The 53868-nt window shown below is 73.0% G+C and carries 56 protein-coding genes and 1 tRNA gene (2 of these 57 only partly in view); 30 read left to right on the top strand and 27 right to left on the bottom strand.

The window, feature by feature from the left end; all coding sequences use genetic code 11:
* The 4 genes from ACGF1Z_RS19535 to ACGF1Z_RS19520 form a co-directional block, all read left to right on the top strand.
* Positions 1 to 118, top strand: the 3' end of a protein-coding gene (locus tag ACGF1Z_RS19535; RefSeq protein WP_393005502.1) for a saccharopine dehydrogenase family protein. The gene continues 914 nt to the left of window position 1, outside the view; the window shows 118 of its 1032 coding nt (coding positions 915-1032); its start codon lies beyond the left edge, outside the window; it ends in the stop codon at positions 116 to 118.
* A gap of 57 nt (positions 119 to 175) precedes the next feature.
* Positions 176 to 580, top strand: coding sequence for a helix-turn-helix domain-containing protein (locus ACGF1Z_RS19530; RefSeq protein WP_393005500.1), 405 nt, complete (start codon positions 176 to 178; stop codon positions 578 to 580).
* Between the two features lie 22 nt (positions 581 to 602).
* The gene (locus ACGF1Z_RS19525) at positions 603 to 1124 is read left to right on the top strand and encodes a hypothetical protein (RefSeq protein ID WP_393005498.1); all 522 of its coding nucleotides are present in this window, start codon (positions 603 to 605) and stop codon (positions 1122 to 1124) included.
* Between the two features lie 338 nt (positions 1125 to 1462).
* Positions 1463 to 1804, top strand: a complete 342-nt coding sequence (locus ACGF1Z_RS19520; protein ID WP_393005680.1) for a DUF2516 family protein — start codon at positions 1463 to 1465, stop codon at positions 1802 to 1804.
* A gap of 33 nt (positions 1805 to 1837) precedes the next feature.
* Here the strand turns inward: ACGF1Z_RS19520 and ACGF1Z_RS19515 are convergent, their stop codons facing one another.
* From ACGF1Z_RS19515 to ACGF1Z_RS19505, 3 genes are all read right to left on the bottom strand, one after another.
* On the bottom strand, positions 1838 to 3082 hold the full coding sequence (locus ACGF1Z_RS19515; RefSeq protein ID WP_393005496.1) for a PP2C family protein-serine/threonine phosphatase: 1245 nt from the start codon (positions 3080 to 3082) through the stop codon (positions 1838 to 1840).
* Positions 3083 to 3314: 232 nt separating this feature from the next.
* Positions 3315 to 4370 (bottom strand): NlpC/P60 family protein, encoded by a 1056-nt coding sequence (locus tag ACGF1Z_RS19510; protein WP_393005494.1) that lies wholly within the window; start codon positions 4368 to 4370, stop codon positions 3315 to 3317.
* Between the two features lie 227 nt (positions 4371 to 4597).
* A complete protein-coding gene (locus tag ACGF1Z_RS19505; protein WP_393005492.1) occupies positions 4598 to 5404 on the bottom strand; it encodes a class I SAM-dependent methyltransferase in 807 nt (268 codons plus the stop codon).
* Between the two features lie 390 nt (positions 5405 to 5794).
* On the opposite strand from ACGF1Z_RS19505, the gene mshA reads away from it, so the two are divergent.
* Complete coding sequence (gene mshA / locus ACGF1Z_RS19500; protein ID WP_393005490.1) at positions 5795 to 7153, top strand: D-inositol-3-phosphate glycosyltransferase; 1359 nt, start codon at positions 5795 to 5797, stop codon at positions 7151 to 7153.
* On the top strand, positions 7146 to 7658 hold the full coding sequence (locus tag ACGF1Z_RS19495) for a YbjN domain-containing protein (RefSeq protein ID WP_393005488.1): 513 nt from the start codon (positions 7146 to 7148) through the stop codon (positions 7656 to 7658). The genes mshA and ACGF1Z_RS19495 overlap by 8 nt, the downstream gene beginning before the upstream one ends.
* 364 nt (positions 7659 to 8022) lie before the next feature.
* Here the strand turns inward: ACGF1Z_RS19495 and ACGF1Z_RS19490 are convergent, their stop codons facing one another.
* Positions 8023 to 9303 (bottom strand): MDR family MFS transporter, encoded by a 1281-nt coding sequence (locus tag ACGF1Z_RS19490; protein WP_393005486.1) that lies wholly within the window; start codon positions 9301 to 9303, stop codon positions 8023 to 8025.
* A 126-nt stretch (positions 9304 to 9429) separates the two neighbouring features.
* Between ACGF1Z_RS19490 and ACGF1Z_RS19485 the strand changes: the two genes are divergently transcribed.
* The gene (locus tag ACGF1Z_RS19485; protein WP_393005484.1) at positions 9430 to 10191 is read left to right on the top strand and encodes a phosphoglyceromutase; all 762 of its coding nucleotides are present in this window, start codon (positions 9430 to 9432) and stop codon (positions 10189 to 10191) included.
* A gap of 281 nt (positions 10192 to 10472) precedes the next feature.
* Positions 10473 to 11120 (top strand): hypothetical protein, encoded by a 648-nt coding sequence (locus ACGF1Z_RS19480; protein WP_393005482.1) that lies wholly within the window; start codon positions 10473 to 10475, stop codon positions 11118 to 11120.
* A gap of 186 nt (positions 11121 to 11306) precedes the next feature.
* On the opposite strand, the gene ACGF1Z_RS19475 is transcribed toward ACGF1Z_RS19480, so the two are convergent.
* Positions 11307 to 11954: a GNAT family N-acetyltransferase gene (locus tag ACGF1Z_RS19475; RefSeq protein ID WP_393005480.1), complete on the bottom strand. Its 648-nt coding sequence runs from the start codon at positions 11952 to 11954 to the stop codon at positions 11307 to 11309.
* An 85-nt stretch (positions 11955 to 12039) separates the two neighbouring features.
* Between ACGF1Z_RS19475 and ACGF1Z_RS19470 the strand changes: the two genes are divergently transcribed.
* The gene (locus ACGF1Z_RS19470; protein WP_393005478.1) at positions 12040 to 12510 is read left to right on the top strand and encodes a GNAT family N-acetyltransferase; all 471 of its coding nucleotides are present in this window, start codon (positions 12040 to 12042) and stop codon (positions 12508 to 12510) included.
* Positions 12511 to 12683: 173 nt separating this feature from the next.
* On the opposite strand, the gene ACGF1Z_RS19465 is transcribed toward ACGF1Z_RS19470, so the two are convergent.
* Together ACGF1Z_RS19465 and phoU are read right to left on the bottom strand one after the other, a co-directional pair.
* Positions 12684 to 12842: a hypothetical protein gene (locus tag ACGF1Z_RS19465; protein WP_393005476.1), complete on the bottom strand. Its 159-nt coding sequence runs from the start codon at positions 12840 to 12842 to the stop codon at positions 12684 to 12686.
* A 103-nt stretch (positions 12843 to 12945) separates the two neighbouring features.
* Entirely contained in the window at positions 12946 to 13626 is a 681-nt protein-coding gene (gene phoU / locus ACGF1Z_RS19460) for a phosphate signaling complex protein PhoU (protein WP_393005474.1), read from the bottom strand.
* Positions 13627 to 13959: 333 nt separating this feature from the next.
* On the opposite strand from phoU, the gene ACGF1Z_RS19455 reads away from it, so the two are divergent.
* Positions 13960 to 15192, top strand: a complete 1233-nt coding sequence (locus ACGF1Z_RS19455) for a sensor histidine kinase (protein ID WP_393005472.1) — start codon at positions 13960 to 13962, stop codon at positions 15190 to 15192.
* Entirely contained in the window at positions 15189 to 15869 is a 681-nt protein-coding gene (locus ACGF1Z_RS19450; RefSeq protein ID WP_015035162.1) for a response regulator transcription factor, read from the top strand. Before ACGF1Z_RS19455 ends, ACGF1Z_RS19450 begins: the two co-directional genes overlap by 4 nt.
* Before the next feature lie 100 nt (positions 15870 to 15969).
* Here the strand turns inward: ACGF1Z_RS19450 and ACGF1Z_RS19445 are convergent, their stop codons facing one another.
* A complete protein-coding gene (locus ACGF1Z_RS19445) occupies positions 15970 to 16623 on the bottom strand; it encodes a DUF461 domain-containing protein (protein WP_393005470.1) in 654 nt (217 codons plus the stop codon).
* 576 nt (positions 16624 to 17199) lie between these two features.
* On the opposite strand from ACGF1Z_RS19445, the gene ACGF1Z_RS19440 reads away from it, so the two are divergent.
* The 6 genes from ACGF1Z_RS19440 to ACGF1Z_RS19415 all read left to right on the top strand — a co-directional run bounded on the left by ACGF1Z_RS19440 (position 17200) and on the right by ACGF1Z_RS19415 (position 23430).
* On the top strand, positions 17200 to 17682 hold the full coding sequence (locus ACGF1Z_RS19440) for a CarD family transcriptional regulator (RefSeq protein WP_003953493.1): 483 nt from the start codon (positions 17200 to 17202) through the stop codon (positions 17680 to 17682).
* A gap of 260 nt (positions 17683 to 17942) precedes the next feature.
* The gene (ispD, locus tag ACGF1Z_RS19435) at positions 17943 to 18701 is read left to right on the top strand and encodes a 2-C-methyl-D-erythritol 4-phosphate cytidylyltransferase (RefSeq protein ID WP_393005468.1); all 759 of its coding nucleotides are present in this window, start codon (positions 17943 to 17945) and stop codon (positions 18699 to 18701) included.
* On the top strand, positions 18691 to 19203 hold the full coding sequence (gene ispF / locus ACGF1Z_RS19430) for a 2-C-methyl-D-erythritol 2,4-cyclodiphosphate synthase (protein WP_393005466.1): 513 nt from the start codon (positions 18691 to 18693) through the stop codon (positions 19201 to 19203). Before ispD ends, ispF begins: the two co-directional genes overlap by 11 nt.
* Before the next feature lie 80 nt (positions 19204 to 19283).
* Complete coding sequence (gene cysS, locus ACGF1Z_RS19425) at positions 19284 to 20684, top strand: cysteine--tRNA ligase (protein ID WP_393005464.1); 1401 nt, start codon at positions 19284 to 19286, stop codon at positions 20682 to 20684.
* A 90-nt stretch (positions 20685 to 20774) separates the two neighbouring features.
* Positions 20775 to 21731, top strand: coding sequence for a 23S rRNA (guanosine(2251)-2'-O)-methyltransferase RlmB (gene rlmB / locus ACGF1Z_RS19420; RefSeq protein ID WP_393005462.1), 957 nt, complete (start codon positions 20775 to 20777; stop codon positions 21729 to 21731).
* Positions 21732 to 21849: 118 nt separating this feature from the next.
* The gene (locus ACGF1Z_RS19415; protein ID WP_393005460.1) at positions 21850 to 23430 is read left to right on the top strand and encodes a DoxX family membrane protein; all 1581 of its coding nucleotides are present in this window, start codon (positions 21850 to 21852) and stop codon (positions 23428 to 23430) included.
* Positions 23431 to 23765: 335 nt separating this feature from the next.
* Here the strand turns inward: ACGF1Z_RS19415 and ACGF1Z_RS19410 are convergent, their stop codons facing one another.
* The 3 genes from ACGF1Z_RS19410 to ACGF1Z_RS19400 all read right to left on the bottom strand — a co-directional run bounded on the left by ACGF1Z_RS19410 (position 23766) and on the right by ACGF1Z_RS19400 (position 26293).
* Positions 23766 to 24479 carry an NDP-sugar synthase gene (locus ACGF1Z_RS19410; protein ID WP_393005458.1) on the bottom strand — a complete coding sequence of 238 codons (714 nt, stop codon included), beginning with the start codon at positions 24477 to 24479 and terminating at the stop codon, positions 23766 to 23768.
* Positions 24480 to 24523: 44 nt separating this feature from the next.
* Complete coding sequence (locus ACGF1Z_RS19405) at positions 24524 to 24937, bottom strand: hypothetical protein (protein WP_393005456.1); 414 nt, start codon at positions 24935 to 24937, stop codon at positions 24524 to 24526.
* 258 nt (positions 24938 to 25195) lie between these two features.
* On the bottom strand, positions 25196 to 26293 hold the full coding sequence (locus tag ACGF1Z_RS19400) for an ABC transporter ATP-binding protein (RefSeq protein WP_393005454.1): 1098 nt from the start codon (positions 26291 to 26293) through the stop codon (positions 25196 to 25198).
* Between the two features lie 182 nt (positions 26294 to 26475).
* On the opposite strand from ACGF1Z_RS19400, the gene ACGF1Z_RS19395 reads away from it, so the two are divergent.
* Positions 26476 to 26549, top strand: a tRNA-Thr gene (locus ACGF1Z_RS19395).
* 92 nt (positions 26550 to 26641) lie between these two features.
* Positions 26642 to 28678, top strand: coding sequence for a restriction endonuclease (locus ACGF1Z_RS19390; RefSeq protein WP_393005452.1), 2037 nt, complete (start codon positions 26642 to 26644; stop codon positions 28676 to 28678).
* Positions 28679 to 28793: 115 nt separating this feature from the next.
* Here ACGF1Z_RS19390 and ACGF1Z_RS19385 read toward each other — a convergent pair whose 3' ends face one another.
* Entirely contained in the window at positions 28794 to 30182 is a 1389-nt protein-coding gene (locus ACGF1Z_RS19385; RefSeq protein ID WP_393005450.1) for an NAD(P)/FAD-dependent oxidoreductase, read from the bottom strand.
* 128 nt (positions 30183 to 30310) lie between these two features.
* Here ACGF1Z_RS19385 and ACGF1Z_RS19380 point away from each other — a divergent pair, with 128 nt between their 5' ends.
* Both ACGF1Z_RS19380 and ACGF1Z_RS19375 read left to right on the top strand, forming a co-directional pair.
* On the top strand, positions 30311 to 30781 hold the full coding sequence (locus tag ACGF1Z_RS19380) for a GNAT family N-acetyltransferase (RefSeq protein ID WP_393005448.1): 471 nt from the start codon (positions 30311 to 30313) through the stop codon (positions 30779 to 30781).
* Between the two features lie 99 nt (positions 30782 to 30880).
* Entirely contained in the window at positions 30881 to 31216 is a 336-nt protein-coding gene (locus ACGF1Z_RS19375) for a hypothetical protein (RefSeq protein ID WP_393005446.1), read from the top strand.
* A 91-nt stretch (positions 31217 to 31307) separates the two neighbouring features.
* Here the strand turns inward: ACGF1Z_RS19375 and ACGF1Z_RS19370 are convergent, their stop codons facing one another.
* Entirely contained in the window at positions 31308 to 32306 is a 999-nt protein-coding gene (locus ACGF1Z_RS19370) for a zinc-binding dehydrogenase (protein ID WP_393005444.1), read from the bottom strand.
* Between the two features lie 137 nt (positions 32307 to 32443).
* Between ACGF1Z_RS19370 and ACGF1Z_RS19365 the strand changes: the two genes are divergently transcribed.
* Positions 32444 to 33106, top strand: coding sequence for a pentapeptide repeat-containing protein (locus tag ACGF1Z_RS19365; RefSeq protein WP_393005442.1), 663 nt, complete (start codon positions 32444 to 32446; stop codon positions 33104 to 33106).
* Between the two features lie 191 nt (positions 33107 to 33297).
* On the opposite strand, the gene ACGF1Z_RS19360 is transcribed toward ACGF1Z_RS19365, so the two are convergent.
* Genes ACGF1Z_RS19360 through ACGF1Z_RS19345 form a run of 4 tightly spaced genes read right to left on the bottom strand, consistent with a single transcriptional unit; the run spans position 33298 to position 36903 of the window.
* Positions 33298 to 33798 carry a hypothetical protein gene (locus ACGF1Z_RS19360; RefSeq protein ID WP_393005440.1) on the bottom strand — a complete coding sequence of 167 codons (501 nt, stop codon included), beginning with the start codon at positions 33796 to 33798 and terminating at the stop codon, positions 33298 to 33300.
* Positions 33799 to 33840: 42 nt separating this feature from the next.
* Entirely contained in the window at positions 33841 to 35052 is a 1212-nt protein-coding gene (locus ACGF1Z_RS19355) for an FAD-dependent monooxygenase (RefSeq protein WP_393005438.1), read from the bottom strand.
* 58 nt (positions 35053 to 35110) lie between these two features.
* The gene (locus ACGF1Z_RS19350; protein ID WP_393005436.1) at positions 35111 to 35749 is read right to left on the bottom strand and encodes a response regulator; all 639 of its coding nucleotides are present in this window, start codon (positions 35747 to 35749) and stop codon (positions 35111 to 35113) included.
* Complete coding sequence (locus ACGF1Z_RS19345) at positions 35746 to 36903, bottom strand: sensor histidine kinase (protein WP_393005434.1); 1158 nt, start codon at positions 36901 to 36903, stop codon at positions 35746 to 35748. The genes ACGF1Z_RS19350 and ACGF1Z_RS19345 overlap by 4 nt, the downstream gene beginning before the upstream one ends.
* Before the next feature lie 294 nt (positions 36904 to 37197).
* Between ACGF1Z_RS19345 and ACGF1Z_RS19340 the strand changes: the two genes are divergently transcribed.
* Positions 37198 to 37746: a heme-binding protein gene (locus ACGF1Z_RS19340; protein WP_393005432.1), complete on the top strand. Its 549-nt coding sequence runs from the start codon at positions 37198 to 37200 to the stop codon at positions 37744 to 37746.
* 140 nt (positions 37747 to 37886) lie between these two features.
* The gene (locus tag ACGF1Z_RS19335; RefSeq protein ID WP_393005430.1) at positions 37887 to 39305 is read left to right on the top strand and encodes a M1 family metallopeptidase; all 1419 of its coding nucleotides are present in this window, start codon (positions 37887 to 37889) and stop codon (positions 39303 to 39305) included.
* 52 nt (positions 39306 to 39357) lie between these two features.
* Here the strand turns inward: ACGF1Z_RS19335 and ACGF1Z_RS19330 are convergent, their stop codons facing one another.
* Together ACGF1Z_RS19330 and ACGF1Z_RS19325 are read right to left on the bottom strand one after the other, a co-directional pair.
* Positions 39358 to 39873 (bottom strand): GNAT family N-acetyltransferase, encoded by a 516-nt coding sequence (locus ACGF1Z_RS19330; protein ID WP_393005428.1) that lies wholly within the window; start codon positions 39871 to 39873, stop codon positions 39358 to 39360.
* 61 nt (positions 39874 to 39934) lie between these two features.
* The gene (locus ACGF1Z_RS19325) at positions 39935 to 40510 is read right to left on the bottom strand and encodes a TerD family protein (RefSeq protein WP_128984990.1); all 576 of its coding nucleotides are present in this window, start codon (positions 40508 to 40510) and stop codon (positions 39935 to 39937) included.
* A gap of 124 nt (positions 40511 to 40634) precedes the next feature.
* Between ACGF1Z_RS19325 and arfB the strand changes: the two genes are divergently transcribed.
* Complete coding sequence (gene arfB / locus ACGF1Z_RS19320) at positions 40635 to 41072, top strand: alternative ribosome rescue aminoacyl-tRNA hydrolase ArfB (protein WP_393005425.1); 438 nt, start codon at positions 40635 to 40637, stop codon at positions 41070 to 41072.
* Between the two features lie 34 nt (positions 41073 to 41106).
* Here arfB and ACGF1Z_RS19315 read toward each other — a convergent pair whose 3' ends face one another.
* Positions 41107 to 41682, bottom strand: a complete 576-nt coding sequence (locus ACGF1Z_RS19315; RefSeq protein WP_393005423.1) for a flavin reductase family protein — start codon at positions 41680 to 41682, stop codon at positions 41107 to 41109.
* 290 nt (positions 41683 to 41972) lie between these two features.
* On the opposite strand from ACGF1Z_RS19315, the gene cdgB reads away from it, so the two are divergent.
* Together cdgB and ACGF1Z_RS19305 are read left to right on the top strand one after the other, a co-directional pair.
* Positions 41973 to 43661, top strand: coding sequence for a diguanylate cyclase CdgB (gene cdgB, locus ACGF1Z_RS19310; protein WP_393005421.1), 1689 nt, complete (start codon positions 41973 to 41975; stop codon positions 43659 to 43661).
* A gap of 120 nt (positions 43662 to 43781) precedes the next feature.
* A complete protein-coding gene (locus tag ACGF1Z_RS19305; RefSeq protein ID WP_393005419.1) occupies positions 43782 to 44735 on the top strand; it encodes a carbohydrate-binding protein in 954 nt (317 codons plus the stop codon).
* A 74-nt stretch (positions 44736 to 44809) separates the two neighbouring features.
* On the opposite strand, the gene ACGF1Z_RS19300 is transcribed toward ACGF1Z_RS19305, so the two are convergent.
* From ACGF1Z_RS19300 to ACGF1Z_RS19285, 4 genes are all read right to left on the bottom strand, one after another.
* A complete protein-coding gene (locus tag ACGF1Z_RS19300) occupies positions 44810 to 45178 on the bottom strand; it encodes a hypothetical protein (protein ID WP_393005417.1) in 369 nt (122 codons plus the stop codon).
* A gap of 192 nt (positions 45179 to 45370) precedes the next feature.
* Positions 45371 to 46309, bottom strand: a complete 939-nt coding sequence (locus ACGF1Z_RS19295) for a 1-phosphofructokinase family hexose kinase (RefSeq protein WP_393005678.1) — start codon at positions 46307 to 46309, stop codon at positions 45371 to 45373.
* Between the two features lie 123 nt (positions 46310 to 46432).
* The gene (gene nagA, locus ACGF1Z_RS19290) at positions 46433 to 47578 is read right to left on the bottom strand and encodes an N-acetylglucosamine-6-phosphate deacetylase (RefSeq protein ID WP_393005415.1); all 1146 of its coding nucleotides are present in this window, start codon (positions 47576 to 47578) and stop codon (positions 46433 to 46435) included.
* A complete protein-coding gene (locus ACGF1Z_RS19285; protein WP_393005413.1) occupies positions 47578 to 48555 on the bottom strand; it encodes an ROK family protein in 978 nt (325 codons plus the stop codon). Before ACGF1Z_RS19285 ends, nagA begins: the two co-directional genes overlap by 1 nt.
* Positions 48556 to 48973: 418 nt before the next feature.
* Between ACGF1Z_RS19285 and ACGF1Z_RS19280 the strand changes: the two genes are divergently transcribed.
* The 3 genes from ACGF1Z_RS19280 to otsB all read left to right on the top strand — a co-directional run bounded on the left by ACGF1Z_RS19280 (position 48974) and on the right by otsB (position 51408).
* Positions 48974 to 50230 (top strand): ABC transporter substrate-binding protein, encoded by a 1257-nt coding sequence (locus ACGF1Z_RS19280; RefSeq protein ID WP_393005676.1) that lies wholly within the window; start codon positions 48974 to 48976, stop codon positions 50228 to 50230.
* Between the two features lie 10 nt (positions 50231 to 50240).
* Positions 50241 to 50480 (top strand): DUF3263 domain-containing protein, encoded by a 240-nt coding sequence (locus ACGF1Z_RS19275; RefSeq protein ID WP_393005411.1) that lies wholly within the window; start codon positions 50241 to 50243, stop codon positions 50478 to 50480.
* Between the two features lie 76 nt (positions 50481 to 50556).
* A complete protein-coding gene (otsB, locus tag ACGF1Z_RS19270) occupies positions 50557 to 51408 on the top strand; it encodes a trehalose-phosphatase (protein ID WP_393005409.1) in 852 nt (283 codons plus the stop codon).
* Positions 51409 to 51532: 124 nt separating this feature from the next.
* Here otsB and ACGF1Z_RS19265 read toward each other — a convergent pair whose 3' ends face one another.
* The 3 genes from ACGF1Z_RS19265 to ACGF1Z_RS19255 all read right to left on the bottom strand — a co-directional run.
* The gene (locus ACGF1Z_RS19265) at positions 51533 to 52909 is read right to left on the bottom strand and encodes a trehalose-6-phosphate synthase (RefSeq protein ID WP_393005407.1); all 1377 of its coding nucleotides are present in this window, start codon (positions 52907 to 52909) and stop codon (positions 51533 to 51535) included.
* Positions 52910 to 53009: 100 nt separating this feature from the next.
* Positions 53010 to 53387, bottom strand: a complete 378-nt coding sequence (locus ACGF1Z_RS19260) for a hypothetical protein (RefSeq protein ID WP_393005405.1) — start codon at positions 53385 to 53387, stop codon at positions 53010 to 53012.
* A gap of 38 nt (positions 53388 to 53425) precedes the next feature.
* Positions 53426 to 53868, bottom strand: partial view of a glucosyl-3-phosphoglycerate synthase gene (locus tag ACGF1Z_RS19255; protein ID WP_393005674.1) — the end only. It continues 526 nt past the right edge of the window; the window shows 443 of its 969 coding nt (coding positions 527-969); its start codon lies beyond the right edge, outside the window; the stop codon is at positions 53426 to 53428.

Genomic DNA, 53868 nt, shown 5'->3' with positions numbered 1-53868 from the left:
CATCCTCGCGGGCCGTACGCGCGCGGCGGCGGGCGTGCTGTCGGCGGGCGCCCTCTTCGACGCCGATGACTTCCTGCGCTCCCTGTCCCCTCAGGTGACGGTTGAGCTCGACACGTAACAAAACTATTGCAAGCACATGCTTGCAATAGTTAGCAGCGGCTGGCAGGGTCGTGGCATGGCTTCACTCAACGTCGGCAACCTTGGCGAGTACCTCCGCGAGCAGCGGCGCACCGCGCAGCTGTCCCTGCGGCAGCTCGCCGAGGCGGCGGGGGTGTCGAATCCGTATCTGAGTCAGATCGAGCGGGGGCTGCGCAAGCCCAGCGCCGAGGTGCTCCAGCAGGTCGCCAAAGCCCTGCGGATCTCCGCCGAGACGCTGTACGTGCGCGCCGGGATTCTCGACGAGCAGGAGCGGGACGAGCTGGAGACGCGCGCCGTCATCCTGGCCGATCCCTCGATCAACGAGCGGCAGAAGCAGGTGCTGCTCCAGATCTACGACTCCTTCCGTAAGGAGAACGCCGCCGAGAGCGCCACGGGGCAGCAGGTGCCGCAGGCGCCGCAGACGCAGCCCACCGACACGTAGAAATCTCTGGGAGGACCACACCATGGCCATCATCGACGAACTGCGTACCCCCCTCTACTTCGCCGCCGGCACCGCCGACCTCGCCGTGCAGCAGGCCAAGAAGGTCCCCGGCCTGATCGAGCAGATCGCCGCCGAGGCGCCGGGCCGGATCGAGGCCGTGAAGAACACGGACACGAAGGCGGTCCAGGAGAAGGCGCAGGCGAGGCTCGCCGAGTTCGTGGGCGTCCTCGACACGGACCTGAAGAAGCTCGGCGAGCAGGCGCAGGACCTGGCCCTGCGCGGGGTCGGGGTCGCGGCCGAGTACGCGGTGAAGGCCCGCGAGAAGTACGAGGAGCTCGCCGCGCACGGCGAGGAGGCGGTGAAGGCCTGGCGTGGCGAGGCCGCCGAGGAGATCGTCGAGATCGCCGTCGTGGTCGAGCCCGAGGCCAGGACCGAGGAGAAGGCCACGGCCGTGGAGGAGCCCGAGGCCAAGGCGCCGGCCCGGAAGACCACTGCCCGCAAGACCCCGGCCAAGAAGGCGGCGGCGGAGAGCGTCGAGGGCTGAGGTCCCCGCGCGACCCGACGCCCCGGCCCCCGCGACGCCCGCACCCGTCGCGACGCCCCGGCCCCGGCACCCGTCGCGACGTCACGGCCCCGGCCCCCGGCCCCGGCACCCGTCCCGCGACGTCCCGGCCCCCGGCCCCGCGACGTCCGCACCCGTTGCGGCGTCGCAGACGGTGCATTCCGCACCCGATGCGACGTCCACGGGCCGGACGTCGCGGGGCGAGGGCGCCGTCCGGTAGGCGAAGTGGCCGGTCCGGGCACCAATCCCGGTGTCCGGAGCGTTGTACCGGGTACCTTGGCCGCGAGGCGCTCCACACACTCACCTAGGCGGTGCTCAGCATGTTGGCGAACGGCTTCGACTCGATCCTCTCCTTGGTGACCTTTCTGGTCTTCACCGGCTTCGCCGTCGCCGCGTTCGTCTTCGCCGCCATGGCGCGCGAGGACGCCTACCGTGCCGCCGACAAGCAGACCAAGAAGTTCTGGCTGATCCTGCTCGGCGTCAACCTGCTGCTGAACCTGCTCCTGCCGATGCTGTTCCTGCAGATCGCCGGGCTCATCGCCGCCATCGTCTTCATGGTCGACGTGCGCCCCGCGCTCCGGCAGGTCACGGGTGGCGGCGGGCGCCGTGGCGGGGGTTCGAGCAGCGACGGCCCCTACGGCCCGTACAACGGCGGCCGGTAGCGGCAGCCGTGCGTGAGTGAGCCGGGCCCGGGGTCAGCCCCGGGCCTTCTCGCGTTCCAGGGCCAGGACCGCCACGTCGTCCGTCAGCTCCCCGCCGTTCAGCGAGCGCACCTCGGTCACGGCCGCGTCGAGCAGTTCCTCGCCCCGCAGTCCCTCCGCCAGCTGCCGGTTGATCATCTCGACCATGCCGTCCTGGCCCAGCCGCGGCGAGTCCGGGCCCGCCGAGCGGCCCTCGATCAGGCCGTCGGTGTACATGAGCAGGCTCCAGGTCGGGCCCAGTTCCACCTGTCGGCGCGGCCAGCGGGCGCGCGGCAGCACACCGAGGGCGGGCCCGCTGTCCTCGTACGGCAGGAGCTGCGCCGCCCGGCCGTGCCGGGCGATCAGCGGGGAGGGGTGGCCGGCCAGGCACAGTCCGGCCCGGCGTCCGTCGGGCGCGATGTCGACCGTGCACAGGGTCGCGAAGATCTCGTCGCTCTCCCGCTCGTGCTCCAGGACCTGCTGGAGGGTGGAGAGCAGCTCGTCCCCGCACAGGCCCGCGAAGGTCAGCGCGCGCCAGGCGATCCGCAGTTCGACGCCGAGCGCGGCCTCGTCGGGGCCGTGCCCGCAGACGTCGCCGATCATGGCGTGGACCGTGCCGTCGGGCGTGCGGACGGTGTCGTAGAAGTCGCCGCCCAGCAGCGCCCGGGACCGGCCGGGCCGGTAGCGGGCGGCGAACCGCAGGTCGGAGCCCTCCAGGAGCGGTGTGGGCAGCAGCCCGCGTTCCAGGCGGGCGTTCTCCTGGGCGCGCAGCCGCGACTCGGCCAGCTTGATCTTCACGACGTCGTTGCGCTTGCGCTCGACGGCGTAGCGGATGGCGCGGCTGAGCAGCCGCCCGTCGAGCTCCTCACGGAACAGGTGGTCCTGGGCCCCGACGCGTACGGCCTCGGCGGCGAGGTCGGCGTCCGCGGACGCGGCGAGCGCGAGCACGGCGTGCCGCGGTGCGAGGCGCAGGATGTGCTGCAGCGGTGCGAGCGGGTCGTCCTCGGCCCCGCGGGGGGCGGGCAGGGCCAGGTCGACGAGCACGCAGTGCACGTCGTCGGTGAGGAGCCGCTCGGCCTCGGTGAGGTTGCGGGCGGTACGGATGCGGACCCGGGTCCCGGCCGCGTCGAGCAGCTCGGGTACGGCGAGGGCGCCGGCCGGGTCGTCCTCGACGACCAGGAGCGTCAGGTCGTGGGCGGTGCCGGGCGTTCCGGGTGCCGCGGGAGAATCGATTCTCTGGCGCGGTACGGGTACGGGCATCGGTCTGGGTTTCCTTCCCCTCCCCCCGAGGGCCGGGGACCGACCATAGCGGTACCGCGCGCCGCAGCGGAATGGCGATCACGCGGTGAACCGGCAGGCCGGTATGGCATATGCCACGGATGGGGAGGTAGTCGCCGCCCAGGGGCCCCCGGGGAGCCCCCGAGAGCGCTCCGGGCGATGAGAAAGGTCACTCCGGTGCCGTCCGGGGGCCGCCCCCCGGGCGTTCGCCGTGTCACCCCGGGCGCACGACTCCGAGGATCTCCATCGAGCCCGCGCCGGTGATCGTCACGTTCCGCCCGGGCCGGGGCGCGTGCACGATGGCCCCGTTGCCCACGTACATCCCGATATGGCTGGCGTCCTTGTAGTAGACGATCAGGTCGCCGGGACGCATGTCCTCGACGGCCACGTGCGGCAGCAGCCGCCACTGCTCCTGCGAGGTGCGCGGGATGTTCCGCCCGGCCGCGGACCACGCGCTCTGGGTCAGCCCCGAGCAGTCGTACGAGCCCGGGCCCTCGGCCCCCCACACGTACGGCTTGCCGATCTGCGCCGTCGCGAACTCCACCGCCCGCTTGCCCGCCGGGGTCGTCTTGTCGCTGAGGCCCTTGAGGATGCCCGAACCGACCCAGGCGGTCTGGTTCCGGGACTGCTCCTGCTCCTCCAGGCGCAGCAGCCTGGCCCGCTCCTCGGCGGCGAGCTCGGACTCCAGCTTCTTCGCCGCCTCGATCTTGTCGTTGATCTCCTTCTTCGCCTTGGCCTGCCTGACGCGGTTGGCCTCCAGCTTGGTCCAGTTGACGCTGGCGTCCTTGGCGTAGGTGGTCAGCTCGGCCTGCGTGCGGTTCATCTCGCCGAGCAGGTCCCTGGTGGCCTTGTGGCCCTCCTTGAGACGCCCCGCGTTGTCGAGGAAGAGCTGGGGATCGTCGGTCAGGACGAACTGGGCGCCGTCCGGCAGCCCGCCGTTGCGGTACTGCGCGCGGGCCGCGGCGCCCGCGCGGGCCTTGAGGTCCTCGATCTTCTCCCGGCCGGCCACGATCATCCGGGCCAGCTTCACGATCTCCTGGGACTGCTCCCTGGTCTTCTCCTCGGCGAGGTTGTACGCGTCGGTGGCGGACGCGGCCTGCCGGTACAGGGCGTCGATCTCCTGACGCACCTCTTCGAGGCTCTTCTTCTGCTGCTTCGGCGGCGGTGGAAGCGGAGCGGCGGAGGCCTGCAGGGTGAGCACGGGTGAGGCAAGCACCGTCAGGGCGCAGACCACGGTGAGCGTGGCGATGGCATGGCGGCGTCGGTTCACTGTCTCCCCCTCGGACACCGATCTGATTTACCGTCAGTAACTTGGTCGTGACCTTGGCGATAGTGCCATGTGGAACACGAAAGCAACAGGGGAGAGCAGGGCCTGTCGGGTCACTTCCCCCCAGGGGGGACGAGTGTTGCTCCTGCCGCGTTCCCCGACGGGAGGAAAATCGGCGCCAGTTGGGCGAGCGGAAGGCGGCCGGGCCCGCCCGGACGCCGCCCGGGCGCTCATCCCCGTGGTGCCAGCGCCTCCCAGCGCACCGTCACCTCGCCCTGCCGCCAACGCCGCGGACCGTCCGTCAGCGGCCAGTCGGCCGCCAGGGCGCGCACGGCGCGGATCCAGCGCTGCCGGGCGCCCAGCGAGGCGAACGGGGCGGCCGCCGCCCAGGCCCGGTCGAAGTCGCGCAGGAAGGCGTGCACCGGCTCGCCCGGGACGTTGCGGTGGATCAGCGCCTTGGGGAGCCGCTCCGCGAGATCGGACGGCCGGTCGAGCGAGCCCAGCCGGGTCGCGAAGGTCACCGTCCGGGGTCCCGTCCGGTCCAGCGCGACCCACACGTGCCGCCGGCCGATCTCGTCGCAGGTGCCCTCCACCAGGAGCCCCTCGGGGGTGAGTCGCGCGCACAGGCGCTCCCAGACGGCGGCGACCTGCTCCTCGTCGTACTGGCGCAGCACGTTGGCCGCACGGATGAGGGAGACCTCGCCGGGCACCGGGACCTCGAAGCCGCCGTGCCGGAAGCTCAGCCCCTCGCGCTCGTACGGCCGGGCCGCGGCGACCCGCGCCGGCTCGATCTCGATGCCGACCACGAGGGTCCGGGGATCGGCGGTGCGCAGTCGCTCCAGGAGCTCGACCGGGGTCCAGGGCGCTGCCCCGTAGCCGAGGTCGACGGCGACGGGCGCGGTGTCGGAGCGGCGCAGGGCGGGGCCGTGCGCGGCGGCGATCCAGCGGTCCTGGCGGCGCAGCCGGTTGGGGTTGGTGGTCCCGCGGGTGACCGTGCCGACAGGGCGGACGGCGGGGCGGGTGGTGCGCGGGGCCATGGAACGAGCGTAAGGGGTGCGGCGGGGTGGCCCGTGCGGCCCTGCCGGGGGTGCGGCGGGGGGCCCTTACGGCCTTGGTCCTGGGCGCGGCGGGGGCTCTCGGGCGGTCTTGGGCCGGGGGCTTCCGGGCGGCGGCCTGGTCCGGGGTGTGGCGGGGGCTTCCGTACGACCTTGTTCCGTGGTGCGGCGGGGGCTCCCGTACGGCCCTGTTCCGTGGTGCGGCGGGGCCTTCCGGGCGGCGCGCCGCGCCCCGACACACCACCGGGCCGGTAATGAATTGGCAAAACGCCGCTGCCGAAGGAAATGAAAGGGGGCATTCCGGTGTTCTGCTCGCCGGAGGGTGTGACGCGCCCCCCGTCTGCCATGCCCGACAGCGGAAGGACCGTCGACGTGAGCCAGTACGTGTCCCGGTTCGCCGGCACTCTGGCGGCGCCGCCCCGGCTCCGGCTTCCCGGCCGGCACCGCAGCCCGCGCCGCGTGGCGATGCTCAGCGTTCACACCTCCCCCCTGCACCAGCCCGGCACCGGCGACGCCGGCGGCATGAACGTCTACATCGTGGAGCTGGCCAAACGGCTCGCCGCGATCAACGTCGAGGTCGAGATCTTCACCCGGGCCACCACCGGCGGCCTCTCCCCGGTCGTCGAGCTCGCCCCCGGCGTGCTCGTCCGGCACGTGGACGCGGGGCCCTACGAGGGGCTCGCCAAGGAGGAGCTGCCGGCCCAGCTGTGCGCCTTCACGCACGGCGTGATGCAGGCCTGGGCGGGCCACCGGCACGGGTACTACGACCTGGTGCACTCCCACTACTGGCTCTCCGGCCACGTCGGCTGGCTCGCCGCCCAGCGCTGGGGCGTCCCGCTCGTCCACACCATGCACACCATGGCCAAGGTCAAGAACGCGGCGCTCGCGGAGGGCGACACCCCCGAGCCCGCCGCCCGGGTGATCGGCGAGACCCAGGTGGTCGCCGCCGCCGACCGCCTCATCGCCAACACGGCGGAGGAGGCCGACGAGCTCGCCCGCTTCTACGAGGCCGATCCGGCCAAGATCGCCGTCGTGCACCCCGGGGTGAACCTCGACCACTTCCGCCCCGCCGACGGCCGCGCCGCCGCGCGGGCCCGGCTCGGGCTGCCGCAGGACGCCTTCATCCCCGCCTTCGCCGGCCGCATCCAGCCGCTGAAGGCCCCCGACATCCTGCTGCGCGCCGCCGCCGTGCTCCTGGAGCGGGACCCGTCGCTGCGCTCGCGCATGGTGGTGCCGGTGGTCGGCGGTCCGAGCGGCAGCGGCCTGGCCAAGCCCGAGGGGCTGCAGAAGCTCGCGGCCAAGCTGGGCGTCTCCGACCTCGTGCAGTTCCACCCGCCGGTGGGCCAGGACCGGCTCGCGGACTGGTTCCGGGCGGCCAGCGTGCTCGTCGTCCCCTCCTACAGCGAGTCCTTCGGCCTCGTCGCCATCGAGGCGCAGGCGGCCGGCACACCGGTCGTCGCGGCGGCGGTGGGCGGTCTGCCCGTGGCCGTACGGGACGACGTCACCGGCTTCCTGGTGCAGGGCCACGACCCGGCGGACTACGCCCGCGCGCTCGGCCGGTTCCTCGACGACCCGCAGCTGTCCGCCCGGATGGGCGCGGCCGCGGCCCGGCACGCGGCCTCGTTCGGCTGGGACACGGCGGCGTCGGCGACGGCGGACGTGTACACGGCCGCCATGCACGACCACCGGCTGCGCGAACAGCGCCGTCGCGTACGCTCGCACCATGGCTGAGGGCGAGGCACGGGCACAGGACGTCAGGCAGGTCGTCGAGGACACCCTGAAGGACGCGGAGCTGGAATGGGAGTCCCCGGAGCCGGGCTCCTACGTGGTCAGACTCCCCGGCACCCGCAAGCTCTTCACCACCCTGTCGCTGCGCGTCGGCCGTCACTCCCTCTCGCTGAACGCCTTCGTCATCCGCCACCCGGACGAGAACGAGCCCGGCGTCCACCGCTGGCTCCTGGAGCGCAACCTCAAGCTGTACGGCGTGAGTTACGCGGTCGACCCGCTCGGCGACATCTACCTGGCCGGCAAGCTGCCGCTGGCCGCCGTCAGCCCGGAGGAGCTGGACCGGCTCCTCGGCTCCGTCCTGGAGGCGGCGGACGGCGACTTCAACACGCTCCTGGAGCTGGGTTTCGCGTCGGCGATCCGGCGGGAGTACGCGTGGCGGGTGTCGCGCGGCGAGTCGACGCGGAATCTCGACGCGTTCAGGAACCTGACCCGGAAGCCCGCCGAGTGACTCCTCCCCGGCCACTCGGCCGGGGCCGCAACGACGTCACTTTCCCGTGCGCGTAAGGCTGCTGGGCCGAGGGGCCCGCCGTCCGTGATGCCGACCACGGCCTCCGGTTCGCCTCCGCCCGCACCCTGCGCCGCACCCGCGTCGAGGAACCCGGCGCGCACCCCCGTACCTCGCGCGCGACCTCCGCACCCGCCCGAAGGCGTACGCCCCTGACCGGAGGCGTACGCGCCCACGCCCGGAGCCCACGCGCACGCCCGGAGGCGTACGCGCCCACGCCCGGGGGCGTACAGCGCGCCTGACGCCGAACGCCCCCGTATCCCCGTATCCCCGTATCCCCAGGATCCGCACGAGGTGCGGAAGGCCTTCAGGAGGAGCTGACGGCCTCCGGCCTGTCCGCCGGCTCACTGACGACCGGGACGTCCGTCTCGGCGCCGGCGAGGGCGGTCCGCAGCCGGGTCTGGTAGCCGAGGGCGGCGACGGCGCCGACGACGGCGCAGGCGATCCACAGGACGTCCGGGCCCGGACCGTCGACGATCCCGCCGGCCAGGATCGGCGCGACGAAGCCGGCGACCGCCCAGGACATGCCCATCACGCCCTGGTAGCGGCCGCGGGCGTGCTCCGGGGCGAGGCGGGCGGTGGCGGCGGCGTTGGTGGGGACGTGGACCATCTCGCCGATCGTCCAGACGATGACGGTCGCGCCGAAGGCCAGCGAGCTGCCGGCCAGCGCGGTGGCGCCGGTACCGAGGGCGAACAGGAGGGAGGAGATGGTCAGCAGGAGGACCGGCGAGCGCTTGTCGGTGACCTTGTTGACGAGCAGCTGGAAGCCGACGATGACGACGCCGTTGACGGCGATGACGGCACCGTACGCGGAGGGTTCGAGGCCTTCGGTGGCCATGGTCAGCGGCAGGCCGATCCAGGGTGCGGTGAAGACCAGGCAGACGAGCAGGTTGAGCAGCACCAGGGTCCGGAAGGGCGCGTCGCGCAGCACGGTGAGGACGCTGACCCGCTCCTCGGCGAGCGCCTCGCCGGTGGCCTCGTCGACCCTGGCCTCCGGCCGGGTCTCCGGCAGCCGGAGGAAGACGATCAGCGCGCAGAGCACGGTGGCGGCGGCGTCGACGAGGAAGAGGGTGCGGTAGCCGAGGACGATGGCGACACCGCCGCCGATGGCGGCGATGGCGAAGCCGAGGTTGAGGGCCCAGTAGTTGAGGGCGTAGGCGCGGCGCACGTCGTGCGCGGGGACCAGGTCGGCGATGCTGGCGTTGATGGACGGGCGCACGCCCTGCATGGCGACGCCCATGAGGAGGACGACGAGGGCGACGCCCCAGGGGTTGGTGACGACCGCGAGCAGGGCCGAGCAGACGGCGGCGGCCAAGTGCATGCTGACCATCGTGGGGCGGCGGCCCCAGCGGTCGGTGAGCATGCCGCCCAGCGGCGAGCCCGCCACGCCGCCGAGGCCGTGGAGGGCGACGACGATGCCGGCGAACCAGGCGGAGTGGCCGAGCTCCTGGGTGAGGTAGAGGGACAGGAAGGTCAGGACGAAGGCGCCGGTCCGGTTGACCAGGGTCGACAGCCAGAGCCACCAGAAGCCCCCGGGAAGCCCGGCGACCGTGGTGCGCGCTGATCGGATGAGCGAGTCGATGGACATGTGTGGCCGGCCCCCTGGTGCGTGTAAGTCCCTCATGCGGCGCTCGAAACTTACGCATCTCATACGCCGGACGCCAGCGAATTGACGGTGCGCGTCAATCGTCAGCGGTCGTCTAGGCTCGGACACATGGCCGACGCACCGTACAAGCTGATCCTGCTCCGCCACGGCGAGAGCGAGTGGAACGAGAAGAACCTGTTCACCGGCTGGGTGGACGTCAACCTCACTCCGAAGGGCGAGAAGGAGGCGACGCGCGGCGGTGAGCTGCTGAAGGACGCCGGCCTGCTCCCGGACGTGCTGCACACCTCCCTCCAGAAGCGCGCCATCCGCACGGCGCAGCTCGCCCTGGAGGCCGCCGACCGCCACTGGATCCCGGTCCACCGCTCCTGGCGCCTGAACGAGCGCCACTACGGTGCGCTGCAGGGCAAGGACAAGGCGCAGACGCTCGCCGAGTTCGGCGAGGAGCAGTTCATGCTCTGGCGCCGCTCGTACGACACCCCGCCGCCGGCCCTGTCGGACGACAGCGAGTTCTCGCAGGCGCACGACGCCCGCTACGCGACGATCCCGCCGGAGCTGCGCCCGCGGACCGAGTGCCTCAAGGACGTCGTCCAGCGGATGCTCCCGTACTGGTACGACGCGATCGTCCCGGACCTGCTGTCCGGCCGCACGGTCCTGGTCGCCGCCCACGGCAACAGCCTGCGCGCCCTCGTCAAGCACCTCGACGGCATCTCGGACGCCGACATCGCGGGCCTGAACATCCCGACCGGCATCCCGCTGGCCTACGAGCTCGACGAGAACTTCAAGCCGGTCAACCCCGGCGGCACGTACCTCGACCCGGACGCCGCGGCGGCGGCCATCGAGGCCGTGAAGAACCAGGGCAAGAAGAAGTAGGAATAGTGATCATGCCCCTGACCTGCGCGTACGGTGCAGGGCAGGGGCGTTTTCGCGTTCTGGGCCCTCGCTGGGCCCTCGGCGCGGGGAGTCGTCGCTGACGGCCGGCCGGTGGGGCCTCGTCGGGGGACGTGCGGCTGCTCTCGTCCCGGGATTGTCGCGGCTTGGCGACAGGTCGTGGCTGAATATCGCCCCCTGAACCCGGCGTTGCTACGTTCCGTACCGGGATGCGGCCCGTGGTGGGCCGCCGTGGCACGAGGGGGAGTCCCGCAATGAAGGTCATGCGCGTCAGACGATGCAGACACGTGGTCGCGGCCGCGGCGGTCGTGCTCTCGGTCGTGGTCACCGGGTGTCAGAAGGGCGGCGCCGCGGACGGGGCGGGCGCCGTACCGGGCGCGGTGGCCACGGCCGGCGCGGAGCCCGCCGGAGACCCGACCGGCAGCGTCGAGCCGACGCAGGAGCCGACGCCCCTGAGGCCGGTCGTGAAGCCCCGGCCGAAGGCGCCGTCGGCGTACCCCGAGCCGCCGAAGCAGCCGGCGCCCGGCAAGACCGCCACCGGGTGTGTCACCGAGCCGCCCGTCCCCGAGGACTACGACCCCGACGAGTTCGCGCTCTACCGGATCGAGGAGCTCCCCGCCGCCACCGGCAAGGTCAACCTCGTGGTCCAGCACGGTGCGTGGGGCTGCGGTGAGCCGGACACCGACGGCGCGCCGTTCGTCGGCAGCGGTGAGGAGTCCCGCTGGGCGCTCGACCAGGCGGCGTACGTCACGGCCACCAACCCCGTCGTGGAGAGCACCGAGAACCAGCGGATCGGCGTGCAGGAGCTGATCGACTGGGTGAACGCGCACCCGGACTCCGGCCTCGTCTTCCGCTACCAGGTCGGCGACGACGGAGCCATCCACCGGCTGGACCAGGTCTTCATGCCCTGACCCGCCGGACGGGTGACGGAGAACCTTCCGGCCGTGGCTCGCCGCACGGCGGGGGCACGAGGGGCGGTACAGGTGCGGATGACCTCGCCCGTCCCCTCGTGAAACGAGACCCTCGTGCGCCCTGGACCCGGCGCCCTCTTGGCCGCCCCGCCTCCGACCGCCTGAAGCTCCGTTCGGGCGTCTTCCTCAGGCCGTAGCCGGCCCCGCGTTCCCGGCCGGCCGCAGGTCCCGGCGCATCAGCACCTCGTCCCGCAGGTCCTCCGGGGCGATGCGCAGGGCGGCGGGCCAGCGGCCGGTCTCGTGCCAGCCGAGGGCGGCGTAGAAGCCCTCCAGACCCTCGCCGCCACGGGCGGCGAGCCGGAGGTGGTCGAGCCCGAGGTCCTCGCGGGCGACGCGGTGCAGTTCCCGCATCAGGGCGCCGCCCAGGCCGTGGCCGCGGAAGTCGGGGTGGGTCTGGAGGTGGTGCACCGTGCCCCAGTGGGCGACCAGGGGGTTCGGGTCGTGGCCGAGCACGACCCAGCCGGCGAGCCGCTCACCGACCGTGGCGGTGATCAGGCGGTGGCCGTCCGGGGCGAGGCGGGCGGCCAGGGCGTCGACGGCCGGGGCCACCTCCGCCTCGGTGACGGGCGGGAACGGGAAGCCGGCGGCGCCGCCCGCGTTCGTGACCGCGATCCAGCAGTCGGTCAGGCGGGTCCGGAGCGTCGGGGTGATCCCGTCGGGGGCCGTCACCTGCGTCAGGAGCGCCGGCCGGGGGAGCGGGGTCGGGATCGCCGGCGGCGTGGCAGGCGTGGCAGGGATCGAGGGTGTGGCGGGTATCGGGGGCAGGGAGGGCATGGGAGGCATTCTGGCGTGAGGGCCCGGCGTCCCACCGTCGATATTCGCGCGCGGGCGTCACGGCGGGTGGTCTAGCGTGCGGGCCATGAGCACGTCTCCTCGCCTTGAGCCGATCACCCCCGCGAACCTCGAGGCCGCCCTCGACCTGCGCGTTCATCCCCATCAGAGCGACAACGTCGCCCCCGTCGTCCGCTCGCTCGCCGTGGCGTACGCGTTCGGCGAGACCGCCTGGCCGCGGCTCATCGTCGACGGGGACGAGCCGGTGGGCTTCCTGATGGCCTTCGTCGACATCCAGTGGAACGCGGAGAAGGATCCGGACGACCGGCGCAGCGGGCTCTGGCGGCTGAACATCAGCGGCGAGCGGCAGGGCAGGGGCTACGGGCGGTTCGCCGTCGACGCCGTGCGCGAGGAGCTGCGGCGGCGCGGGGCGACCGAGATGTACGTCTCCTGGCACACCGGCGAGCACGGGCCCGGCGACTTCTACCGCAGGCTCGGCTTCCGCGAGACCGGCGAGCTCGCCGGGGACCAGGTCGTCGGCGTGCTCGACATCGGCTAGGCCGGGCCCCCTCCGGGCCGGCCCCGCTGCACCCCCGTAAGCCGACGCCCGCGCCCCCGACGCGCGCGCCCCGACGCCCGCGCCCCCGCACCAGCTGACCCACGGGCCCCGCGTGCGAGACGGACGGGGCCCGCGGTTCAGGCGTGCGGTGTGCTGCTGTGCGGTGCGGTGTCCTACGAGGAGCAGCCGCCGCACTGGCACGGCGCGCCGGACTGGCAGCCGCAGCCGCAGCCCGAGCCGCACCCGCAGGCGCCGAGAACGGGCAGGAGCTGCGCGTCGCGCCCGAGCGGGCTCTCCTGCTGGGGGTCGGTGATCGGAGCGGATTCGGCCATGGGGTCCCTCCCTGAGAGGCGTACCTCGCCTCCCCCCATTGCATGCCCACCGCCCAGGGCGCATCAACGGCGCACTGTTGTGCGACCCGCCGGCGGAAGACGCCTACGCGCCCTCGACCGGCACGTCCGCCGACTGGAGCTCGTCCGCGTGCTCGCCCGTCACCAGGTAGACGACGCGCTTGGCCACCGACACCGCGTGGTCGGCGAAGCGCTCGTAGTAGCGGCCCAGCAGCGTCACGTCCACGGCGGTCTCGATGCCGTGCGACCAGCGGTCGTCCATCAGGTGCTGGAACAGCGTCCGGTGCAGCAGGTCCATCTCGTCGTCGTCCTGCTCCAGCTGGAGCGCCAGGTCGACGTCCTTCGTGATGATGACCTCCGCCGCCTTCGCCATCAGGCGCTGCGCCAGCTGCCCCATCTGCAGGATCGTGGCGTGCAGGTCGTTCGGCACCGCGCGGTCCGGGAATCGCAGCCGGGCCAGCTTGGCCACGTGCTGGGCCAGGTCGCCCGAGCGCTCCAGGTCGGCGCTCATCCGCAGCGAGGTCACCACGATCCGCAGATCCGTCGCCACCGGCTGCTGCCGCGCCAGCAGGGCTATCGCCCGCGCCTCCAGGTCGTGCTGGAGGTCGTCGACCTTCTGGTCCGCGGCGATCACGCTCTCCGCGAGCTTCAGGTCGGCGTCCAGCATGGCCGTCGTGGCGCGCCCGATCGCGGACCCGACCAGCCGGGCCATCTCGACCAGGCCCTCGCCGATCGAGTCAAGTTCCTCGTGGTACGCGTCCCGCATCGATGTCCCTCTCTACGTTCCGGCTCTGGCTACGTTCCGGCTCTGGATGCGCTCCGGCTCCAGGCAGACTGCTCCGGGCAGGGCGCCGGGTCCGGGTTCCGGCGTGGGGCCGATGACTCCCACGCTCCCACGTTCGGCCCCCTACGCGTCCGATTCCACCCCCACACGTGAACCACCACTTACTCCGAGGTGAACTCTGGGCAACGCGGGCCGCGGTGTCGACCAGGTCAAATGAACCACCCCCGTCCCCTCGGTGAACTCTGGGCGACGAGTGTTCGAGCAGCCACTCGGACGGCTGGGAGAGTGTCCGTCGGCCCGCATAACCTGGAGGGCATGGACGTGAACGCGGCGGTCGCCGCATTGGCCGCTATCGCCGGCGTGTGCACCGGCGTGATCGCCATGCTGGCGTTCCGCTGGAGCGAGCGCGACCAGGCGCGACCCACTCGTACCTCCCTGCACACCGACGCCGTGCTCCCGCCCGGGGTCGACACTGTGCTGTCCGTGCTGCGCTCCTCCGCGGTGGTCCTCGACGAGAGCGACTCCGTGGTGAAGGCCAGCTCGGCCGCGTACGCGCTCGGCCTGGTCCGGGGCGGCAAGCTGGCCGTCGAGCCCATGCTCAACATGGCCCGCGACACCCGCCGCGACGGGGAGATACGGCAGGTCGAGCTCGACCTGCCGCGGCGCGGCACCGGACGCGGCGAGGCCCTCGCCGTCTCCGCCCGCGTCGCCCCGCTGGGATCGCGGCTGGTGCTGCTGCTGGTGGAGGACCTGACCGAGGCCCGCCGCATAGAAGCGGTACGGCGTGACTTCGTCGCCAACGTGAGTCATGAGCTCAAGACCCCCGTCGGCGCCCTCTCCCTGCTCTCCGAGGCCGTCATGGACGCCTCGGACGACCCCGAGGCGGTCACCCGCTTCGCGGGCCGGATGCAGATCGAGGCCACCCGCCTCACCAACCTCGTGCAGGAGCTCATCGACCTCTCCCGGGTGCAGAACGACGACCCGCTGGAGGACTCCGAGCCGGTCCGGGTGGACGAGCTGGTCGCCGAGGCGATCGACCGCTCCCGCCACGCCGCGTCCACGAAGCAGATCACCATGGCCTCGGGAGGGGCCTCCGACCTCTACGTCTGGGGCAGCCGCGGACAGCTCGCCGCCGCCCTGGGCAACCTCGTCGAGAACGCCGTCAACTACTCGCCGGCCCACACGCGGGTCGGCATCGCCGCCCGCCGTGTGACGGCGCCCGGCGGCGACCTCATCGAGATAGCCGTGACCGACCAGGGCATCGGCATCCCCGACAAGGACAAGGAGCGCGTCTTCGAGCGCTTCTACCGCGTCGACCCCGCCCGCTCCCGTGCCACCGGCGGTACGGGACTGGGCCTGGCCATCGTGAAGCACGTGGCCGCCTCGCACGGCGGGGAGGTCACGGTGTGGAGCACCGAGGGCCAGGGGTCCACCTTCACCCTGCGGCTGCCCGAGGCGGGCGCCGTACGGGACCGCCGGTCCTCCGACTCCGCCTCGACGCCCGATCTCATGACCGAACCGCTCCCCGCCCCGGAGGTCCTTCCGTGACCCGAGTGCTTGTCGTCGAGGATGAGGAATCCTTCAGCGACGCCCTGTCGTACATGCTCCGCAAGGAAGGCTTCGAGGTCGCCGTCGCGGCGACCGGGCCCGACGGCCTCGACGAGTTCGAGCGCAACGGAGCGGATCTCGTCCTCCTCGACCTGATGCTGCCGGGTCTGCCCGGTACGGAGGTGTGCCGTCAGCTGCGCGGCCGCTCCAACGTCCCGGTGATCATGGTGACCGCCAAGGACAGCGAGATCGACAAGGTCGTCGGCCTGGAGATAGGAGCCGACGACTACGTGACCAAGCCCTTCTCCTCGCGGGAGCTGGTCGCCCGCATCCGCGCGGTCCTGCGCCGCCGCGGTGAGCCGGAGGAGGTCACCCCCGCCGCCCTGGAGGCCGGCCCGGTCCGCATGGACGTCGACCGCCACGTGGTCACCGTCGCGGGCGGCAAGGTCGACCTGCCGCTGAAGGAGTTCGACCTCCTGGAGATGCTGCTCCGCAACGCGGGCCGCGTCCTGACCCGCATGCAGCTCATCGACCGCGTCTGGGGCGCGGACTACGTCGGCGACACGAAGACCCTCGACGTCCACGTGAAGCGCCTCCGCGCCAAGATCGAGCCCGACCCGGGCGCGCCGCGGTACCTGGTCACGGTCCGGGGCCTGGGCTACAAGTTCGAGCCGTAGGCCGCGGGCGGGTGAGCCCGTGGGCCGGTGCGGCCGCGGGCTCGTGAGCCGTACGGCACGCAGAAGGGGCGCCCCGAGGGGCGCCCCTTCTGCGTGTGGCTCAGTGACCGGCCGCGTGGCCGGCCTCGCCCGACGGCGTGGCCGTGCCGGACGGCGTGGCCGTGCCGGACGGGGTCGCGGTGCCCGACGGGGTCGCGGTGCCGGACGGCGTGGCCGGCAGGGTGGCCGGCGGCTTCGGGAGCTCGGACGGGCCGAACTCCTTGAAGTAGCTCTTCGCCGGGACGACGAAGGCGCTCAGGCCCACGTCGCCGGTCTTGCTCAGCTTGAAGACGACCTTCTGCGCGGCGCCGTTGCGGTCCTGGTGCAGGCCGCCCTCGATCGTCGCGGAGGCGTTGCCCTGGCCGCCGATGACGACGGAGCCGCCGGCGGGGACGACGATCGGGCCGTTGCCCTCGGCCGCCTTGAGCTTCACGACCCCGACGGTGCCGGGCAGGGTGATCGAGTCGATCGTCTGGCGCGTCGAACCGTTGTTGAAGACGGTGGCGGAGACGGCGGCGGGACCCACCGCGCCCGGGTCGGGCTGGGTGATCACGAGGGCGTTCTGGATCTTGACGTCGTCCACGGTGACGGCGGCGTTGTCCGGGCGGATCTCGAGGGTCTGCGCGTCGTTGCCCGCACCACAGGCGGACAGGGCGGCGATCGAGATCACGACGGCGGTGGCGGCGAGGGCGCCGCGTCGAAGGCTGCGGCTCACGGCGGCGGCAACTCCTAGGACGTAAGGGCAGGCTAGGGAAGGACTAAAGGTGTGTCAGCGCGCTTAGGTTACCGAGCCGCACTCTCCGTCCTGCACCCGACCCGCCCCTCCGCGCCCGCTCACCACGCGGGCGGCTCCCGCGCCGGACATCGAGAACTCGCCGTCATGGCCGGATCGCGACCCATTGACCCGCCGTTCACATAAGCGTCGTGATCAATTCGGGTGCCGTCCGCGCATTCCGCCGTCCGGGCCATTCGGGAATCTTCGGTGATCAATTCCCGAATCCGCCCGCACGAGTGATCGATCCTCGAACGGAGTACGTGAAGCAGGTCACGCCGAACCGGTCAAAATGGGACATCGAGCCCCTCGCGCACCCCTCGTGGCAGCTGTAACGTGGGTGTTTCTCTGTGTCCGCGCAGTGGCTCCGACCTGCGAATACCGCCCTCCGGAAGCCCTCCGCAGCACGTTCGCGTCGCTGTTGTCAAGCCCCGAGATATGCCCTGACCTGCGAAAACGCCATTCAGAAGAAGCCGTATCCGTGTTACCCTGGATAGCCACGGAAGGGGTACCTGTCACATGACGTTCAAGGTTGGCGACACCGTGGTCTATCCCCATCACGGGGCCGCGCTGATCGAGGCCATCGAAACTCGCCAGATCAAAGGCGTGGACAAGACCTACTTGGTGCTCAAGGTCGCGCAGGGCGACTTGACGGTTCGTGTGCCGGCGGACAATGCGGAGTTCGTCGGTGTTCGCGACGTGGTCGGTCAGGATGGGCTGGACCGGGTCTTCGAGGTGCTGCGCGCACCGTACGCAGAGGAGCCCACTAACTGGTCTCGCCGCTACAAGGCAAATCTGGAAAAGCTCGCCTCGGGCGACGTCATCAAGGTCGCCGAAGTGGTGCGCGACCTGTGGCGCCGTGAGCGCGAGCGTGGACTCTCCGCCGGTGAGAAGCGCATGCTCGCCAAGGCCCGCCAGATCCTGGTGAGCGAGCTGGCCCTCGCGGAGAACACGAACGAGGACAAGGCCGAGGCCCTCCTCGACGAGGTGCTCGCGTCCTGACGTCGGTCGCCTGACGACCGGCCGAACGCCATGCCCAGCACATGCCGCGGTGCCCGCTGACATGCTGTGAATCTCCTTGATTCCACAGCGCCGTCGCCGGGCACTGCGGCATGTTCGTCTCTCTTTCCCGACCCCCTGCCGTTCCTCGCACGGCGACGCCTCGACCGTCGTCACGGAAGGGTCCGGTCGAGGCGTCGCCAGCAGCTTGCTGACGCCATACCCACGTCGCCCGCGGAAACAAACCTGCCGGAGTGCAACCGATGACAGACGAAGCGCGTCCCCCACGAACCGCCGTGGTGATCCCCGCGGCAGGCCGGGGCGTACGCCTCGGCCCGGGCGCCCCCAAGGCGCTGCGCGCGCTGAACGGCACCCCCATGCTCATCCACGCCGTCCGGGCGATGGCCGCCTCCCGCGCCGTCTCCCTCGTCGTCGTGGTCGCACCCCCCGACGGCGCCGTCGGGGCCGCCGAGGTGAAGAACCTCCTCGACACCCACGCCCTGCCCGAGCGGACCGACTACGTCGTCGTCCCCGGCGGGGAGACCCGCCAGGAGTCCGTGCGGCTCGGCCTGGCGGCCGTCCCCGACGACGTCTCGGTCGTCCTCGTCCACGACGCCGCCCGCCCCCTCGTGCCCGTCGACACCGTCGACGCCGTCGTCGAGGCCGTACGGGACGGGGCCGTCGCCGTGGTGCCCGCGCTGCCCGTCGCCGACACCGTCAAGGAGGTCGAGCCGGCGGAGGAGCCGGGCGCCCCCGAACAGGTCGTCGCCACCCCGGTCCGGGCCCGCCTCCGCGCCGTGCAGACCCCGCAGGGCTTCGACCGCGACACGCTCGTCAACGCCCACGCCACCGTCGCCCTCACCGGTGAGGGCGCGACCGACGACGCCGGCATGGTCGAGAAGCTCGGCGCGCCCGTCGTCGTCGTGCCCGGCCACGAAGAGGCCTTCAAGGTGACCCGCCCCCTCGACCTCGTCCTCGCCGAGGCCGTACTCGCCCGCAGGAGGGCCAACGATGGCTTCTGACGGCCACCCCCCGCGCCCCGTGCTGCCCCGGACGGGCATCGGCACCGACGTCCACGCCTTCGAGAAGGGGCGCGAACTGTGGTGCGCCGGCCTGCTCTGGGAGGACGAGGAGTACGGACTCGCCGGGCACTCCGACGGTGACGTCGCCGCCCACGCCGCCTGCGACGCGCTCTTCTCCGCCGCCGGCATCGGCGACCTCGGCGCCCACTTCGGGACCTCGCGGCCCGAGTGGTCCGGCGCCTCCGGCGTCACCCTCCTCGCGGAGGCCGCCCGGATCGTGCGCGCCGAGGGCTACGAGATCGGCAACATCGCCGTCCAGGTCGTCGGCGTCCGCCCCAAGATCGGCAAGCGTCGCGACGAGGCGCAGAAGGCCCTCGGCGAGGCGGCGGGCGCACCGGTCTCCGTCTCCGGCACCACCACCGACGGGCTCGGCCTGACCGGCCGCGCCGAAGGACTGGCCGCGCTCGCGACCGCGCTCGTCTATCCCGTAACGGCTCCTTAGGGGCACCACCCCCCGAAAAAGTGGCCCCGGGACCGGGAACAGGTCGCGGGGCACTGCCCCCCGCCCACTACCCTGGAGTGGTGACCATTCGCCTGTACGACACCAGCGCCCGGCAGATCCGTGACTTCACCCCGATCCAGCCGGGCTGTGTCTCGATCTACCTCTGTGGCGCGACCGTGCAGGCCGCTCCGCACATCGGGCACATCCGCTCCGGCCTGAACTTCGACATCATGCGCCGCTGGTTCGCCTACCGCGGCTACGACGTCACGTTCATCCGCAACGTCACCGACATCGACGACAAGATCATCAAGAAGGGCGCCGAACAGGGCCGTCCCTGGTGGTCCATCGGCTACGAGAACGAGCGCGCGTTCAACGACGGCTACCAGGCCCTCGGTTGCCTGCCGCCCACCTACGAACCGCGCGCCACCGGGCACGTCACCGAGATGGTCGAGATGATGCGCGGCCTCATCGAGCGCGGCCACGCCTACGAGGCGGACGGCAGCGTCTACTTCGACGTGCGCTCCTTCCCGGGTTACCTGGAGCTGTCCAACCAGGACATCGACGACCTGCGCCAGCCCACCGAAGAGGGCATCACCGGCAAGCGGGACCCGCGCGACTTCGCGATGTGGAAGGCGACCAAGCCGGGCGAGCCCGACTGGGAGACCCCGTGGGGCCGCGGCCGCCCCGGCTGGCACCTGGAGTGCTCGGCGATGGCGCACAAGTACCTGGGCTCCGCCTTCGACATCCACGGCGGCGGCCTCGACCTGATCTTCCCGCACCACGAGAACGAGATCGCCCAGGCCAAGGCCTTCGGTGACGAGTTCGCCCACTACTGGGTGCACAACGCCTGGGTCACCATGAGCGGCGAGAAGATGTCGAAGTCGCTCGGCAACTCGGTGCTCGTCTCCGAGATGGTGAAGAACTGGCGTCCCATCGTGCTGCGTTACTACCTCGGCACCCCGCACTACCGCTCGATGATCGAGTACAGCGAGGAGTCCCTGCGCGAGGCCGAGGCGGCGTTCGCCCGCATCGAGGGCTTCGTGCAGCGCGCCACCGAGAAGGCCGGGGCGCCCGTCGCCCCCGCCGCCGAGGTGCCGCCGGCCTTCGCCGAGGCCATGGACGACGACCTGGGCGTGCCGCACGCGCTGGCGATCATCCACACCACCGTCCGCCAGGGCAACAGCGCCCTGGCCGCCGACGACAAGGACGAGGCGATCGCCCGCCTCGCCGAGGTACGCGCCATGCTCGGCGTCCTCGGTCTCGACCCCCTCGACCCGCACTGGGCCGAGGAGACGGACCGCGGCGAAGAGCTCCACGGCGTCGTCGACACCCTCGTCCGGCTCGTGCTCCAGCAGCGCGAGTCCGCCCGCGAGCGCAAGGACTGGGCGACCGCGGACGCCATCCGCGACCAGCTGAACCGTTCGGGCCTCGCCATCGAGGACAGCCCCGACGGCCCCCGCTGGACGCTGGGCAACCGCTAGAGAACTGATGAGTGTGCCGTCCGGGCCTCCGGGCGGCACACTGCACTTACGGACTTCGTACGCAGCAGGCAGAGGAAACGGGTAGTAGTCATGGCCGGGAACAGTCAGCGCAGGGGACGTCGTACGTCCAACAAGAAGGGCGCGACGGTCGGCAGCGGTGGCCAGCGGCGCAAGGGCCTCGAAGGCAAGGGCCCGACGCCCAAGGCCGAGAACCGCAAGGGCCACAAGGCGTACCGCGTCTCCAACGCGATGGCACGCAACGCGGCCAAGCGCAAGCCCGTCGCCCGCCGCGGCGGCAAGGGCCAGTCGGAGATGGTCGTCGGCCGCAACCCGGTCTTCGAGGCGCTGCGCGACGGTGTGCCCGCCAGCACGCTCTACGTCCAGCAGTTCATCGACAACGACGAGCGGGTGCGCGAGGCCCTGAACCTCGCCACCGGCCGCGGCAACATCAACATCATGGAGGCGCCGCGCCCCGAGCTCGACCGGATGACCAACGGGCTCAACCACCAGGGCCTCGTCCTCCAGGTCCCGCCGTACGAGTACGCGCACCCCGAGGACCTCGCCGAGGCGGCCTTCGACGACCACGAGGACCCGCTGATCGTGGCCCTCGACGGCGTCACGGACCCGCGCAACCTCGGTGCCGTCGTCCGTTCCGTCTCCGCCTTCGGCGGCCACGGCGTGGTCGTGCCCGAGCGCCGCGCCGCCGGCATGACCGCCGGCGCCTGGAAGACCTCGGCCGGCACCGCCGCCCGGACCCCGGTGGCCCGCGCCACCAACCTCACCCGCTGCCTCGAGCAGTACCAGAAGGCGGGTCTCACGGTCGTCGGCCTGTCGGCGGAAGGCGACACCGAGGTGCACGAGCTGGAGGCGCTCTCCGGCCCGGTCGTCATCGTCGTCGGCTCCGAGGGCAAGGGCCTGTCCCGCCTGGTCGGCGAGACCTGTGACTTCCTCGTCCGCATCCCCATGCCGGGCGGCGCCGAGTCGCTGAACGCCGGCGTCGCCGCCGGTGTCGTGCTGTACGAGGCGGCCCGCCGCCGGATGGCCTGACCCGGCTCCCTCGTACGGGCTGACCCGCACGAGGGACACACCCCGGCCGTGATCTTGACGGGCCTCGGACATTTGGAGTCCGTCAAGGCAGTGTCCTAACCGCACATCACTCGGTTAGATGAGTGTGGACACCAGAACGCCCCGGCCGGGGTTCGACGATCAGCCCGCGCTGAGCATGGTCAAAGTGGCCTCCGATCCCGCCCAGGTGATCGTGAACCACGCCAGCTTCCGTGTGCGGCTCGCGCCGGCCCAACAGCCGAAGTTCGCCGCGAACCCGCGGATCGCCGCGCTCGCCGGAGCCGCTGTCGGAGCAGGTGCGGCCGGCGCCGGCACCGCCCGTCGCAGGCCCGTCGTGTGGACCGGGAAGTCCTCGCCCGGCGCCACGGGCCTCCTCCAGGCCGTCCGCGAGTCCTCCGCCACGGGCGGCGTCTCCACCCTGGAGCCGACCACCCAGACCATCCCGCGCATCGACACCACGATGCCCACCCCCGTGGTGCCGGCCGGGCCGCCGGCCCCGCTGCTCCCGCCGATGCGCAGGGCCGAGGGGGCGTACGACGAGCTCTACGAGCTCGAACCCGACCCGCACGCCCCGGACACCGGCCCCCAGGCCCACGGCTCGCACCGGCACGGCGCGAGCGGGACCCCGGCCGCCAACGCGGCGAGCGTCCGGCACGCCTACTACCCGGGCCGCCGCCTCAACCTCGGGGTCGTGCTGCTGCCCCTGCGGGTGTTCCTCGGCTTCATCTCCATCTACGCGGGCATGGGCAAGCTCTGCGACCCCGTCTACTTCGACGGCGGCGAGCGCGGCTCGATGGTCAAGTGGCTGCACTCGCTGCACCCGTGGGCCCTGGCCGAGCCGCTGCGCGACTTCGCCCTCCAGCACCCGGTGGGCGCCGGCCTCACCGTCGCCTTCCTCCAGGTCGTCGTGGGCGTCCTCACCGTCCTCGGCCTGTGGCAGCGGGTGGCGGCCGTGGTCGGAGCGCTGCTCTCCGCCGCCCTGATCCTCACCGTCAGCTGGAAGACCGTGCCGGTCTACGACGCGCCCGACATCATCTTCCTCGCCGCCTGGTCGCCGCTGGTCATCGCCGGCGCCCCGGTGTACTCGATCGACGGACGGCTCGCCGGCGAGGCCTGGCGCACCCTCGGCCCCCGCTCGGAACTGTGGGAACTGCGCCGCCGGGTGCTGCGCCGCGGCACGGTCGTCGCCGCGGTGGTCGTCGGGCTCACCCTGCTCGTCGGCTCCGTCCTCGGCGGGGCGGTGCGCTCCACGGAGATGGTCACCGTGCCCGGGCCGAACGACGACCCGGTCAACCACCTGCCGGGCGAACCGCTGCCCACGGAGCCGGGCGCGACCGGCCCGTCCCGCAAGGCCTCGAAGAGCCCGAAGCCCTCGGCGACGACCGGGGCGAGCGGTGAGCGCGAGAAGGACGAGGAGGCCTCGCCGACGGAGTCGGCGAAGGAGACCCGGCGCAGCGAGCGGCGCAGCCCGTCCGCGACGCAGGGCAGCGGCACCCGCAGCCCGAGCCAGTCGCGCACGTCCTCCCCGTCCTCGTCCAGCAGCAGCTCCGGCTCGGGCGGATCCAGCACCTCCGGCGGTACGAGCGGCACGCCGAGCACCGGCGGCAGCGGCGGCGGCTCCTCGGACGGCGGCTCGACGTCGGGCGGCGCGCGCAACCCGATCGGCGGCCTGCTGGGCTGACGGACGGACAACTCGCGGAAGGGCCCCGGGTGTCGTCGGACACCCGGGGCCCTTCGGCGTGGGGCCTCGGGCGGGGCGTGGGCCGTCGGCGGGGGCCGCGGCCTCGGCTCCACGCCGGCGGTCCGTCCGGGCCGCCTCCGTCCGGAACGGCGCCCGTCCCCTACCCCCGGGCGGGGGCCTCGCCGGCCCCGCCTCCGCCCCCGACCGCCGCCGTGCCGGTCCCCGCCCGAGCCCCGCACGGGCGGCCAGGAGCTCCCGTACGGACGCCGAAGGGGCGGCACCACGTCGATCGTGGTGCCGCCCCTTCGGGCGTACGCGGGACCCGGTGGGTGCCCTCAGGCGTGGGAGGCGAGTTCCTTCGCCGCCTCGGTCAGGTCCTTCGCGGTGTCGATGGCCCGCCAGTACGCCCCCTGCGGAAGCGGGAAGCCCGCCAGGCTCCGCTCCCGGGCCAGCCGCGGGAAGGTCGTGCGCTCGTGGTCGCCGAGGTCCGGCAGCAGGTCCGTGAAGGCGGGGGAGAAGACGTACACGCCCGCGTTGATGAGGTACGGCGACGGCGGTGCCTCGATGAAGTCGGTGATGTGCCCGAAGGCGTCCGTCTCCACGGCGCCCCACGGGATACGGGGCCGGGCCAGGGCCAGCGTGGCCGTCGCGTCCCGCTCGGCGTGGAACTCGGCCATCTCGCGCAGCGAGAAGCGCGTCCAGATGTCGCCGTTCGTCGCGTACCAGGGCTGATCCGGCTCCGGCAGGTGCGCGGCCGCGTACTTGAGGCCGCCCCCGCGGCCGAGCGGCTCGGACTCGACGACGGTGGTGACCTTCAACGGCAGTTCGGCCGCGTCCAGCCACTCCTGGAGCACGTCGGCGAGGTGACCGCAGGACACGACGGCGTCCGTGACCCCCTCGGCGGCGAGCCAGGACAGCTGATGGCCGATGATCGGGGTCCCGGTGCCCGGGATCTCGACCATCGGCTTGGGGCGGTCGTCGGTGTACGGGCGCAGCCGCGAGCCCTGGCCGCCCGCCAGGATCACGGCCTGCGTCGGGGAGGTGTGCATACCGGGAACGATATGCGGTGTGCGGCAGGCCTACCGGGCGCGGCTCAGCTGGCGTGCAGCACGCCGTAGGCGAACGAGGTGTCGCAGACCGGGCGCGAGAAGGACTGGGCGCGGGTCGGACCGAAGCGCTCGACCGCGGCGGCGCCGAGGGCGCGGGCGATCGACATGCAGTGCCGGGCGAGCGACGGGCGGTTCTCCACCTCGCGCTGGAGGTGCGTCAGGGCGACGCCGGGGTCCTTCTCCTGAAGCTCTGCGAGGAGCTGGTCGCGGAGAATATCCTGCGGGGCACGGGACTTGGCCCGGGTGGAGACGTCCGTGGACGACGCGGTCAGCATCTGGGTCCCGGAGCCCTGGCCGGCCCACGGAACGGCGGACACCGCGAGCGTTCCGGAGAGCACCAGGACGACGGGCAGGACGAGGGCGAGAGAGCGGCCGATTCGGCGGGCAGTATGCGTCACGCAGGCGAGCGTAGCGGGCGGTAGTGATATGGCGACATTTAGTCACTCTCGCGGGGGATGGTTCGAGGCCGCTTTTCGAATTCCGTGTTGACGCGGGTGGGTGGCCCCGGGGGTGAATGCCCAGTTCTGCCGGGGTTTTCGCCGACTCGGCGATTCATGCCCGCCCGTACGCGAACGGCCCCGCCCCCGCAAGCGGGACCGGGGCCGTTCGGCACGGCTGCCGACGCCGGGAGATCAGGGCGTCCGGCGTCGGGGCGTTCAGTCGGAGAGGCGCTCGCCCGTCGAGGTCGAGAAGACGTGCAGCTCGGCCGAGCGCGGCACCACGTGCAGCGTGGAGCCCTTGGCGGGGACCTCGCGGCCGCCCACGCGGACCACGATGTCCTTGTCCTCGCCGCCGACGCGGGTGGAGCCGTACACGAAGCCGTCGGAGCCGAGCTCCTCGACCACGTTCACGGTCACGGCCAGGCCGTCCTTGCTCGTCGGGCCGGAGACGTCGAAGTGCTCGGGGCGGACGCCGACCGTCACCGTGGTGTCACCCTTGTCCGCCGCGGCGGCGATGGCGTCACGGGAGACCGGGACGATGCTCTCGCCGAACCTCACGCCGCCGTCGGTGATCGGGACCTCGATCAGGTTCATGGCCGGGGAGCCGATGAAGCCGGCGACGAAGAGGTTGGCGGGCCGGTCGTACATGGTCCGCGGGGTGTCGACCTGCTGGAGCAGACCGTCCTTGAGGACCGCGACCCGGTCGCCCATCGTGAGGGCCTCGGTCTGGTCGTGCGTCACGTACACGGTGGTGATGCCGAGACGGCGCTGCAGGCTCGCGATCTGCGTACGCGTCGAGACGCGGAGCTTGGCGTCGAGGTTCGACAGCGGCTCGTCCATGAGGAAGACCTGCGGCTCGCGCACGATGGCACGGCCCATGGCGACGCGCTGACGCTGACCGCCGGAGAGCGCCTTCGGCTTGCGGTCGAGGTACTCGGTGAGGTCGAGGATCTTCGCGGCCTCTTCGACCTTGGCGCGGATCTCGCTCTTGTTGACGCCGGCGATCTTGAGCGCGAAGCCCATGTTGTCGGCGACCGTCATGTGCGGGTAGAGCGCGTAGTTCTGGAACACCATCGCGATGTCCCGGTCCTTCGGCGGCAGGTGCGTGACGTCGCGGTCGCCGATGCGGATGGCGCCGGAGGTGACGTCCTCCAGGCCGGCCAGCATGCGCAGCGAGGTCGACTTGCCACAGCCGGAGGGGCCGACGAGAACGAGGAACTCGCCGTCGGCGATCTCGATCTCCAGCTCGTTGACGGAGGGCTTTTCGGCGCCGGGGTAGACCAGGGTCGCCTTGTCATAGGTGACGGAAGCCATGGTGATGTGTCCCTTCACCGGCAGGAACGTGCCGGACGATCCGAGTGGAAGGAAGGATGTGGTGTAGTCCACCTGGGTGAACTTCCCGAGACGGTACCTGGCGATGCCCGATCTGTCAGCAGTCCGAGGAGCGTGAGATTTCCGACCGTCGGTGCGCGGGCGTTCGTTACACTGCTTTCGCTGCCGCCTTAGCTCAGTTGGCTAGAGCGCTTGACTTGTAATCTTGAGGTCGTCGGTTCGATTCCGACAGGCGGCTCGTCGATCAGGTGTCCCGGACCCGGCAGGGTCCGGGACACTTGTGCGTTACGGGGCGTGTGCGAGGGGTGTTTCCGGGGAGGGGTGCGGCGGATGAGCCGGCGTTCCAGTGGGTTGATCGGGACCTGGGCCGAGGCGCAGCGGGTGGCGCAGCGCGAGCGGGAGGGGCGGCAGCAGGCCGCCCTGCGGCAGCAGCGTGAGGCCGAGCGGGCCCAGCGGGCGCGGGAGCGGGACGTGGCGCGGATGCACCGGGAGCAGCGGGCGGAGTACCGGCGGCACCGGGAGGCGGACGCGTTGCGGCGGACGCGCGAGCTGGACGAGCGGGTGGCGGTGCTGGAGGGGCTGCTGGTGGCGGGGTGCCGGGCTCGGCCGTTGTCGGTGGAGGGGCTGCGGCAGCCGGAGGAGGTGGCGCCGTTCGCGCCGGGGCCGCTGGCGGAGCCGGTGCCGATGCCGGACCGGCGCTTCTACCAGGACCCCGCCCGGTTCGAGCGGGACCTGTACGCGGCGCGGACGGCGGAGGCGCGGCGGGTGGAGCAGCTGGCGGCGTACCGGCGGCAGTACGAGGAGTGGGCGGCGGGCCGGCTGGCGGAGATCCGGGCGCACAACAGGGGGATCGCGGACACCGGGTCGGCCCTGCGGGCGGGTGAGCCGGAGACGGTGGTGGAGTACTTCTCGGCGGTCCTGTACGCGTCGACGGCCTGGCCCGAGGGGTTTCCGCGGCAGGTGTCGGCGGCGTACGACCGGGGCTCGCGGGGGCTTGTCCTGGAGTGGGACCTGCCGGGGTTCGACGTGGTGCCCGCCGCGAAGGGGATCCGGTACCTGCCGAGCACGGACCAGGAGCGGGAGGTCCCGCGGCCGGTGTCGCAGCGGCGGGCGCTGTACCGGGAGGTGCTGGCGCAGAGCGTGCTGCTGGCCTTGCGGGAGCTGTTCGCCGCGGACCGGTCCGGGGTGCTGGACCGGGTGACGCTGAACGGCTTCGTCGACGGGGTGGACCCGGCGACGGGAGTGGTGGGTCGGACCTGTGTGGCGTCCGTGGCGGTGGAGCGGCGGGCCTTCGGTGAGCTGAACCTGGAGCTGGTCCGTCCGCTGGAGTGTCTGACCGGGGCGTTGTCGGGGCGCCTGTCGGCGAAGCCGGACGAGCGGGTGGCGGTGCCGCCTCTGCTGCTGCCGGAGCAGGTGGGCTCGGGGGTGGTGTCGCAGGGGGACGGCGCGGAGCCGGATCTGCTGGCGATGGATCCGATCGCCTTCGAGGGGCTGGTGGCGGAGCTGTTCCGGGCGCGGGGGCTGCAGGCGGTGACGACGCGGCGTTCCCACGACGGCGGGGTGGACGTGGAGGCGCTCGATCCGGATCCGATCCGCGGGGGTTCGATCATCGTGCAGGTGAAGCGTTACCGGAACACGGTGCCGCCGAGCGCGGTGCGGGACCTTTTCGGGACGGTGCAGGGGGCCGGAGCGAACAAGGGGGTGCTGGTGACGACTTCGGGCTTCGGCCCGGGTTCGTACGCCTTCGCGAACGGCAAGCCGCTGACGTTGATCTCGGGTCCGGAGCTGGTGGAGCTGCTGCACCAGCACGGATTGCGGGGGCGGCTGGGGCCGGGGGCGCCGGCGCCGGTGGAGCCGGTGCGGGCGCCGGCCGAGGCGGACGAGGCCTTCAGTCTCCTGGGCATGGTGTGGACGGGGCCGGTGGCGCTCGACGTGTGTGCGCTGGTGTGCGCGGGGGGCCGGGTGCTGGCGGACGAGTGGTTCGTCTTCTTCAACAATCCGGCGACGCCGGACGGTTCGGTGGCGATGGTGACCGCTCCGGCCGGGGACAGGGCGGCGGTGCGGGTGGGTTTCGACGCCCTGCCGTCCGGCGCGGACCGGCTGGTGCTGGTGGCGGCGGTCGATCCGGAGGTGAATCCGGATGCCGATCTGGCGGGTTTCGCGGATGCGGGGATCGTGCTGCGGGACGACGCGGGGGCGGAGCTGGACCGGTTGGAGGTGTCGGACGGGCGGCCGGGGGAGACGGCGCTCGTGCTCGGTTCGTTCCGGCGGCGGGCGGGCGGCGACTGGGATTTCGTGCTGGGCGGGAAGGGCTACCGGGGCGGGCTCGCGGAGCTGGTGGGGGATTTCGGGATCGAGGTGGAGTAGGCGGTAGGCGGTAGGCGGCCAGGGTGCTGGGTGCTGGGTGCGGTAGGCGGCCAGGGTGCCGGGTGCGCGCGGGGAGTCGGTAGGGGGCCCGGTCCGGCGGGCCCCCTGACGGGGGTCAGCGGCCGCTGAGGCGGTTGGCGAGGACGGCGACGCGGTCGGTGGCGGCGGTGCGGGCGGCGGACTCGCGGCGGTCGGCGCCCCGGAAGGCGGCGTACATGGTCTGGACGCCGAGCCAGCGCAGGGGTTCGGGCTCCCACTTGCGCACGCGGTGGTTCACCCAGGGCAGGGTGGTGAGTTCGGTGGGGCCGGACTGGCCGGAGTCCTGCTGGATGAGGTCGCGCAGGGTGCGGGCGGCGAGGTTGGTGGTGGCGACGCCGGAGCCGACGTAGCCGCCGGCCCAGCCGAGTCCGGTGGAGCGGTCGAGGGTGACGGTGGCGCACCAGTCGCGGGGGACGCCGAGGACGCCGGACCAGGCGTGGGCGATGCCGAGGCCGGCGAGCTGGGGGAAGAAGCGCACGAGGATGTCGCGGAGGGCTTCGACGGTCTGGGGCTGGGTGCGGCCGTCGTTGTCGGTCCGGGAACCGTAGCGGTAGGGGACGCCGCGGCCGCCGAGGGCGATGCGGCCGTCGGCGGTGCGCTGGGCGTACATGTAGGCGTGTGCCATGTCGCCGAGGGTTTCCAGGCCGTGCCAGCCGATGGACTCCCACTGGGCGTCGGTGAGCGGCTCGGTGGCGATCATCGAGGAGTTCATGGGGAGCCAGGTGCGGCGCTGTCCGGCGAGGGAGGCGGTGAAGCCTTCGGTGCAGCGCAGGACGTAGGGGGCGCGGACGGTGCCGTACGGGGTGACGGCGTGCTTGGGCCTGATCTCCGTGACGGGGGTGGACTCGTGGATGGTCACGCCGAGCGCCTCGACGGCGTCGGCGAGGCCCTTGACGAGCTTGACGGGGTGGAGGCGGGCGCCGTGCGGGGTCCAGGTGGAGCCGACGGCGCCGGCGACGCGGAGGCGTTCGGCGGTCTCGCGGGCGCCGTAGAGCTCGCGGTCCTTCTCGCCGAAGGCGATCTCGGCGGCGTGGAAGTCCTTGAGGCGGGCGAGCTGGGCGGGGGAGGTGGCGATCTCCAGGACGCCGCCGCGGTGGATGTCGGCGTCGATGCCTTCGGCGGCGCAGACGTCGATGACTTCGGTGACGGTGGCGTTCATGGCGTGCTGGAGGCGGGCGGCGGCCTCGTGGCCGTGCTGCTCGGCGTAGCGGTCGCGGCCGGCGATGCCGTTGTAGAGCCAGCCGCCGTTGCGGCCGGAGGCGCCGTAGCCGCAGAAGGAGGCTTCGAGGACGGTGATGTCGAGGAAGGGGACGGCCTTCTTGAGGTAGTAGGCGGTCCACAGGCCGGTGTAGCCGCCGCCGACGATGCAGACGTCCGCGGTGGTGTCGCCGGTGAGAGGTTCGCGGGGGGCGGGGGCGCCCTCCTGTGCGTACCAGAACGAGATGCCGCCGTTGATCGTGCTCATTGTCCATCCCTCTTCCGGGTCCGTGCGCGGGAGGTTACCCGGGGCGTCGGCGCCGTGGATACGGGTGCCGCGGCGTGAGGGGCGGGGGCGGTGCTGCCGGCTCCGCGGGCGGGGTGCACCCTGGCCTCATGATCCGTACCGCCACGCCGGCCGACGTTCCGGTCATCCATCAGCTCATCCGTGACCTCGCGGAGTACGAGAAGGCCCTGGACGAGGTCCGGGCGACTCCCGAGCAGCTTCACGAGGCCCTCTTCGGCCCGCATCCCGCCGCCTATGCCCACATCGCGGAGACGGACTCCGGCGACGTGGCCGGCTTCGCCCTGTGGTTCCTCAACTTCTCGACCTGGCGCGGGGTCCACGGCATCTACCTGGAGGACCTGTACGTCCGCCCGGAGCTCCGCGGCGGCGGCCACGGCAAGGCCCTCCTCACCGAGCTGGCCCGCCTCTGCGTGGCCCGTGGATACGAGCGTCTGGAGTGGTCGGTCCTGAACTGGAACAAGCCGTCGATCGACTTCTACGAGTCCCTGGGCGCGCGCCCGCAGGACGAGTGGACGGTGTACCGCCTGACGGACGAGGCGCTGACGGGGCTGGGGTCCTAGAGCCCGTGGTCTCCGGGGTCCTGCCCCGGTCGACGACCCCCGCGTCCCCTGGCGCGGGGGTCGTCCTGCGCTGTCCGCGGCGTGAGGTAGGAAAGGGGCATGGACAACGACATTCGGCAGCGTTTCGAGCGGATCACCGCTTTCGTCGAGGCGCGGCTCACGCCGCTCTTCGATCCCGGGAACGGGAGCGATCACGGGTTCGGGATGGACGACACCTCGCGTGCGCTGCGTGCGCTGCGGTACACCGTCCAGGCCGCTTCGGCCGTGAACGGGCTCGTGGAGAAGCGGGAGTCGGCGCCCGAGCTGCGCCAGGTGGTGGACCAGGCGCTGGAGCACAACTGGGACGTGCTGCGCTCCATCGCCCGGATGTGGGAGGACCACCCCGATTTCCTGAAGGAGTTCAAGGGGCACTCCTGGGACGTGCTCGGGGTCTGACCGTCCGCCGTCGCCGCCCGGGTCCACCGGCGCCGGCCGCCGCCGGCCGGGCGGTCCCGTTCCGCCGGCTGCCGGTCCGATCGTCCCCGGACTAGGGGATCAGGACCACCTTGCCCATCGTGCCCCGGGTCTCCAGGGCGCGGTGGGCCCGTGCCGCCTCGGCGAGCGGGAAGCGGTGGACGGCCGGGCGGAGGGTGCCGGCCGAGGCCGCGGCGAGGGCGGCGAGTTCGAGGTGGCGGATGTCGCCGCCGGCCTTCCGGATCATGACCGGGCCGAGGACGCTCTCGGACGTGATGCCCCGCTCCCCGAGTTCCTCGTCGGTGAACGTGAGGGGCTCGCCGTCGTGGAGGCCCGCGCTCGACCAGCCGAAGACGATGTGCCGGCCGCCCTTGCCGAGGAGGTCCACGGCCGCCCGGCCCGTCGCGCCGCCCACGGAGTCGTAGACCACCGTCGCCCGGCGGTCCCCCAGGTAGTCGCGGACCTGCTCCGGCCAGGTCGGTTCGGTGTAGTCGACCGCCAGGTCCGCGCCGTTCTCCCGCACCCTTGCGACCTTCGCCGGGCCGCCGGCCAGGCCGATGACCGTGGCGCCCGCGTTCTTCGCGTACTGCACGAGGAGCGTGCCGATGCCGCCCGCGGCGGCCGGGACGACGGCGATCGAGTCGGGGCCGAGTGCGGTGAACTGCAGGATGCCGAGGGTGGTGCGGCCGGTGCCGATCATGGCGACCGCCTCGGCCTCCCCGAGGTGGTCGGGAAGGGCGTGGAGGCGGCTGGCGTCGGTGACGGCCAGTTCGGCGTAGCCGCCGGGCGCCGTGCCCAGGTGGGCGACGACCCGCCGGCCCAGCCAGGACGGGTCCGTGCCCTCGCCCAGCGCGTCCACCGTGCCCGCGACCTCGCGCCCGGGGACGGTGGGGAGTGCGGCGGGGGCGGGGAACGGTCCGGTCATGCCCTCGCGCAGGGCCGTGTCCAGCAGGTGCACGCCGGCCGCCGCCACCTTGACGCGGACCTGGCCGGGTGCGGGGACCGGGTCCTCGATCTCCTCGTACGTCAGGTTCTCGGCCGGGCCGAAGGCGTGGAGGCGGATGGCATGCATGGTCTGCTCCCTGTGCGTCGGGTCGTCGGATCGCTCTGTGACGTCCCACAGCCTCCGACCTCAAGTCCGCTTGAGGTCAAGGCCGGTCGGGCGACGGATCCCGGGTGCGTGTCAGTGGCGTGCGCCACCATGGCCGCATGAGGAAGAAGACGGTTCCGCAAGTGCGCCGGCCCGAGGTGCGGCTGCCCGGCCTGGAGCGGTACGGCGGGGGGCTGGAGCCCGACGGGGACTACGACTCGCTCCTGCTCGAAGGGCTCGACCTGGTCGGGCAGAACGGAGCCGGGGCGCGGTTCCTGGACTGTGCCCTGCGGGACTGCGGACTCGACGAGGCGCGGCTGACGGCGGCACGCTTCCTCGACTCCGTGCTGGAGGGGGTCCGGGGCGTGGGGACGGACCTCGGCGAGGCGCAGTTGCGGGACGTCGAGGTCGTGGACGCGCGGCTCGGCGGTGTGCAGCTGCACGGTGCCGTCCTGGAGCGGGTGTGGGTGCGGGGAGGGAAGATCGACTACCTGAATCTGCGCGAGGCCCGGCTCAAGGACGTCGTCTTCGAGGGGTGTGTGCTGGACGAGCCGGACTTCGGCGGTGCGGTCCTGGAGCGGGTGGAGTTCCGGGACTGCGTGCTGGCGGGTGTCGACTTCCACCGGGCGCGGCTGAAGGACGTCGATCTGCGCACGGTCCAGCGCATCGACATCGCGCGGGGCGTGGACGCCCTGGCGGGCGCCGTGATCTCCACGGCGCAGCTGCTCGACCTGGCACCGCTGTTCGCGGCGCAGCTGGGGGTGCGGGTGGAGGACGCGTAACACGGGCGGCGGAGGCGCGGCGGCCCGGACTCGGCCGGTGCGGCGGCGCGCACCCGGCCGGTGCGGCAGGCGGGTCCGGCGGGCGGGTCCTGCGGAGACGGGGCGTGCGCCGGGCGGCGGGGCGGGCGCCTGACGGTAGGGCGTGGGCCTGACGGTAGGGCGTGGGCGGAGGCCTCGGGTGCCCGGGGCGGTCAGGAGACCCGGGGGAAGCGGGCCTGCAGGTCCCAGACCACCGGGTTGTCCGCCAGGCCCTCGTGCATGTCGGTCAGGTCGGCGATCAGGTCGTGCAGGAAATCGCGGGCCTCGCGGCGCAGTTCGGCGTGGTTGAAGGTGAGCGGCGGCTGGTCGCCCGGCATCCAGTCGGCCTCGACCTCCACCCAGCCGAAGCGGCGCTCGAAGATCATGACGTCGGAGGACTCGGTGAAGTCGAGCTCCGCGTACTGGGGCTGTGCGGCGCGGCTGCCGCGCGGGTCGCGGTCGATCCGCTCGACGATGTCGCACAGCGCCCACGCGAAGTCGAGTACCGGCACCCATCCCCAGGCGGTGGACACCTCCTCGTCCTTCTCCGTGTCCGCGAGGTAGACGTCACCGCAGAACAGGTCGTGGCGCAGCGCCCGGACGTCCGCGTGGCGGTAGTCGGTCTGCGGCGGGTCGGGGAAGCGGCGGGAGAGGGAGTAGCCGATGTCGAGCACGGATCGATGGTCCCATGCCGGGACGGGGCCGCCGCCCGCACCTCAGCGCCCGTGGGCCGCCCGCGCCAGCCGCGGCCCCAGCCAGCGCTTCAGCCGGCGCAGCGGCTCCAGGCCGCTGGCCGCGCGGTCGAGGCGGTAGTAGAGCTGCGGCGGGATGTGCGGGAGGAGCGGCGAGTGGCGCTGGCCGAGCAGGGCGAACATCCGGTCCGGCTCCAGGCTCATGTAGCGGGGGAGGTTCTCGTACCACTGGGCGCTGTAGCGGGCGGCGCTCTGGGCCGGGACGAGTTCCGCGCGGCGGCGCGCGCCGTACGCGCCGAGGGCCGCGTCCAGCCGGTCGCCGGCGGGCGCCGGGCGCAGCGCGGCCGCGAGGGCGAGCGCGTCCTCCAGGGCCAGGGTGGTGCCCGCGCCGATCGAGTAGTGGGTGGTGTGGGCCGCGTCGCCGAGCAGCACCAGGTTGCCGTGGTGCCAGGCGCGGTTGGTCAGGGTGCGGAAGGTGAGCCACTGGGCGCTGCCGTCGGCGTGCTCGCGGCCGATCAGCGGCTCCCCGTCGAGGAGGTCGGCGAACAGCTTCTCCAGCAGGCGCAGGCTGTCGGCCTCGTTCATGCGGTCCAGCCCGAGGCCGGTCCAGGTGTCCGGGTCGCACTCCACCACACAGGTGGACCGCTCGCCGCTGAAGCCGTATGCGTAGCACCAGATCCAGCCGTGCCCGGTCTCCTTGAAGGCGAAGCTGAAGGAGTCGAAGACCTTCGTCGTGCCCAGCCAGATGTACGGGTTGCGGCCGTCGGCGAGTCCGGGGCCGAAGCGGTCCGCGTGCGCCTCGCGCAGCGCGCTGTTCACCCCGTCGGCGGCCACGACGAGGTCGGCGCCGGCGAGCTCGGGCGCGTCCGGGCCGTCGACGGCGTGCTCGTGGACGACCTCGACGCCGAGCTCCCGGGCCCGGTCGGCGAGCAGGTCGAGCATCCGGCGGCGTCCGATGCCGAAGCCCGCGTCGCCCCGGTGGACGGTCCTCCGGTCGCGGACGATCGCCACGCCTTCGGTCCAGGTGACGGAGGCGGCGGCGATGGCCTCCGCGGACTCCGGGTCGCCCGCGCGCAGCTTGTCGAGCAGTCCCGCCCAGTAGGTGACGCCCCAGCCGTAGGTGGAGCCGGCCGGGTTCCGCTCGTACACGGTGACGTCGTGGGAGGGGTCCTGGCGCTTCATCAGGATCGAGAAGTACAGGCCGCCCGGCCCGCCGCCGACGATGGTGATCTTCACGCGTGCTCCCACGAGAACCTGACACAGTGCGCCCGAACGGCAACGCACAGTAGCAGTCCTACGGCAGCAGTCGCCGCTCCTTCGCCACCGCCACCGCTCCGGCGCGCGTGTCGACGCCGAGCTTCGCGTAGATCCGGCCGAGGTGGGTCTTGACCGTGGCCTCGCTGATGAACAGGGCGCGGGCGATGTCGCGGTTGCCGAGGCCGTGCGCGAGCTGCCCGAGGATGTCGCGCTCCCGGTCGGTGAGGCTCGGCGCCGCCGCGCCCCGCATCCGGTCCATGACCCGGCCGGCGACCGGGGCCGACAGCGTCGTACGGCCCTGGGCGGCCGAGTGGATCGCGGCGAACAGCTCCTCGGGCCGCTCGGCCTTCAGGAGGTAGCCGGTGGCGCCCGCCTCGATGGCCCGGGTGATGTCGGCGTCCGTGTCGTAGGTGGTGAGGACGAGGACGTGGACGCCGGTCGGGGCGATCCGCCGGGTCGCCTCGACGCCGTCGATGCCGGTGCCGAGCTGGAGGTCCATCAGCACCACGTCCGGCCGCAGGTGGGAGGCCATCGCGACCGCCTCCTCGCCGCTGCCGGCCTCGCCGACCACCTCGATGTCGGGGGAGCTGCCGAGGAGGGCGAGCAGGCCGGCGCGGACGACGGCGTGGTCGTCGCAGAGCAGGATGCGGACGGCTTCGCGGGCCGGGGCGTTCACGGGTGTACCTCCAGCGGGATCGCGGCCGAGAGCACGGTGCCCTCGCCGGGGGCGGACTCGATCGTCAGGGTGCCGCCCAGCTGCCGGGCGCGCACCTGCATGGCGGGCAGTCCGTGGCCCCGTACCCCGGTGTCGGCCGGCCGGTCCCCGGGGTCGAATCCGCGTCCGTCGTCGGCGACGTCGAGGACGACCTGGTCGTCGAGGTAGGTCAGGGTGAGGGCGGCCGAGGTGGCCCCGGAGTGCTCGCGGATGTTGGCGAGGGCGCCCTGGGCGATCCGCAGCAGCGCCGACTGCACCCGGTCCGGCAGCGGCACGGGCGCCCCGTCGACCCGGAAGGCGGCCGACTCGCGGGTGGCCAGCCCGCGCAGCGCCTCCTCCAGGCCGCCGCCCCCGGCGAGGTCGGCGGGGGCCAGGTCGTGGACGAAGCGGCGGGCCTCGGCGAGGTTCCGTTCGGCGATCGACTCGGCCGTGCGCACGTGGCGGCGGGCGGTCGACGGGTCGGCGTCCCAGGTGCGGTCGGCGGCCTGCAGCAGCATCTGCTGGCTGGACAGGCCCTGGGCCAGGGTGTCGTGGATCTCCATGGAGAGGCGCTGCCGCTCGGCGAGGGTGCCTTCGCGTCGCTCGGTCGCGGCCAGTTCCCGGCGGGTGCGGATGAGGTCCTCGATGAGGGCCCGCTGCCGGTCGGCCTGCCGCTCGGCGTGCACGAAGACCGCCGTCGCGATGGCGGCGACGGCCGGCGGGGCGATGACCAGGTTGGGGTCGAAGCCGCCGTGCGAGAGCTGCACCTGCGCGGTCACGACGAAGACGGTGAGCAGCGCGACGAGACCGAACGCCGCGCGCGGCGGGAGGGTGCGCAGGCCCGTGTAGAAGAGCGGCACCGCGCACCAGGCGAAGCTCGGTGCGAGCACCACGAGGACCATCCACACGGTGACGACCGTGCAGAGCCAGGCGATGCGGCGGGGCGTGGCGCGGGTGCCGAGGACCGGCCCGAGGAGGTAGAGGGAGGCGAGCGCGCCGGACAGCGCGACGATCCAGGGGCTGCGGTCCTCCCAGGGGTGGCGCAGCAGGAAGCGGGCGAGGGAGGCGCCGAGGAGGAGGAAGAAGGCGACGTGCATGACCCGCGCGAGCCAGCGTGCGTCCGGGTCACGGTCCATCGTCCACCTGCTTCCTGGTGCGTCGTCGTACGGCGCCGTGGGCCTCCGGCCGATCCGCCGCGTCGTGGGCGCGCCGCGTGGCCGTCCGGTCGTCGCCCGTCCGACCTGGGGATACGTGTCCATCCTGGCCCAGGGGGACCATCCGGGCATCAACCGATCGGCTGACGTCCGGGTCCTCCATGATGCGCGGCGAGGGCAGCCGGAACGTGGACCGTCGCGGGCCTGTTCCGGGCCGAGGATCGATGCAGAGCGAACGGAACAGCCTCCCTTCCCCCCTCAACCCAGGAGCCCGCCATGAAGAAGAAGTTCCTCCTCGGCACCACCGCCGCGGTCGTCCTCGCCGCCGGCACCTTCGGCGCCGTGTCCGCGAACGCCTCCGCCCCGCAGGCCGCCCCGGCCGCGGCCGTCGCCGAGAAGGCCGACGCGGACCGCGACCACCTGCGGCAGACCACGCACCTGACGATCGAGGCCGCGACGAAGGCCGCGCAGGTCACGCTGAAGGCCGCCGAGAAGGAGCACCAGCGGGTGTCCGTCGCCGTCGTCGACCGCAACGGCAACACGCTGGTCACCCTGCGCGGTGACGGCGCCGGCCCGCAGTCCTACGAGTCGGCCGTGAAGAAGGCGTACACCGCCGTGTCCTGGAACGCGCCGACCTCCGTCCTCGCCGGCCGCCTCGCCCAGGCGCCGAACCTGAAGGACATCCCCGGCACCCTCTTCCTGGCCGGTGGCGCCCCGGTGACCGCCGACGGCGGCCCGATCGCCGGCATCGGCGTGGCCGGCGCCCCCTCCGGCGACCTCGACGAGAAGTTCGCCCAGGCCGGCGTGGCGTCTCTCGGTGACTGACCGCGCGGCCCCACCCACGTCAGCGGCGTCCGGTTCCCCCACCGGGCGCCGCTGATCCGTGCCCGCGGGCACGGGCGCGGACCGGTACGCCCGTCCGGCGGGCGGACGCCCGGAGGCGTGTGCCTGCTTAGGATCGGTTCGTGAACACACGCAGCCGAGTCCGCGCCGGAGCCGTGGCCGTCGCCTTCGCCCTGCTCGCCGCGGGCTGCACCGGCCCGGGTGCCGGGGGAGGGGTGCGGGGCACCCCGGGGGCCGCCGGGCTGCGCGACCCGCTGTTCCCCAAGCTGGGCAACGGCGGCTACGACGTGAGCCACTACGCGCTCACCCTCTCCTACGACCCCGCCACCGGGCGCCTCGACGGCCGCGCCGAGATCACCGCGAAGGCCACCCAGGACCTCAGCGCCTTCAACCTGGACCTGGCCGGCCTCACCGTCCGCGGCGCCACCGTCGACGGGGCGCCCGCCTCGGTCAACCGGGCGGGCAACGAGCTGACCCTGCGCCCGCGCGACGAGATCGAGGACGGGGCGGAGTTCCGCACGACCGTCACCTACGGCGGCCTGCCGCAGACGATCACCGACTCGGACGGCTCCGAGGAGGGCTGGCTGAAGACCGCCGACGGCGCCCTGGCGCTCGGCGAACCGACCGGCTCGATGGCCTGGTTCCCCGGCAACCACCACCCGTCCGACAAGGCCGCGTACGACATCACGATCACCGTCCCGGCCGGGCTGAAGGCCCTGTCCAACGGCGTTCTGACCTCGGAGAAGCAGGCGCCCGGCGGGCGCACCACGTCCGCCTGGCACGCCGCCGAGCCGATGGCGAGCTACCTCGCGATGCTCGCGATCGGACGCTACGACACGAGCTCCACGACGTCCGCGGCCGGCGCGGGCGGCACGGTCCCCGTCCTCACCGCGGCCGACCCGGAGGTCGCCGCGCAGACGGCCGCGCTGCGCGCCCGGATCCCGGAGATCCTGGACTGGCAGAAGGAGAACTTCGGCCCCTACCCCTTCGCCGCGGCCGGGGCGGTCGTGGAACGCGACGACGACGTCGGCTACGCCCTGGAGACCCAGACCCGCCCGGTCTTCCCCGCCTCCTCCTTCGACACGCCCACCCTCGTCCACGAGCTGGCCCACCAGTGGTACGGCGACTCCGTCTCGCCCGCGAGCTGGAAGGACATCTGGCTGAACGAGGGCTTCGCGACGTACGCGGAGTGGCTCTACGCCGAGGACTTCGCGCACACCCCGGCGCAGAAGTCCTTCGAGAGGGCCTTCGCGGACGACGCGGCCTGGGCCTTCCCGCCCGCCGCGCCCCGTACCCCGGAGGACCTGTTCGCCGCGCCGGTCTACCAGCGGGGCGCGATGGTGCTGCACCGGCTCCGCCAGGAGGTCGGCGACGACACCTTCTTCGAGATCCTGGAGGGCTGGCCCACGAAGCACCGTCACGCCACCGTGACCACCGAGGACTTCACGGCGTACGCGGAGTCGGTGGCGGGCCGGGACCTGAGCGGCCTGTGGGACGTGTGGCTCCACGGTGACGGGAAGCCGGACGAGCCCACGGACTGAGGCCGGTCGCTCCGGCCCGGGCGGGGCCGGGCAGCGGTGGCCGGGCACCGGGTCACGAGAGCTCCTTGCGCAGCACGACGCACGGCCGGCCGTGCGCCAGGTCGGGCCGGCGGGCCGTCTCCTGGTAGCCGAGGGAGGTCCAGAAGGCGAGGGCGCGGGGGTTGTCCACGAGGACGGCGAGGCGCAGGCCGGTGCGTCCCCGGGAGCGGAAGTCCTCCTCGACGTGCGCGGCGAGCCGGCGTCCGAAGCCCGCGCGGTGCGCGTCGGCGTGCACCATGAGCAGGCCGATCCAGGGGTCGGGGTCGGCCGGGTCGGGGTGGTGGGCGAGGGTGACGGCGATCGCGACCAGGCGCCCCTCGGAGCGGGCGAGCAGCACCTCCGCGGTGGGCTGGGCGAGTTCCCCGGCGAGGGCGGCGGCGACCTGCTCGGGCCGGATGCGGCGGGGGTCCGGGAAGTCGCCGCTGAGCTCCTGGAACTCCTCGTTCGAGGCGTACAGCCCGGTGAGTTCGGTGAGCAGCGGGCCGGGGAGGTCGTACGGGTCCCCGGCGGTCAGCGGTTCGACGATCACCGGGCAAGCGTAGAGCCCCGGCGCTCGGGCGCCGGGGCTCCGGGTCACGCGCGGGGCCGGGTCAGATGTTGACGCCGAAGTCGCGGGCGATGCCCTCCAGGCCGGAGGCGTAGCCCTGGCCGACGGCGCGGAACTTCCACTCGGCGCCGTTGCGGTAGAGCTCGCCGAAGACCATGGCGGTCTCGACGGCGGCGTCCTCCGACAGGTCGTAGCGGGCGATCTCGGCGCCGCCGGCCTGGTTCACGATGCGGATGTACGCGTTGCGGACCTGGCCGAAGTTCTGCGAGCGGTTCACCGCGTCGTAGATGGAGACCGGGAAGACGATCTTGTCGACGCCGGCCGGGAGACCCGCCAGGTTGACGTTGATCTGCTCGTCGTCGCCGCCGCCCTCGCCGGTGCGGTTGTCACCGGTGTGGACGATGGTCTGGTCGGGGGTGGACTTGTTGTTGAAGAAGACGAAGTGCCCGTCGGAGACGACCTTGCCCGCGGCGTCGACGCCGATGGCGGAGGCGTCGAGGTCGAAGTCGGTGCCCGTGGTCGTGCGGACGTCCCAGCCGAGGCCCACGGTGACGGCCGTGAGGCCCGGAGCCTCCTTGGTCAGCGAGACGTTGCCGCCCTTGGAGAGGCTTACAGCCATGGGAAGTCCCTTTCCTCGTGGTGCCACGCGGTGGTGCCGGTGATCGTGTCTGGAAGAACGCGCACGGAGGCCCGGTGGTTCCCGGGCGAAAACAGGGTGACGCATCGACCGGCCTCCGGGGAACATGGAAGACATGTCCGGTCCGTATCCCATCCGTGGCTCCGTCTCCCTTCCCGAGGCCGAGCTCCACTGGCGTTTCTCGCGGTCGTCCGGGCCGGGCGGGCAGCACGTCAACACCAGCGACTCGCAGGTGGAGCTGCGCTTCGACCTGGCGGCGACGGAGGCCCTGCCGGAGGTGTGGAAGGCGCGCGCCCTGGAACGCCTGGCCCCGCGCCTGGTGAACGGGGTCGTCACCGTCCGCGCCTCGGAGCACCGCTCCCAGTGGCGCAATCGCGAGACGGCCGCCGTGCGCATGGCGGCCCTGCTCGCCGAGGCGACGGCCCCGCCGCCGAAGCCGCGGCGCGCGACGAAGATCCCGCGCGGGATCAACGAGCGGCGGCTGCGGGAGAAGAAGCAGCGTGCCGACACGAAGCGCGGCCGCCAGGGCCGCGACTGGGGCTGAGACGGCCCCGCCCCGGGCCGGGCCCGGGTGGGCGTCAGGCCAGGGTGCGGTAGCGGCCGCGGAAGTAGGTGAGCGGGCCGCCCTCCGAGGAGGGGAGGGTCGTGGCGAGGACGCGGCCGACGACCAGGGTGTGGTCGCCGGCGACCACGCGGCTCTCGGTGCGGCACTCGAGCGTGGCGAGCGCGCCGCCCATCAGGGGCGCGTGGCTGTGCGGGCCGCGGGTGTACGGCACGTCGGCGAAGAGCAGCCGGTCGCTGACGCGGCCCTTCATCGCGAAGCGGCCGGCGATGTGCCGCTGGCTCTCGGAGAGCACGGAGACCGCCCACACGGGCACCTCGGCGAGCAGGTCGTCCATGCGGGAGTCGTTGCGGAGGCTGACCAGGACCAGGGGCGGGTCGAGCGAGACGGAGAGGAAGGCGGTGGCCGTCATGCCGACGTCCTCGCCGTGCGGCCCGTCGTCCGGGTCGTGGGCCGTCACCAGGACGACGCCGGCCGCCAGCCGGGCCATCGCGGCCTTGAACTCGTCGTTGCTCACCCCCTCAGCATGAGGGATCGCCAGGTCGTGGGCGGTGGGCCGGGCGGTGGGCTGGGTGAGGGTCTTCTGCAGCACCCTCGCACGCTAGTCCGGACGGCGGGAGCCCTGCATCGGGCCCCGGGACCAGCCGGACTTCCCCCGGCGGTCCTAGGACCCCCTTCCCCGGCCCGTCCCGCCCTGTTCACGTGCCGTTCGCAAGACCCCGCGCCCACCTGTGACTTGAGTCACAGAGCCCAGTATTTGTTGACCCTGTGTACCGGGTGCACAGCTCGCTGTGATTCAGTGGCGGGGACAGTGCACCACGAAGCCCATGAAGCCGATGAGAACCCAGGAGTCAGCTGTCGAGGTCTCGGGGAGAGCGAGCGATGGAGACCGAGTCGGAGCCGTACGTCCGTCTTGCGACCCTGCGGCAGCTGCATCAGGTCGTGGCGGACCTCAACACCGCCCGCAGCCTGGCGGACACTCTGCAGGCCGTCGCCGACGGCATCGTCGCGGGGCTCAACTATGAGCTGGCCTGCGTCAACCTCGTGCGCCCCGACGGCGATCTGGTCGTCGCCGCCTTCGCCGGCAGCACCGCCGCGGAAGCCCTGATCACCGGCCGGGTCGGCTCCCGCGCCTCCTGGGACCGCCGCCTGTCCATGGGCGAGGCCTGGGGCGACCTGCGCTTCATCCCGCACACCGAGGGCTGGGTGCTCATCGAGGACGACGTCCCGCAGTGGCACACGGAGGGCCCGGCCCCCCGCTTCGAGGACGAGTGGCACCCGCACGACCGCCTCTACGCGCCGATGTACTCCCCCCGGCTCGGCTCGACCCGCCCGGGAGGCGGGTCCTCGGGCGGCTCCGGCCGCGAGCTGCTCGGCGTCATCTCCGTCGACCGCCCGCGCAACGGCCGCCACCCGGGCCCCTGGGGCCGCGAGGCGCTCCAGATGTACGCCTCGCAGTCCGCCATCGCGATCAGCAACGCCCGCCTGCGCTCCAACATGCAGCGCGCCCTGGTCCGCCTGGAGCGCGAGCAGCAGGCGCTGCGCGCCAGCGAGGAGTCCTTCCGGCAGGCCTTCGAGTACGCGCCGTCCGGCATGGCCATCGCCGAGATGGGCGGCGACCAGCACGGCCGGCTGCTCCGCACCAACGACGCCCTGTGCCGGCTCCTCGGCCGCCCCGCCTCCGTGATGCGGCGCTACTCGTTCGCCGACCTGGTCCACCCCGAGGACATAGGCACCCTGCTCCGCACCTCCGCCGAGGGCGGCCGCGCCGAGCTGCGCCTCGGCCGCCGCGACGGCACCTACGTCTGGGTCTCCCTGCGCAATTCGGTCGTCGCCGACACCGCCGACGGCCCCCGCTTCCTCCTCACCCACGTCGAGGACATCGAGGAGCGCAAGCGGCACGAGCTCCAGCTCGCCCACCGTGCCTCGCACGACGCCCTGACCGGTCTCCCCAACAGCGCCGAGCTCCGGTCCCGGCTCTCCGCCCGGATCTGCGAGCGTCCCTTCGCCGCCGCGGGGGATCCGGTGGCCGCCTCCACGGACGGCTTCGAGTCGCCGTACGACTACGAGCAGGAGCACGGCTTCGGCTTCTCGCCGGTCGGCGGCGGTGCCGGGCCGTACGACCACCACCTGCACATCGTGGCCCCCACCGGCGGCGAGGTCGACGACGGCACGAAAGGCCTCGCGGTCCTCTTCTGCGACCTGGACGGCTTCAAGTCGATCAACGACCGCTTCGGGCACCACACCGGCGACGCCGTGCTCATCGAGGTCGCCCGCCGCCTCACCACCGGGGTCCGGGACGGGGACACGGTCGCCCGCCTCGGCGGCGACGAGTTCGTCGTCCTCGCCGACGGCCTGGGCGCGGCCGACGCCGCCGACCTCGCCGTCCGGCTGCGGAACGCGATCATCCCGCCGATCCGGGTCGACGGGCGGGCGGTGCGCGTCGGGGCCAGTTTCGGCATCGGCTGGGCCGAGTGCGGCATGTCCGTCGAAGAGGTCCTGAACAGCGCCGACCAGCGGATGTACATCGAGAAGCGGTCCCGTTCGAAGGTGCACCGGCGGGCCGGCTAGCCGGACCGGGCAGGGTCGTTCACCGGTCGTACACACCTCGCCGAACCGCCGGCAGGGCCGTTCGAGGTAGGCTCGGCCGGTCGGCGACGGCTGGCGAGCAGGCAAGAAGGAGTGACCCGGATGGCTGCCGGTAACGACGGCGCGAAGACCCCCGAGGACGACGATCCGTTCGGCTACCTGTACGCGGACGGACAGGCCGCGGGTGCCCAGCCGCCCCAGGGCGGCGGTTACGGCTACCCGGGTCCGGCGGCGCAGCCGGGCGTTCCCCGCACCTCGTACAACCAGGTCCGCACGGTCGGCGAGCGGCAGTACGGCGGCCATGCCGCCCAGGGCCAGGTCCCGCACCAGCAGGGCTACGGCCAGCCGCACCCCCAGTACGCGGCCCCCGAGACCTACAACGGCGGCGCCCCCACCCGGCCGGTGCCCCCGGTGCCGTCCGGTCCGCGCGGCGGCGGCCCCAACACCAGGGGCCTGCTCATCGGTGCCGTGGCGGTCGTCGCGGTCGTCGTGATCGGCATCACGGCGGCGGTGATCAGCAACACCGGCGACGAGAACGACACGGCGGGCTCGGGCGGCACCCCGACGGGCACGTCCACCGTCGTCTCCGAGACCCCGTCCACCGACCCCAGCCAGCCCTCGCAGCCCCCGCAGCAACTCCCGAAGCAGGACGCTGCGACGCTGAAGCTGGGCGGGCCGGCGACCCTCGCCCGGGACATCGCCGGTGCGAAGGGCGCGGACGGCGCCTACGTGAACTTCAACGGGCCAGGCGGCTCGGCGAGCTGGACCGTGGACGTGCCGCAGGACGGCGAATACACGCTCTACATCACCTACAGCGTGCCGGGCAAGGACGCCAAGACCTCGCTGACCGTCAATGACACCCAGCCGCGCTCGCTGAACATGTCGAACTTCGCCAAGGCCGCGGAAGGGGACTGGGCGAAGGGCTGGACCAACACCTATGCCTACGTCTCGCTCAAGAAGGGCGGGAACGCGTTGAAGATCTCCTGCGAAGCGGGCGACCAGTGCGACGCGATACTCGACCAGGTCTCGCTGAAGTCGGGGCATGTGACGAACTGACGGTCGACCCGTCACTGGATGCCGGGAAGGCCGTGAGGCGACTCCTCAGCGCGTCAGCCTCACGGCCTTTTCCGTTACCAGTCGGTGCAGCTGTTCTTGACGGTTCCGTCGGGGTTCATCCGAGCTACCTGGATACCGATATCGAAGAGACCCCCGCGGTACGAGGCCGTGGTCTGCCAGGTCTTCGTGGTGCCGTTTCCACTGCTGTTCGTGTGCCAGGGCCAGAAGACCCACCGCCCGTGGACGTCCTTGGAGAGCATCCTGACGCGGACGCTGTTCCCGTCGGCGAGGGAGTCCATGAGGCTCATCTTGATGCTGATCGTGGCATCAGGGCCGTGGTAATTGTCGTAGTAGTAGTCCCCGTACGCGCCAGTGGTGCTGCAGCCCCTCACGCCGTTATTTGCCGCGTAGGCGGAGCTGGACATGGACAGGGTCAGGGACATTGCAGCCACGACGGTGCCCAACGTTGCAGCTATCCGCTTCCCACGCATTCGAGTCTCCGTTCGATTAATCGGGTCGTGGAGACATCCAAGATGATTTACCGAGGGTCGAAAAGAGGAGTATCGGCCACAAAAATGACGTAAAGCGGACGAAGTGGTGTCGCGGTGGGTGACCCGTGTGGACTCGGTGGTGCGCTACGCCGCCGTCGCCGGCTCGTGGACGGTGACGCGCGGGAGCAGGGCCTCGTACGCCGTCGCGTCGAACTCGCCGGCGACCGGGGAGAGCACGGTGGCGGCCGAGAGGGCGCACGCGTGGGCGAGGCGGGTGGGCCAGTCGGCGCCGTCGACGACTCCGGCGAGGAGCGCGGCGACGGCCGAGTCGCCCGCGCCGGTCGGATTGCCCTTCACGGGGGCGGGCGGGGCGGCCCGCCAGAGTCCGTCCGGGGTGGCGGCGAGGAGGCCGTCGGGGCCGAGCGAGGTGACGACCGCGTGGGCGCCGCGGCGGCGGGCGTCGCGGGTGGCGCGGTGGGGTTCCCGGGAGCCGGTGAGCTGGGCGAGCTCCTCGGCGTTGGGCTTCACCAGGTCGGGGCGGGCGGCGATGCCGCGGCGCAGCGGCTCGCCGCTGGTGTCCAGGAGGACGGGGACGCCGGCGGCGCGGGCGAGGCGGACGAGTTCCGCGTACGCGCCGACGTGGATGCCCGGTGGCAGGCTGCCGCACAGGGCCACGGCCCGTGCCCCGTCGAGGAGTTCGGTGAAGCGTTCGGTGAACGCGGTCCACTCGGCCGGGGTGATGGCGGGTCCGGGCTCGTTGAGCTGGGTGGTGTCGCCGCTCGCGGCGTCGACGACGGCGACGGTGCGGCGCGTCGCGCCCGAGGTCGGCACCAGGGCGTCGCGGACCGGCTGTCCGGCGGTCGTCCGGGCGAGCAGGGCGCGCAGGGTCTCGCCGGTGGCGCCGCCGGCGAAGCCGGTGACGACCGTCTCGTGGCCGAGGGCGCCGAGCACGCGGGCGACGTTGAGGCCCTTGCCGCCGGGGCGTTCGATGACCTGGGTGACCCGGTGCGAGGCGTGCGGGACGAGCGCGGGGACCCGGTACGTGAGGTCCAGCGCCGTGTTGAGGGTGACCGTGAGGATCACCGGACCCACCCCCGTCGTCTCTGTCACCGGCTGTCAGCGCCCTGATCATGCCAAAGAGAAGGCGGTTGGCCCAGACCCCGGGACCAACCGCCGTGCGACACCCGGTGACGACGGGGATCGAAATCAGCCCACTTGGGGCTCAACCACCCAGGCGCCCTTGTGCATCACGCCCTTGAGCTCGAAGTCCGCGTCGAGGACGACGAGATCGGCGTCCTTGCCGGGCTCGAGCGAGCCGACCCGGTCGTACACGCCGAGGAGTCGGGCGGGGTTGGCGGAGATGGCCTGGACGACCGACTCCACCGGCAGCCCGTCGACGGTGGCCGCGCGCTTGAACGCGCGGTCGAGGGTGAGCGTCGAGCCGGCGATCGAGCCGCCCTCGACGAGCCGCGCCACGCTGTCCTTCACCTCGACCTCCAGCGGGCCGAGCATGTAGCGCCCGTCGCCGAAGCCGGCCGCGTCCATCGCGTCGGTGATGAAGGCGACCCGCTCCGGGCCCGCGTGATGGAACGCCAGCTCCAGGGCGGCCGGGTGGAGATGGGTGCCGTCGTTGATGAGCTCGACGGTGATCCGCTCGTCCTCCAGGAGCGCGGCGATCGGGCCGGGTGCGCGGTGCCCGAGGCCGGGCATCGCGTTGTAGAGGTGGGTGGCGACGGTGGCGCCCGCGTCGATGGCGGCCTGCGTCTGCTCGTACGTCGCGTCCGTGTGCCCGATCGCGGCGATGACGCCGTGCTCGGCGAGCAGCCGTACGGAGTCGATGCCGCCCGGCAGCTCGGTCGCGAGCGTGACCATGCGGGCCTGCCCGCGGGCCGCGTCGATCAGCTTGCGCACGTCCGCCGGGTCGGGGTCGCGCAGCAGCGTCTCGTCGTGGGCCCCCTTGCGGCAGGGGGAGATGAACGGGCCCTCGAAGTGGATGCCGGCGATGTCGCCCTGCTCGGCGAGCTCGGCGACCAGGCTCGCGCGGCGGGCGAGGAAGTCCATGTCGCCGGTGACGAAGGAGGCGACGACGGTGGTCGTGCCGTGCAGCCGGTGGGTGCGGACGCCGGTGAGGATCTCGTCGACGGTGCCGGAGGTGAAGGAGGCGCCGCCGCCGCCGTGGTTGTGCATGTCGACGAAGCCGGGCACGAGCCAGTGGCCGGAGAGGTCGAGCGCGGGGGCGTCCTGCGCCGCGCTGCCGGCGATACGGCCGTTCTCGACGATCACTCGTCCGTTCTCGACGACCCCGGTCGGCAGCACCACGCGGGCCCCCGTGAGAACTGTGGAAACGGCCATCAGGCGGATACCTCCGAGTCGGTGGGGCGGTCGGTCGGCTGCTCGTCGGTCGGCCGCCCGTCGGCGAGCAGGTCCCAGGCGAGGAGGCCCGCGCCCAGGCATCCGGCGGTGTCCCCGAGGGCCGCCGGGACGATGGCGGGCAGCTTCTGGAACGTGACGCGCTCCTCCACCGCGGCCCGAAGGGGTGTGAACAAGGTTTCCCCGGCCTCGGCGAGACCGCCACCGATGATGAGCGTGCGGGGGTCCAGCAGGGTGAGCGCGGTGACCAGCCCGTCGGCGAGGGCGTCGACCGCCTCCTGCCAGACGCGGACGGCCCGGGGGTCGCCGGACTCGACGGCCTTGGCGCAGTCGGCGGCGTCGGCCTCGGCGTCGCCGGAGGCCGCGGCCCAGGCCAGGGAGACGGCGGAGGCGGAGGCGTAGCGCTCCAGGCAGCCGCGCTGGCCGCAGCCGCAGGCGGTGCCGCCCGGGCGGACGACGATGTGCCCGATCTCGCCGGCGTAGCCGTGCGCGCCGGCCTCGATCGCGGAGCCGATGCCGATGGCGCCGGCGATGCCGGTGCCGAGCGGGACGAAGAGGAAGCGGTCGGCGCCGTTGCCGGCGCCGATCCGGCCCTCGGCGAGGCCACCGGTGCGCACGTCGTGCCCGAGGGCGACGGGGATGCCGCCGAGGCGGTCGCTGAGCAGCGCGCGCATCGGGACGTCGCGCCAGCCGAGGTTGGCGGCGTAGACGGCGATGCCGTTCTCGGCGTCGACGATGCCGGGCACGGCGACGCCGGCGGCCGCGGCGGCTTCGCCGTACCGCTCCCGGCCGAGGGCGCGCAGGTCCTCGGCGAACCCGAGGATCGTCTCGACGACGGCCTCGGGCCCGCGGTCGCGCCCGGTGGCACGCCGGGCCTCGTGGAGCAGGGTGCCGTCCGTCCCGACGAGGGCGGCCTTCATACCGGTGCCGCCCACATCGAGGGCGATGACGTGTCTCACGGGGACAGTCTGGCGCGAGATCCCCCGAAAGGTCTAGTCCACTGCGGAGGATTGTTGCGGTCGGATACAAATCCCCGGCGGCGCGCCCCGGCCGCGACTCTCCCGTCGAGCCCGTCCGCCCGGCGCCGGGACCGCGCTGCCGGGCGGATCGCGGGGGCATTCCGTACGCGGGCCGCGGGGTCCGGTGGGGTGGCCGCGGGGTGGGTGGGGCAAGGCCCTGCTTGGTCCAGACCAGAAGGAAAGCGCGGCAGATTCTGCCAGAACGTACGGAGCCGGACGCGGTGCGCGCGCGAATGCGTTGCAAAAGCGATATGCGAGTGGTGTAGACCTCCGGTGAGCAGCTGGGAGAAACTTGCGGCCGACCAAAACCTCGACGACGAGCAAAGGGTGGGTTACGGCTGTGCAGCGGCGACGATTCATTGGACTGGCCGCGGCGGCCACCGCTCTCGGTCTGACCGCCGGCCTCTCCGGCTGCGGCACGCTGAGCGGCGACGGCGGAGACGTCACCCTCACGCTCGTGGCCGCCGACTACGACCTCACCGGCGGCGACTCCACCAAGAAGTACTGGGCCGGCCTCGTCGCCGCCTTCGAGGCGAAGAACCCCGGTGTGAAGGTGCAGGTCCAGGTCGAGTCCTGGAACGACGTCGACAGCAAGGTCGCCGGGCTCGTCAAGGCCGGCCGGGCGCCCGACATCGCCCAGATCGGCGCGTACGCCGACTACGCGGCCGCCGGCGACCTCTACTCCGCCGACGAGATGCTCTCCATACCGGTCCAGGCCAACTTCCTGGCCCCGCTCGTCGACGCCGGGGAGTACAAGCGCACCCAGTACGGCCTGCCCTTCGTCGCCTCGACCCGGCTGCTCTTCTTCAACCGGGACCTGTTCGACCGGGCCGGCATCGACCAGCCCCCGACCACCTGGGACGAGCTCGCGGCCGCCGCCGGGAAGCTCAGGAAGAAGGGCGTCGCGTACCCCTTCGCGCTGCCGCTCGGGCCCGAGGAGGCCCAGGCGGAGACGCTGATGTGGCTGCTCAGCGGCGGCGGCGGCTACACCGACGACACCGGCCACTACCGGATCGACTCCGAGGCGAACATCCGCACCCTCGACTGGCTGCGGAAGAACCTGGTCGCCGAGGGCCTCACCGGCCCCGTCGCCCCCGGCGAGCTCAACCGCAAGGAGGCCTTCGCCGCCTTCACCCGCGGCGAGGTCGGCATGCTCAACGGGCACCCGTCCCTGATGCAGGAGGCCGAGAAGAAGGGCGTCAGGGTCGGCAAGGTCGCCCTGCCCGGCGCCGACGGCAAGGCCAGGGCCACCATGGGCGTCGCCGACTGGATCATGGGCTTCCGGCAGAACGGGCACCGCAAGGAGATCGGCGCCTTCCTCGACTTCGTCTTCAGCGACGAGAACGTGCTGAAGTTCGCCGGCGACAACGACCTGCTGCCCGCCACCGTCACCGCCTCCGCCGCCATGCAGTCCGCGCCCGAGCACGCGAGCCTCCGCGAGTTCCTGGAGGCGCTGCCCGACTCCCAGCTGCCGCCCGTCGGCAAGACCTCCTGGGCGCAGGTCAGCGGCCGGGTGAAGAAGGACATCGGCAAGACGGTCCGGCCCGACGCCAAGCCGTCCGAGATCCTCGGGCGGATCGCCCGCGAGGCGACGGCGGCGGAGAGCGCGGAATAAGTTGGTCTGTATGACCACCGAATCCGGCGCGCTGGGCGAGCGCGAGCGGGCCGTCCTGGCCATGGAGCGGCGCTCCTGGCCGGGCCCCGGCGCGAAGGAGCGGGCCGTCCGCGAACAGCTCGGCCTCTCCGCCACCCGCTACTACCAGCTGCTCAACGCCCTCCTCGACGACCCGAGGGCCCTCGTCCACGACCCGGTGACGGTCAACCGCCTGCGCCGGGTCAGGGCCGAGAGGGAAGCCCGCCGCTGAGGCGGTGCCGCCGCCGGAACGGGTGCCGGGGGTGGTGGCGCTGACGCGGACGCGATCCCTCGGTAGGGTCGTGAGCATGGTCAGCCGCCTTCCGCACCCGACCACCACCGCCGGCCGAGACGGTCTGGCCGCGCTGCTCGCGCGCCCGGAGAAGGCCGTCGTCGCCCTCGACTTCGACGGGACGCTCGCCGAGATCGTCCCCGACCCGGAGCAGGCCCGCGCCCATCCCGGCGCCGTGCCCGCCCTGGCCGCCCTCGCCCCGCGGGTGGCCTCCGTCGCCGTGATCACCGGCCGCCCCGCCGGGGTCGCGGTCCGCTACGGAGGCTTCGCCGGGGTCCCCGGCCTGGAGCACCTGGTCGTCCTCGGCCACTACGGCGCCGAGCGCTGGGATGCCGTCTCCGGCACCGTCCACGCCGCCGCACCCCACCCGGGCGTCGCCTCGGTCCGCGCCGAGCTGCCCGGCTTCCTGGACCGCGTGGGGGCCTGGTCCGGCACGTGGATCGAGGAGAAGGGCCGCGCGGTCGCCGTCCACACCCGCCGTGCGGCGGACCCCCAGGGAGCCTTCGAGGCCCTGAAGGGCCCCCTCGGCGACCTGGCCGCGCGCCACGGACTGGTCCTCGAACCCGGCCGCATGGTGCTGGAACTCCGGCCCCCGGGCATGGACAAGGGCGTCGCCCTCGCCGAGTACGTCCGCGAGACCGGCGCCGGCTCCGTCCTCTACGCCGGAGACGACCTGGGCGACCTGGCCGCCTACGCCGCCGTCGAGAAACTCCGCTCGGACGGCACCCCCGGCCTCCTCGTCTGTTCCGCCGCCGCCTCCGAGGCCGTCCCCGAGCTCGCCGGCCGCGCCGACCTCACGGTCCCGGGCCCGGCGGCGGTCGTGGACTTCCTGGCGGGGGTGGCGGAGGCGCTCGGCCCGGGGGCGTAGCAGCCTCCGCACCCCCACCGCGGGCGGACCGGGGCCAGGACCTCCCGGTGGGGCAGGCCGCTTCGGGGGCCTCCGGGCCGAAGGCGGCGTCGAAGGGCCGGCGCCGGTCCGCCGGGGTCGTTCGTCAGAGCGCCCGCAGGGCCTCCAGCTGGTCCAGGAACCAGCGCTGCGGCGGGAGCGCCGTCGCGGCCGCCGCGAGGCGCTTCGTGCGGTCGGCGCGTTCCGGAGCCGGCATCGACAGGGCCTCGTGCAGGGCCTCGGCGGTGCCCGTCACGTCGTACGGGTTCACCGTGAGGGCGTCGGCGCGCAGCTCCTCGTACGCGCCGGCCTCCCGGGAGAGCACCAGGGCGCAGCCCGCGTCGGAGACCACGGGGATCTCCTTGGCGACCAGGTTCATGCCGTCGCGCACCGGGTTGACGAGGGCCACGTCGGCCATCCGGTAGGCGGCGAGGGAGCGGGTGAAGTCGTCCTGGACGGAGACCAGGACGGGCCGCCAGTCCGGTGTGCCGAACTCCTCGTTGATCCGCTCCGCGAGCTCGCCCACCGAGGCCGTGTACGCGCGGTACACCTCCAGGTCCTGCCGGGAGGGGTAGGCGGAGGCGAGGTGGACGACCCGGCCGCGCCACTCGGGGCGGGTCGTCAGCAGCTCCCGGTAGGCCAGCAGGCCGCGCAGGATGTTCTTGGACAGCTCGGTGCGGTCGACGCGGACGATGGTCTTCCGGTCGCCGACCTCGGCCCGCAGGGCCGCGAGCCGTTCGTCGACCTCGGGGCGGTGGGCGAGCGCGCGCAGCTCCCCGGCGTCCACGCCGAGCGGGTGCACCGCGACCCGCGTGGCGTCGGCGGCCCGCTCGACCAGCGGGTCGGCGAGGAAGGCGGACGCCCAGGCCCGGGTGTGGAAGCCGACCTCGTCGGCACCGAGCATGCCCTCGACCAGCTCGTGGTGCACGTCGTCCGGGAGCATCCCCAGGTACTGCGGCGAGGCCCACGGGGTGTGCGTGAAGTGCGCGATCCGCAGGTCGGGGCGCAGCGCCCGCAGCTGCCCGGGCACCAGCGCCAGGTGGTAGTCCTGCACGAGCACCGCCGCGCCGTCGTCGGCCGCCTCGGCCAGGGCCTCGGCGAAGGCGCGGTTGTAGGCGCGGTACGACTCCCAGCGGCGGCGGAAGGCCGCGTCGAAGACGGGCTCGCGCGGGATGTCGTACAGGTGGTGGTGGAGGAACCACAGCACCGAGTTCGCGATGCCGTTGTACGCGTCGGCGTACACCTCCGGGTCGATGTCCAGCATCCGCACGCCCGGCTCGGCCACCCCGCGCCGCACCGCCTCCCGGTCGGCGTCGCCGAGCGCCGCGCACACCCAGAGGCCGTCCTCCGCCGCGCCCTCCGACGCGACGGCGCTGAGACCCGAGACGAGCCCGCCGCCGCCCCGCCGGGTGTCCAGGGAGCCGTCGTCACGCACGGTGTAGGAGACCGGGCCGCGGTTCGATGCCACGAGGACAGAAGCCATATGCCGAACCTAGCCCGTCCGGTAAACGCTCAAACGTGCGGATACGAGACGTACGGATTCGCGCCAGACGGAGCGGGTGGGCCCGGGGTCCGGCTGCCGGTCAGCGACCCGTGCGGCTCCTGGCCGCCGCCCGGGCCACCACGCCCGTCGCCGCCAGCGCGAGCCCCAGCCCGCCGAGCAGCCACAGGCGCGCGCCGGCCTGCGCCGCCGCCCTCCCCTGGGCTCCGCCGTGCGGACCGCCGTGCGGGGCGGGTGGCGCGGGGGCCGGCGCGGACGGCTGCGGGACGGGGCCCGGCAGGCCCGGCGCCGCGTGCGCGGCGCGGGCGCCGGTCCCGGCCGGGGCGGCGTACGCGTACGTGACCTCCGGGGCGGCCCCGCCCGGGGCAGCGGCGGCCGGTGCGGCGCCGGTGAGCGTCAGTGCCGCGGCCGCGATGCCGAGGGCCGCCGGCAGGATTCCCGTGTCGTGTCTGAACCGCATGAAACGGAAATATAGGCAGAAATGATCATCATCCGGTGTCACGCCACGCGGCGCTCGGCGTACTCCGCGATCTCCGTCATCGGGGGCCGCTCCTCCGTGTCCACCGCGTGGGTGTGCGGCGTGAAACCGTCCTCGCCGCGCTCGAACTGAGTGAGCAGCGGCCGCACCAGGTGCCCCCGCGACAGACGCAGCTGGGCCGTCCGGTAGATCGCCGCCGCCATCCGGCCGAGCGCCAGGCCGTCCTGGTGCCGGTGCTTGCGCACCCCCACGTCCACCTGTGCGAGCGCGTCGAGGCCGACCGTGTGCAGCGCGTCCACGAGGAGACCCAGCTCCACTCCGTAACCGACCGGGAAGGGGAGGCGCTCCAGCAGCGAGCGGCGTGCCGCGTACTCGCCGCCCAGCGGCTGGACGAATCCGGCGAGGCGCGGCCAGTGCAGATTGAGCAGCGGCCGGGCCACCAGCTCCGTCACGCGGCCGCCCT

Origin of the sequence: Streptomyces sp. NPDC048018, assembly GCF_043202995.1 — a bacterium.
GTDB lineage: Bacteria > Actinomycetota > Actinomycetes > Streptomycetales > Streptomycetaceae > Streptomyces.
This window is presented reverse-complemented; position numbering and strand designations above follow the sequence as displayed.

Excerpts from the sequence above, each read along its gene's own strand:
- ACGF1Z_RS19530 (WP_393005500.1), top strand. The coding sequence starts at position 176 with ATGGCTTCACTCAACGTCGGCAACCTTGGCGAGTACCTCCGCGAGCAG.
- ACGF1Z_RS19525 (WP_393005498.1), top strand. The coding sequence starts at position 603 with ATGGCCATCATCGACGAACTGCGTACCCCCCTCTACTTCGCCGCCGGC.
- ACGF1Z_RS19520 (WP_393005680.1), top strand. The coding sequence starts at position 1,463 with ATGTTGGCGAACGGCTTCGACTCGATCCTCTCCTTGGTGACCTTTCTG.
- ACGF1Z_RS19515 (WP_393005496.1), bottom strand. The coding sequence starts at position 3,082 with ATGCCCGTACCCGTACCGCGCCAGAGAATCGATTCTCCCGCGGCACCC.
- ACGF1Z_RS19505 (WP_393005492.1), bottom strand. The coding sequence starts at position 5,404 with ATGGCCCCGCGCACCACCCGCCCCGCCGTCCGCCCTGTCGGCACGGTC.
- ACGF1Z_RS19495 (WP_393005488.1), top strand. The coding sequence starts at position 7,146 with ATGGCTGAGGGCGAGGCACGGGCACAGGACGTCAGGCAGGTCGTCGAG.
- ACGF1Z_RS19490 (WP_393005486.1), bottom strand. The coding sequence starts at position 9,303 with ATGTCCATCGACTCGCTCATCCGATCAGCGCGCACCACGGTCGCCGGG.
- ACGF1Z_RS19485 (WP_393005484.1), top strand. The coding sequence starts at position 9,430 with ATGGCCGACGCACCGTACAAGCTGATCCTGCTCCGCCACGGCGAGAGC.
- ACGF1Z_RS19480 (WP_393005482.1), top strand. The coding sequence starts at position 10,473 with ATGCGCGTCAGACGATGCAGACACGTGGTCGCGGCCGCGGCGGTCGTG.
- ACGF1Z_RS19475 (WP_393005480.1), bottom strand. The coding sequence starts at position 11,954 with ATGCCCTCCCTGCCCCCGATACCCGCCACACCCTCGATCCCTGCCACG.
- ACGF1Z_RS19470 (WP_393005478.1), top strand. The coding sequence starts at position 12,040 with ATGAGCACGTCTCCTCGCCTTGAGCCGATCACCCCCGCGAACCTCGAG.
- ACGF1Z_RS19465 (WP_393005476.1), bottom strand. The coding sequence starts at position 12,842 with ATGGCCGAATCCGCTCCGATCACCGACCCCCAGCAGGAGAGCCCGCTC.
- phoU (WP_393005474.1), bottom strand. The coding sequence starts at position 13,626 with ATGCGGGACGCGTACCACGAGGAACTTGACTCGATCGGCGAGGGCCTG.
- ACGF1Z_RS19455 (WP_393005472.1), top strand. The coding sequence starts at position 13,960 with ATGGACGTGAACGCGGCGGTCGCCGCATTGGCCGCTATCGCCGGCGTG.
- ACGF1Z_RS19440 (WP_003953493.1), top strand. The coding sequence starts at position 17,200 with ATGACGTTCAAGGTTGGCGACACCGTGGTCTATCCCCATCACGGGGCC.
- ispD (WP_393005468.1), top strand. The coding sequence starts at position 17,943 with ATGACAGACGAAGCGCGTCCCCCACGAACCGCCGTGGTGATCCCCGCG.
- ispF (WP_393005466.1), top strand. The coding sequence starts at position 18,691 with ATGGCTTCTGACGGCCACCCCCCGCGCCCCGTGCTGCCCCGGACGGGC.
- rlmB (WP_393005462.1), top strand. The coding sequence starts at position 20,775 with ATGGCCGGGAACAGTCAGCGCAGGGGACGTCGTACGTCCAACAAGAAG.
- ACGF1Z_RS19415 (WP_393005460.1), top strand. The coding sequence starts at position 21,850 with ATGAGTGTGGACACCAGAACGCCCCGGCCGGGGTTCGACGATCAGCCC.
- ACGF1Z_RS19410 (WP_393005458.1), bottom strand. The coding sequence starts at position 24,479 with ATGCACACCTCCCCGACGCAGGCCGTGATCCTGGCGGGCGGCCAGGGC.
- ACGF1Z_RS19400 (WP_393005454.1), bottom strand. The coding sequence starts at position 26,293 with ATGGCTTCCGTCACCTATGACAAGGCGACCCTGGTCTACCCCGGCGCC.
- ACGF1Z_RS19390 (WP_393005452.1), top strand. The coding sequence starts at position 26,642 with ATGAGCCGGCGTTCCAGTGGGTTGATCGGGACCTGGGCCGAGGCGCAG.
- ACGF1Z_RS19385 (WP_393005450.1), bottom strand. The coding sequence starts at position 30,182 with ATGAGCACGATCAACGGCGGCATCTCGTTCTGGTACGCACAGGAGGGC.
- ACGF1Z_RS19380 (WP_393005448.1), top strand. The coding sequence starts at position 30,311 with ATGATCCGTACCGCCACGCCGGCCGACGTTCCGGTCATCCATCAGCTC.
- ACGF1Z_RS19375 (WP_393005446.1), top strand. The coding sequence starts at position 30,881 with ATGGACAACGACATTCGGCAGCGTTTCGAGCGGATCACCGCTTTCGTC.
- ACGF1Z_RS19370 (WP_393005444.1), bottom strand. The coding sequence starts at position 32,306 with ATGCATGCCATCCGCCTCCACGCCTTCGGCCCGGCCGAGAACCTGACG.
- ACGF1Z_RS19365 (WP_393005442.1), top strand. The coding sequence starts at position 32,444 with ATGAGGAAGAAGACGGTTCCGCAAGTGCGCCGGCCCGAGGTGCGGCTG.
- ACGF1Z_RS19345 (WP_393005434.1), bottom strand. The coding sequence starts at position 36,903 with ATGGACCGTGACCCGGACGCACGCTGGCTCGCGCGGGTCATGCACGTC.
- ACGF1Z_RS19340 (WP_393005432.1), top strand. The coding sequence starts at position 37,198 with ATGAAGAAGAAGTTCCTCCTCGGCACCACCGCCGCGGTCGTCCTCGCC.
- ACGF1Z_RS19325 (WP_128984990.1), bottom strand. The coding sequence starts at position 40,510 with ATGGCTGTAAGCCTCTCCAAGGGCGGCAACGTCTCGCTGACCAAGGAG.
- arfB (WP_393005425.1), top strand. The coding sequence starts at position 40,635 with ATGGAAGACATGTCCGGTCCGTATCCCATCCGTGGCTCCGTCTCCCTT.
- cdgB (WP_393005421.1), top strand. The coding sequence starts at position 41,973 with ATGGAGACCGAGTCGGAGCCGTACGTCCGTCTTGCGACCCTGCGGCAG.
- ACGF1Z_RS19305 (WP_393005419.1), top strand. The coding sequence starts at position 43,782 with ATGGCTGCCGGTAACGACGGCGCGAAGACCCCCGAGGACGACGATCCG.
- ACGF1Z_RS19300 (WP_393005417.1), bottom strand. The coding sequence starts at position 45,178 with ATGTCCCTGACCCTGTCCATGTCCAGCTCCGCCTACGCGGCAAATAAC.
- nagA (WP_393005415.1), bottom strand. The coding sequence starts at position 47,578 with ATGGCCGTTTCCACAGTTCTCACGGGGGCCCGCGTGGTGCTGCCGACC.
- ACGF1Z_RS19275 (WP_393005411.1), top strand. The coding sequence starts at position 50,241 with ATGACCACCGAATCCGGCGCGCTGGGCGAGCGCGAGCGGGCCGTCCTG.
- otsB (WP_393005409.1), top strand. The coding sequence starts at position 50,557 with ATGGTCAGCCGCCTTCCGCACCCGACCACCACCGCCGGCCGAGACGGT.
- ACGF1Z_RS19265 (WP_393005407.1), bottom strand. The coding sequence starts at position 52,909 with ATGGCTTCTGTCCTCGTGGCATCGAACCGCGGCCCGGTCTCCTACACC.
- ACGF1Z_RS19260 (WP_393005405.1), bottom strand. The coding sequence starts at position 53,387 with ATGCGGTTCAGACACGACACGGGAATCCTGCCGGCGGCCCTCGGCATC.